Annotated in this window: 63 protein-coding genes and 2 riboswitches (2 of these 65 cut by a window edge); of the genes, 15 read left to right on the top strand and 48 right to left on the bottom strand. The window is 37.3% G+C overall.

The window, feature by feature from the left end; all coding sequences use genetic code 11:
* Both ACE38V_RS12195 and ACE38V_RS12190 read right to left on the bottom strand, forming a co-directional pair.
* On the bottom strand, positions 1 to 358 hold the start of the coding sequence (locus tag ACE38V_RS12195) for an aminotransferase (protein ID WP_375841519.1). The gene continues 809 nt to the left of window position 1, outside the view; the window shows 358 of its 1167 coding nt (coding positions 1–358); its start codon is at positions 356 to 358; the stop codon falls past the left edge of the window.
* Positions 358 to 858, bottom strand: coding sequence for an Lrp/AsnC family transcriptional regulator (locus tag ACE38V_RS12190; RefSeq protein ID WP_375841518.1), 501 nt, complete (start codon positions 856 to 858; stop codon positions 358 to 360). Before ACE38V_RS12190 ends, ACE38V_RS12195 begins: the two co-directional genes overlap by 1 nt.
* Positions 859 to 1088: 230 nt before the next feature.
* On the opposite strand from ACE38V_RS12190, the gene ACE38V_RS12185 reads away from it, so the two are divergent.
* Positions 1089 to 2258, top strand: coding sequence for a MalY/PatB family protein (locus ACE38V_RS12185; protein WP_375841517.1), 1170 nt, complete (start codon positions 1089 to 1091; stop codon positions 2256 to 2258).
* Between the two features lie 60 nt (positions 2259 to 2318).
* Here the strand turns inward: ACE38V_RS12185 and ACE38V_RS12180 are convergent, their stop codons facing one another.
* Positions 2319 to 2528 carry a hypothetical protein gene (locus ACE38V_RS12180; protein ID WP_375841516.1) on the bottom strand — a complete coding sequence of 70 codons (210 nt, stop codon included), beginning with the start codon at positions 2526 to 2528 and terminating at the stop codon, positions 2319 to 2321.
* Between the two features lie 155 nt (positions 2529 to 2683).
* Here ACE38V_RS12180 and kapB point away from each other — a divergent pair, with 155 nt between their 5' ends.
* Positions 2684 to 3064 carry a kinase-associated lipoprotein KapB gene (gene kapB, locus ACE38V_RS12175; RefSeq protein WP_375841515.1) on the top strand — a complete coding sequence of 127 codons (381 nt, stop codon included), beginning with the start codon at positions 2684 to 2686 and terminating at the stop codon, positions 3062 to 3064.
* Positions 3065 to 3102: 38 nt separating this feature from the next.
* Here kapB and kapD read toward each other — a convergent pair whose 3' ends face one another.
* Positions 3103 to 3726, bottom strand: coding sequence for a 3'-5' exonuclease KapD (gene kapD / locus ACE38V_RS12170; protein ID WP_375841514.1), 624 nt, complete (start codon positions 3724 to 3726; stop codon positions 3103 to 3105).
* Between the two features lie 320 nt (positions 3727 to 4046).
* Between kapD and ACE38V_RS12165 the strand changes: the two genes are divergently transcribed.
* Entirely contained in the window at positions 4047 to 5855 is a 1809-nt protein-coding gene (locus tag ACE38V_RS12165) for a transglycosylase domain-containing protein (RefSeq protein ID WP_375841534.1), read from the top strand.
* Between the two features lie 459 nt (positions 5856 to 6314).
* Here the strand turns inward: ACE38V_RS12165 and ACE38V_RS12160 are convergent, their stop codons facing one another.
* Together ACE38V_RS12160 and ACE38V_RS12155 are read right to left on the bottom strand one after the other, a co-directional pair.
* The gene (locus ACE38V_RS12160) at positions 6315 to 6872 is read right to left on the bottom strand and encodes a DUF5366 family protein (protein ID WP_375841513.1); all 558 of its coding nucleotides are present in this window, start codon (positions 6870 to 6872) and stop codon (positions 6315 to 6317) included.
* A gap of 87 nt (positions 6873 to 6959) precedes the next feature.
* Complete coding sequence (locus ACE38V_RS12155) at positions 6960 to 7343, bottom strand: hotdog fold thioesterase (protein ID WP_375841512.1); 384 nt, start codon at positions 7341 to 7343, stop codon at positions 6960 to 6962.
* 180 nt (positions 7344 to 7523) lie between these two features.
* Here ACE38V_RS12155 and ACE38V_RS12150 point away from each other — a divergent pair, with 180 nt between their 5' ends.
* Positions 7524 to 7928 carry a YuzC family spore coat inner layer protein gene (locus ACE38V_RS12150; protein ID WP_375841511.1) on the top strand — a complete coding sequence of 135 codons (405 nt, stop codon included), beginning with the start codon at positions 7524 to 7526 and terminating at the stop codon, positions 7926 to 7928.
* Positions 7929 to 8185: 257 nt separating this feature from the next.
* Here ACE38V_RS12150 and ACE38V_RS12145 read toward each other — a convergent pair whose 3' ends face one another.
* The 6 genes from ACE38V_RS12145 to ACE38V_RS12120 all read right to left on the bottom strand — a co-directional run bounded on the left by ACE38V_RS12145 (position 8186) and on the right by ACE38V_RS12120 (position 13248).
* A complete protein-coding gene (locus ACE38V_RS12145) occupies positions 8186 to 8383 on the bottom strand; it encodes a hypothetical protein (RefSeq protein WP_375841510.1) in 198 nt (65 codons plus the stop codon).
* 100 nt (positions 8384 to 8483) lie between these two features.
* On the bottom strand, positions 8484 to 8696 hold the full coding sequence (locus tag ACE38V_RS12140) for a SpoIIE family protein phosphatase (protein ID WP_375841509.1): 213 nt from the start codon (positions 8694 to 8696) through the stop codon (positions 8484 to 8486).
* Between the two features lie 110 nt (positions 8697 to 8806).
* A complete protein-coding gene (locus tag ACE38V_RS12135) occupies positions 8807 to 10312 on the bottom strand; it encodes a leucyl aminopeptidase (protein ID WP_375841508.1) in 1506 nt (501 codons plus the stop codon).
* A 148-nt stretch (positions 10313 to 10460) separates the two neighbouring features.
* On the bottom strand, positions 10461 to 11171 hold the full coding sequence (locus ACE38V_RS12130; protein ID WP_375841507.1) for a 3D domain-containing protein: 711 nt from the start codon (positions 11169 to 11171) through the stop codon (positions 10461 to 10463).
* A gap of 180 nt (positions 11172 to 11351) precedes the next feature.
* Positions 11352 to 11642 (bottom strand): YuiB family protein, encoded by a 291-nt coding sequence (locus tag ACE38V_RS12125; RefSeq protein WP_375841533.1) that lies wholly within the window; start codon positions 11640 to 11642, stop codon positions 11352 to 11354.
* A 388-nt stretch (positions 11643 to 12030) separates the two neighbouring features.
* Complete coding sequence (locus ACE38V_RS12120) at positions 12031 to 13248, bottom strand: NAD(P)/FAD-dependent oxidoreductase (RefSeq protein WP_375841506.1); 1218 nt, start codon at positions 13246 to 13248, stop codon at positions 12031 to 12033.
* Between the two features lie 366 nt (positions 13249 to 13614).
* Here ACE38V_RS12120 and ACE38V_RS12115 point away from each other — a divergent pair, with 366 nt between their 5' ends.
* Complete coding sequence (locus ACE38V_RS12115) at positions 13615 to 14610, top strand: NAD(P)/FAD-dependent oxidoreductase (protein WP_375841505.1); 996 nt, start codon at positions 13615 to 13617, stop codon at positions 14608 to 14610.
* Positions 14611 to 14644: 34 nt separating this feature from the next.
* Here ACE38V_RS12115 and ACE38V_RS12110 read toward each other — a convergent pair whose 3' ends face one another.
* A complete protein-coding gene (locus ACE38V_RS12110; protein WP_375841504.1) occupies positions 14645 to 15007 on the bottom strand; it encodes a HesB/IscA family protein in 363 nt (120 codons plus the stop codon).
* Between the two features lie 180 nt (positions 15008 to 15187).
* Here ACE38V_RS12110 and ACE38V_RS12105 point away from each other — a divergent pair, with 180 nt between their 5' ends.
* A complete protein-coding gene (locus ACE38V_RS12105) occupies positions 15188 to 15892 on the top strand; it encodes a DUF2225 domain-containing protein (RefSeq protein ID WP_375841503.1) in 705 nt (234 codons plus the stop codon).
* Positions 15893 to 16286: 394 nt separating this feature from the next.
* Here ACE38V_RS12105 and ACE38V_RS12100 read toward each other — a convergent pair whose 3' ends face one another.
* Positions 16287 to 16526, bottom strand: coding sequence for a YuzB family protein (locus ACE38V_RS12100; protein ID WP_375841502.1), 240 nt, complete (start codon positions 16524 to 16526; stop codon positions 16287 to 16289).
* A gap of 329 nt (positions 16527 to 16855) precedes the next feature.
* Here ACE38V_RS12100 and ACE38V_RS12095 point away from each other — a divergent pair, with 329 nt between their 5' ends.
* On the top strand, positions 16856 to 17920 hold the full coding sequence (locus tag ACE38V_RS12095; RefSeq protein ID WP_375841501.1) for an NAD(P)/FAD-dependent oxidoreductase: 1065 nt from the start codon (positions 16856 to 16858) through the stop codon (positions 17918 to 17920).
* A gap of 41 nt (positions 17921 to 17961) precedes the next feature.
* Here ACE38V_RS12095 and ACE38V_RS12090 read toward each other — a convergent pair whose 3' ends face one another.
* On the bottom strand, positions 17962 to 18282 hold the full coding sequence (locus ACE38V_RS12090; protein WP_375841500.1) for a YuzD family protein: 321 nt from the start codon (positions 18280 to 18282) through the stop codon (positions 17962 to 17964).
* 176 nt (positions 18283 to 18458) lie between these two features.
* Here ACE38V_RS12090 and ACE38V_RS12085 point away from each other — a divergent pair, with 176 nt between their 5' ends.
* A complete protein-coding gene (locus tag ACE38V_RS12085) occupies positions 18459 to 18695 on the top strand; it encodes a NifU family protein (RefSeq protein ID WP_375841499.1) in 237 nt (78 codons plus the stop codon).
* Positions 18696 to 18753: 58 nt separating this feature from the next.
* Here the strand turns inward: ACE38V_RS12085 and thrB are convergent, their stop codons facing one another.
* The 4 genes from thrB to yutH all read right to left on the bottom strand — a co-directional run bounded on the left by thrB (position 18754) and on the right by yutH (position 23256).
* Complete coding sequence (thrB, locus tag ACE38V_RS12080) at positions 18754 to 19668, bottom strand: homoserine kinase (protein WP_375841498.1); 915 nt, start codon at positions 19666 to 19668, stop codon at positions 18754 to 18756.
* Positions 19665 to 20726, bottom strand: a complete 1062-nt coding sequence (thrC, locus tag ACE38V_RS12075) for a threonine synthase (RefSeq protein ID WP_375841497.1) — start codon at positions 20724 to 20726, stop codon at positions 19665 to 19667. Before thrC ends, thrB begins: the two co-directional genes overlap by 4 nt.
* The gene (locus tag ACE38V_RS12070) at positions 20726 to 22021 is read right to left on the bottom strand and encodes a homoserine dehydrogenase (RefSeq protein WP_375841496.1); all 1296 of its coding nucleotides are present in this window, start codon (positions 22019 to 22021) and stop codon (positions 20726 to 20728) included. Before ACE38V_RS12070 ends, thrC begins: the two co-directional genes overlap by 1 nt.
* A gap of 218 nt (positions 22022 to 22239) precedes the next feature.
* Entirely contained in the window at positions 22240 to 23256 is a 1017-nt protein-coding gene (gene yutH, locus ACE38V_RS12065; RefSeq protein ID WP_375841495.1) for a spore coat putative kinase YutH, read from the bottom strand.
* 408 nt (positions 23257 to 23664) lie between these two features.
* On the opposite strand from yutH, the gene ACE38V_RS12060 reads away from it, so the two are divergent.
* Positions 23665 to 24165 carry a phosphatidylglycerophosphatase A family protein gene (locus ACE38V_RS12060; protein ID WP_375841494.1) on the top strand — a complete coding sequence of 167 codons (501 nt, stop codon included), beginning with the start codon at positions 23665 to 23667 and terminating at the stop codon, positions 24163 to 24165.
* Between the two features lie 120 nt (positions 24166 to 24285).
* Here the strand turns inward: ACE38V_RS12060 and ACE38V_RS12055 are convergent, their stop codons facing one another.
* Both ACE38V_RS12055 and hepT read right to left on the bottom strand, forming a co-directional pair.
* The gene (locus tag ACE38V_RS12055; RefSeq protein ID WP_375841493.1) at positions 24286 to 25050 is read right to left on the bottom strand and encodes a TIGR01457 family HAD-type hydrolase; all 765 of its coding nucleotides are present in this window, start codon (positions 25048 to 25050) and stop codon (positions 24286 to 24288) included.
* A gap of 50 nt (positions 25051 to 25100) precedes the next feature.
* Positions 25101 to 25538, bottom strand: a complete 438-nt coding sequence (hepT, locus tag ACE38V_RS12050; protein WP_375841492.1) for a type VII toxin-antitoxin system HepT family RNase toxin — start codon at positions 25536 to 25538, stop codon at positions 25101 to 25103.
* 211 nt (positions 25539 to 25749) lie between these two features.
* Between hepT and ACE38V_RS12045 the strand changes: the two genes are divergently transcribed.
* Together ACE38V_RS12045 and ACE38V_RS12040 are read left to right on the top strand one after the other, a co-directional pair.
* The gene (locus tag ACE38V_RS12045) at positions 25750 to 26016 is read left to right on the top strand and encodes a DUF3055 domain-containing protein (RefSeq protein WP_375841491.1); all 267 of its coding nucleotides are present in this window, start codon (positions 25750 to 25752) and stop codon (positions 26014 to 26016) included.
* A 394-nt stretch (positions 26017 to 26410) separates the two neighbouring features.
* Positions 26411 to 26686: a cytosolic protein gene (locus tag ACE38V_RS12040; RefSeq protein ID WP_375841490.1), complete on the top strand. Its 276-nt coding sequence runs from the start codon at positions 26411 to 26413 to the stop codon at positions 26684 to 26686.
* A gap of 48 nt (positions 26687 to 26734) precedes the next feature.
* Here ACE38V_RS12040 and ACE38V_RS12035 read toward each other — a convergent pair whose 3' ends face one another.
* A complete protein-coding gene (locus ACE38V_RS12035; RefSeq protein WP_375841489.1) occupies positions 26735 to 27010 on the bottom strand; it encodes a YutD family protein in 276 nt (91 codons plus the stop codon).
* A 113-nt stretch (positions 27011 to 27123) separates the two neighbouring features.
* Here ACE38V_RS12035 and ACE38V_RS12030 point away from each other — a divergent pair, with 113 nt between their 5' ends.
* Positions 27124 to 27741: a YhcN/YlaJ family sporulation lipoprotein gene (locus ACE38V_RS12030; protein ID WP_375841488.1), complete on the top strand. Its 618-nt coding sequence runs from the start codon at positions 27124 to 27126 to the stop codon at positions 27739 to 27741.
* Positions 27742 to 27791: 50 nt separating this feature from the next.
* Here the strand turns inward: ACE38V_RS12030 and lipA are convergent, their stop codons facing one another.
* On the bottom strand, positions 27792 to 28706 hold the full coding sequence (gene lipA, locus ACE38V_RS12025) for a lipoyl synthase (protein ID WP_375841487.1): 915 nt from the start codon (positions 28704 to 28706) through the stop codon (positions 27792 to 27794).
* Between the two features lie 250 nt (positions 28707 to 28956).
* On the opposite strand from lipA, the gene ACE38V_RS12020 reads away from it, so the two are divergent.
* A complete protein-coding gene (locus tag ACE38V_RS12020) occupies positions 28957 to 29907 on the top strand; it encodes a M23 family metallopeptidase (protein ID WP_375841532.1) in 951 nt (316 codons plus the stop codon).
* A 49-nt stretch (positions 29908 to 29956) separates the two neighbouring features.
* Here the strand turns inward: ACE38V_RS12020 and ACE38V_RS12015 are convergent, their stop codons facing one another.
* The 3 genes from ACE38V_RS12015 to ACE38V_RS12005 all read right to left on the bottom strand — a co-directional run bounded on the left by ACE38V_RS12015 (position 29957) and on the right by ACE38V_RS12005 (position 33144).
* Positions 29957 to 31051, bottom strand: coding sequence for an HD-GYP domain-containing protein (locus ACE38V_RS12015; protein WP_375841486.1), 1095 nt, complete (start codon positions 31049 to 31051; stop codon positions 29957 to 29959).
* A gap of 162 nt (positions 31052 to 31213) precedes the next feature.
* Positions 31214 to 31516, bottom strand: coding sequence for a YunC family protein (locus ACE38V_RS12010; protein ID WP_375841485.1), 303 nt, complete (start codon positions 31514 to 31516; stop codon positions 31214 to 31216).
* Positions 31517 to 31785: 269 nt separating this feature from the next.
* A complete protein-coding gene (locus tag ACE38V_RS12005; RefSeq protein WP_375841484.1) occupies positions 31786 to 33144 on the bottom strand; it encodes a bifunctional metallophosphatase/5'-nucleotidase in 1359 nt (452 codons plus the stop codon).
* A gap of 290 nt (positions 33145 to 33434) precedes the next feature.
* Here ACE38V_RS12005 and ACE38V_RS12000 point away from each other — a divergent pair, with 290 nt between their 5' ends.
* Positions 33435 to 33689, top strand: coding sequence for a hypothetical protein (locus ACE38V_RS12000; protein ID WP_375841483.1), 255 nt, complete (start codon positions 33435 to 33437; stop codon positions 33687 to 33689).
* 197 nt (positions 33690 to 33886) lie between these two features.
* Here the strand turns inward: ACE38V_RS12000 and ACE38V_RS11995 are convergent, their stop codons facing one another.
* The 18 genes from ACE38V_RS11995 to ACE38V_RS11910 form a co-directional block, all read right to left on the bottom strand.
* The gene (locus tag ACE38V_RS11995) at positions 33887 to 34825 is read right to left on the bottom strand and encodes a magnesium transporter CorA family protein (RefSeq protein WP_375841482.1); all 939 of its coding nucleotides are present in this window, start codon (positions 34823 to 34825) and stop codon (positions 33887 to 33889) included.
* Between the two features lie 449 nt (positions 34826 to 35274).
* Positions 35275 to 36672 carry a Fe-S cluster assembly protein SufB gene (sufB, locus tag ACE38V_RS11990; RefSeq protein WP_375841481.1) on the bottom strand — a complete coding sequence of 466 codons (1398 nt, stop codon included), beginning with the start codon at positions 36670 to 36672 and terminating at the stop codon, positions 35275 to 35277.
* 59 nt (positions 36673 to 36731) lie between these two features.
* Positions 36732 to 37169: a Fe-S cluster assembly sulfur transfer protein SufU gene (gene sufU, locus ACE38V_RS11985; RefSeq protein WP_375841480.1), complete on the bottom strand. Its 438-nt coding sequence runs from the start codon at positions 37167 to 37169 to the stop codon at positions 36732 to 36734.
* Positions 37159 to 38388 carry a cysteine desulfurase gene (locus ACE38V_RS11980; protein WP_375841479.1) on the bottom strand — a complete coding sequence of 410 codons (1230 nt, stop codon included), beginning with the start codon at positions 38386 to 38388 and terminating at the stop codon, positions 37159 to 37161. The genes sufU and ACE38V_RS11980 overlap by 11 nt, the downstream gene beginning before the upstream one ends.
* Positions 38388 to 39698: a Fe-S cluster assembly protein SufD gene (gene sufD / locus ACE38V_RS11975; RefSeq protein WP_375841478.1), complete on the bottom strand. Its 1311-nt coding sequence runs from the start codon at positions 39696 to 39698 to the stop codon at positions 38388 to 38390. Before sufD ends, ACE38V_RS11980 begins: the two co-directional genes overlap by 1 nt.
* An 18-nt stretch (positions 39699 to 39716) precedes the next feature.
* Positions 39717 to 40502, bottom strand: coding sequence for a Fe-S cluster assembly ATPase SufC (sufC, locus tag ACE38V_RS11970; protein WP_375841477.1), 786 nt, complete (start codon positions 40500 to 40502; stop codon positions 39717 to 39719).
* Between the two features lie 277 nt (positions 40503 to 40779).
* Positions 40780 to 41610 (bottom strand): MetQ/NlpA family ABC transporter substrate-binding protein, encoded by an 831-nt coding sequence (locus tag ACE38V_RS11965; protein WP_375841476.1) that lies wholly within the window; start codon positions 41608 to 41610, stop codon positions 40780 to 40782.
* Positions 41611 to 41621: 11 nt separating this feature from the next.
* A complete protein-coding gene (locus tag ACE38V_RS11960) occupies positions 41622 to 42290 on the bottom strand; it encodes a methionine ABC transporter permease (RefSeq protein ID WP_375841475.1) in 669 nt (222 codons plus the stop codon).
* A complete protein-coding gene (locus tag ACE38V_RS11955) occupies positions 42283 to 43308 on the bottom strand; it encodes a methionine ABC transporter ATP-binding protein (RefSeq protein WP_375841474.1) in 1026 nt (341 codons plus the stop codon). The genes ACE38V_RS11960 and ACE38V_RS11955 overlap by 8 nt, the downstream gene beginning before the upstream one ends.
* A gap of 224 nt (positions 43309 to 43532) precedes the next feature.
* Positions 43533 to 43644, bottom strand: a riboswitch (SAM riboswitch).
* A 154-nt stretch (positions 43645 to 43798) separates the two neighbouring features.
* Positions 43799 to 45115 (bottom strand): O-acetylhomoserine aminocarboxypropyltransferase/cysteine synthase family protein, encoded by a 1317-nt coding sequence (locus tag ACE38V_RS11950; protein ID WP_375841473.1) that lies wholly within the window; start codon positions 45113 to 45115, stop codon positions 43799 to 43801.
* A gap of 93 nt (positions 45116 to 45208) precedes the next feature.
* Positions 45209 to 45309, bottom strand: a riboswitch (SAM riboswitch).
* An 80-nt stretch (positions 45310 to 45389) separates the two neighbouring features.
* The gene (locus ACE38V_RS11945; protein WP_375841472.1) at positions 45390 to 45725 is read right to left on the bottom strand and encodes a hypothetical protein; all 336 of its coding nucleotides are present in this window, start codon (positions 45723 to 45725) and stop codon (positions 45390 to 45392) included.
* A 235-nt stretch (positions 45726 to 45960) separates the two neighbouring features.
* Positions 45961 to 46263, bottom strand: a complete 303-nt coding sequence (locus tag ACE38V_RS11940; RefSeq protein WP_375841471.1) for a thioredoxin family protein — start codon at positions 46261 to 46263, stop codon at positions 45961 to 45963.
* Positions 46264 to 46281: 18 nt separating this feature from the next.
* Complete coding sequence (locus ACE38V_RS11935; protein WP_375841470.1) at positions 46282 to 46638, bottom strand: toprim domain-containing protein; 357 nt, start codon at positions 46636 to 46638, stop codon at positions 46282 to 46284.
* A 231-nt stretch (positions 46639 to 46869) separates the two neighbouring features.
* Positions 46870 to 47253: a glycine cleavage system protein GcvH gene (gene gcvH, locus ACE38V_RS11930; RefSeq protein WP_375841469.1), complete on the bottom strand. Its 384-nt coding sequence runs from the start codon at positions 47251 to 47253 to the stop codon at positions 46870 to 46872.
* Between the two features lie 119 nt (positions 47254 to 47372).
* Positions 47373 to 47732, bottom strand: coding sequence for an arsenate reductase family protein (locus ACE38V_RS11925; protein WP_375841468.1), 360 nt, complete (start codon positions 47730 to 47732; stop codon positions 47373 to 47375).
* A gap of 279 nt (positions 47733 to 48011) precedes the next feature.
* On the bottom strand, positions 48012 to 49796 hold the full coding sequence (locus tag ACE38V_RS11920) for an acyl-CoA dehydrogenase family protein (RefSeq protein WP_375841467.1): 1785 nt from the start codon (positions 49794 to 49796) through the stop codon (positions 48012 to 48014).
* A gap of 56 nt (positions 49797 to 49852) precedes the next feature.
* Positions 49853 to 51028 carry an acetyl-CoA C-acetyltransferase gene (locus ACE38V_RS11915; RefSeq protein WP_375841466.1) on the bottom strand — a complete coding sequence of 392 codons (1176 nt, stop codon included), beginning with the start codon at positions 51026 to 51028 and terminating at the stop codon, positions 49853 to 49855.
* A 50-nt stretch (positions 51029 to 51078) separates the two neighbouring features.
* Positions 51079 to 53463 carry a 3-hydroxyacyl-CoA dehydrogenase/enoyl-CoA hydratase family protein gene (locus tag ACE38V_RS11910; RefSeq protein WP_375841465.1) on the bottom strand — a complete coding sequence of 795 codons (2385 nt, stop codon included), beginning with the start codon at positions 53461 to 53463 and terminating at the stop codon, positions 51079 to 51081.
* Positions 53464 to 53713: 250 nt separating this feature from the next.
* Here ACE38V_RS11910 and ACE38V_RS11905 point away from each other — a divergent pair, with 250 nt between their 5' ends.
* Positions 53714 to 53845 carry a YuzL family protein gene (locus ACE38V_RS11905; RefSeq protein ID WP_375841464.1) on the top strand — a complete coding sequence of 44 codons (132 nt, stop codon included), beginning with the start codon at positions 53714 to 53716 and terminating at the stop codon, positions 53843 to 53845.
* A gap of 282 nt (positions 53846 to 54127) precedes the next feature.
* Here ACE38V_RS11905 and ACE38V_RS11900 read toward each other — a convergent pair whose 3' ends face one another.
* From ACE38V_RS11900 to ACE38V_RS11885, 4 genes are all read right to left on the bottom strand, one after another.
* On the bottom strand, positions 54128 to 55042 hold the full coding sequence (locus tag ACE38V_RS11900; protein WP_375841463.1) for a proline dehydrogenase family protein: 915 nt from the start codon (positions 55040 to 55042) through the stop codon (positions 54128 to 54130).
* A gap of 217 nt (positions 55043 to 55259) precedes the next feature.
* Entirely contained in the window at positions 55260 to 56021 is a 762-nt protein-coding gene (locus ACE38V_RS11895) for a hypothetical protein (protein ID WP_375841462.1), read from the bottom strand.
* Entirely contained in the window at positions 56011 to 56829 is an 819-nt protein-coding gene (locus ACE38V_RS11890) for an ABC transporter ATP-binding protein (protein ID WP_375841461.1), read from the bottom strand. The genes ACE38V_RS11895 and ACE38V_RS11890 overlap by 11 nt, the downstream gene beginning before the upstream one ends.
* Positions 56830 to 56853: 24 nt before the next feature.
* On the bottom strand, positions 56854 to 57671 hold the 3' portion of the coding sequence (locus tag ACE38V_RS11885) for a FecCD family ABC transporter permease (protein ID WP_375841460.1). Its footprint extends 238 nt past the window's final position; 818 of the gene's 1056 nt are visible here — the last part of the coding sequence; its start codon lies off the right edge, out of view; the stop codon is at positions 56854 to 56856.

Raw genomic sequence — 57671 nt, 5'->3', positions numbered from 1 at the left:
TAACCTCATCACCGGGATCGATTACCGCTCTTAGGGCAATATCCAATGCCTGACTTGCACCAACCGTAACAATGATTTGATTCTTTGGGTTGTAATCAACCTTAAATCGACTGCTCATATATTTGGCAATTTCTTCTCTTAACTCCATTAAACCCGCATTTGCTGTATAGGAGGTATAGCCCTGTTCAAGAGATAAAATGGCTGCTTCCCTTATCGACCAGGATGTGACAAAATCTGGCTCACCTACTCCTAAAGAAATAACTCCCTCCATTCCCGCTGCTAAATCAAAAAAACGGCGAATCCCTGAAGGTTTAAGTTCTTCAACTGTGCGGGAAATATATGATTTTGTTTGTTCCATTACGGTGACACCACGATTCGTTTATCTTCATCATTTTGTTCGAAGATTTTTCCATCATGCTTATATTTCTTTAATATGAAATGAGTGGTTGTAGAAATAACTGAATCCAGCGTAGATAATTTCTCTGACACAAAATGAGCGACCTCGTTCATTGAATTTCCTTCAATTACTACAGATAAATCATAGGCACCAGACATCAAATAAACGGACTTTACCTCTTTAAATCGGTAAATTCTTTGGGCGACATCATCAAATCCTACTCCGCGCTGAGGTGTAACCTTTACATCAATCATGGCCGTAACCCCTTCATGGCCTTCAACCTTTGACCAGTTCACAATTGATGTGTGGGTCACAATAATCTTTTGCTGTTCCAGTCTTTTGATGATTGCTTCAACATCCGCAACTGCTAAATTCGTCATTTTCGCAAGATCCTCATTAGTTGTTCTTGCGTTTTTTTCAAGAACTTCAAGGATTTCCAGTTCCTGTTCCGATAATCTCATGTCTTTCACTCCATAACCATTTATTAAAATACAATTATTATAGCAGAATTTTTCGACAATATCCCTTCAATTTGCTTCTCTTTTCAAAAAAAAATCAAAACCATTTGCCATAAATAAAAAGACATCAACTTATGATAAATTTTTCCTTTCCAATACGATTTTATTTTACTTTTTCTCCTCATAATTTATCATAGATATAAATACATAAAAATTGATTAAGGGGTGACGAAATGACAAAGTATGATTTTAACCAACCAATTAATAGATTGAATACCTCATCTGTAAAATGGGAATTAACAAAGGAAATTTTTGGCACAAGTGACATTCTTCCAATGTGGGTCGCTGATATGGATTTTGCTCCACCAATCGAAGTAAAAGAAGCCATTCAAAATCGAGTCAATCATGGAATTTTTGGTTATACTTTCGCTAAAGCTTCTGTTTCAGAAGCGATCCAAGGATGGGTTAAGAAGAGACATGGTTGGGATATTGAGCTCTCCTGGATTAAATTTCACTCTGGTGTTGTCCCTGCCATCAGCACCACCATACAGGCATTAACTAAGCCAGGGGACAAAATCATGCTCCAATCCCCTGTTTATACACCTTTTTTTACCATGATTGAAAAAAATGAACGAGAAGTCGTCAATTGCCCATTACAGCTCAGTAATCATCGTTACGAAATCGATTTTTCGCAAATGGAAGAGTGCCTTCAATCAGGAGTTAAATTATTCCTGCTCTGCAATCCTCATAACCCAGGTGGAAGAGCTTGGACAGAGTCAGAATTACGGCAAATAGCTGAGCTTTGCAAAAAATATCATTGTCTCATTTTATCTGATGAAATCCATTCTGATCTAATATTTAAGCCGAATCGTCATATTTCAATTGCTTCATTAGATGAATCCTATCAAGACTTTATTTTGACATGTCTGGCACCAACCAAAACATTCAATATCGCCGGCTTGCAAGCATCGGCTATCCTTATTCCAAATCCTGACCAGCGCAAATCGTTTGAGGATACTCTTGCAAAGCAAGGTCTTCATGGCCTGAATCTTTTTGGTCTCACTGCTTTAGAAGCAAGTTATCGCTATGGGGAAGAATGGTTAGAACAATTGCTAGAGTATTTAACCGACAATTTAGAGACCGCCAAAAGCTTTATCAGCAAGCAAATTCCTGAAATTTCTCTGGTTGAACCAGACGGAACCTATTTATTATGGCTAGATTGCCGAAAGCTTGGATTATCAGACCTAGAGTTAAAAAATCAACTTTTACAAAAAGGAAAACTTGGACTTGAACCGGGACCAAAATTTGGACCTGGCGGAGAAGGTTTCGTTAGAATGAACATCGCTTGTACTAAAGCTACACTATTGGATGGACTTGAACGATTAAAGCTGTCATTCAGTTAGATATTAAAAAAGAGCTCCTATTGTTACGAAGGCGATTGAAGTGCAAAAAAAAGAGCAGTCCTATTGACTGTTCTCCTTTTCATTTAGTCGACTCATTCGATCCTCGACTTCTTTCGCCTTTAAGGCCTCTTTTCGAGACACGATAATGAATAATCTCGTTGCCAGCACAGCAGCAATCATGAATATAACTAACCAAATGACAGCTGGAATATATTCACTTTTATCCTCAGGAAAATATAAAAACAGCCCTAAAACATAAGATTGTAGCAAAGCAGTCTCCCTTTCCTCCTATTGACATTGTATAAATAGATTATATCAATAATAAAACGGCTTTCCAATGAAAACAATTACAAACTATTTCTTTGTCTTTTTTTTTCATTTGCGCGATAATACAAATACGATACTATTAGGGTGAGGGGATTATGATGGGAGAACTTCAAATTGGTGATCATGTAACGGCGATTTATAAAACGGGGAAATACATTGGGGAAATAACAGAGATTCGTCCAGAGCATTACCTTGTTCGTGTGCTGGCAGTTCTTAGACATCCCATGCAGGGGGATATCCATCATCCAAAGGACATGGAGGTCAGCTTCTTTCACGAAAGACGAGCATTAGCCTACCGTGAACAAACGAATGTCCCTAAAAAGATGGTCAAGAAATATGAAGAGACAATTCCAGATTACAAAGAATCATTAAAGGAAGCCGTACAAAAAAGCAAACAGGAACTATCAGAGGATTCATCCACTTGGGCTGAAATGAGTTTGAAAAATATTCAGACTTTAGAGGTGGAGTATTTTAAATGAAATGATAAAAGCCAAATCACTTTATAAGGATTTGGCTTTTATGCAAACTTATTTAATAGCTTTGAAAAGTCAACACAATCTCCAATCGTGGTCGGCTCAGTTTTGCCTAAATATCGCTTATCCTTCTCTACTAAACTAAAAATATGGTAGGTTGTTAACGCGTCATCTAATGCCCGATGATGCTTGCCCGTTCCTTCCTTGCCGTAAGCCTGGACAGCCTTCCATAATCCGGTTTGATTTTGATCTCCAAAAAACCTCTTATACTCCATGGATAGATCAATTTCCTTGCCGCAAAAAGGGAATGCTTGATTTACTTTTAAACAATTCTGACGCAGTACCTTCATATCCATATTACCCCAGGTGACAATAGAGTTTTTGCTACTTTTACTACTTAGTTCCTCCAAGTTTTTAACTAACTGGATTAAGGTCATCCCATTATCCACCTGATCCTGGGTGATATTTAGAAAGGATTTGCATCTTCTCGAGAGAACTGGAAATTGAACTGGTTTTACAAAGGAAGAAAACTTGTCGTTTATTTTGTTATCAATAACAGATACCATTCCGACCTCAATAATTTCAGGATAAAATCCTTTAAAGGCAGGGCTTCTTTCTGGCATAGTAAATTCAAAGTCAATAAAGATATACTGGTGCTCCTCGTTCATATATCCCCCTACTTCCTATAAACTAATTTATCAATATACAACTCTTAAAAATATGAAAACTAACGAAATTTTATTCTCTATTATATCACGATAGCAAGGAGTTTTTTTATTTTTCTAAAATATTCTCAAAAAGGAAACAATTGAGCATTTCATCATATCCCCCTTTCTTCCCATAATAAATTAGAGCATTGTACCTTAACCATTTCTGAATTATGATGAGAAAGGACTATAGAAAAATCTTAATTTATTAAAGGAATGAACTGACAAAGGTGCGAATATTCACTGGTTTTATAATTATTTTATTTATCTTTCCCCTGTTTATGTTCCTAATCATCTCAACAGCTAGCGAAACTGATAAAATCCAAAGTTTTGATGATGTTTTAGATGAAAAAATTCAATTGAATCAGGCAAATCTTACACTAACCAGCTATATAGAAGATGCAAATCATCACGTGATCTCTGAGATGTATGGCCCGGTTAACCGAATTTATTTAAAAATGGAGGATATTCCGTCCTTTCTTAAAGATATTTTTATTGTTTCCGAGGATCAGCACTTCTACGAGCACCGCGGCTTCGATGTTTCAGCCATTGCACGTGCACTTACCATAAATATGCGCTCCAATAATATTGAACAGGGTGCTAGTACTATTACACAACAGCTGGCACGAAATCTTTATCTTAATTATGAGAAAACCTATAATCGGAAATTAAGTGAATTGCTGTATGCTTATAAACTGGAACAAACATATTCGAAGGATGAAATCCTTGAACTATATATAAACACCATTTATTTTTCACAGGGAACCTATGGAATCGAAGCAGCTTCAGAAAAATATTTTCAAAAAAAGACAAGTAAACTATCAAAGGCAGAGCTGGCTTTCTTGGCAGCTATTCCGAATAACCCATCTCTATATGATCCACTAAAAACTTTCGGTCGTACAAAAGAGAGACAGGAAAGACTGCTAATCCAAATGAGTGAACAAGGCTATCTCAGCCGTGAAGAGGCAAACCAGTTGATAAAGGAACCGATTCAGCTAAAACTCAAAAAAAGAATCGATGCTTATCCGGACTATACTACTTATGTAGAAAGCGAACTAAAAGAGCTTATCTCCCACAAGGAAGGGTATGATATCAAACTCAAACGGGCCCCTTCTAAGGATCGAGCTCAGCTCGAGCAAAAGCTGGCTCAAAGAGTAGAGGAGGTCATCCACTCAGGTATAATCATCCATACTGCCCTTGATACTTCTGTACAAAAAAGAGCGGTTTCTGCTATAAAAACCTATTTACCCTATCAGGATATAGAGGGGGCAGCAGCCGTGATTAATCATAAGAAACACGAGCTAATCGCACTAGTTGGGGGAAAGAATTACAAAAAATACAATTTCAATAGAGGATATCAGGCCTATCGACAACCTGGATCATCCATCAAGCCTCTGTTGGATTATGCACCTTATATAGAAAGAACTCATTCCTCCTTGGTATCAACCATTGATGCAGGTCCTTTTTGTAGCAAAGGCTATTGTCCAAAAAATTATGGTGGAGCCACGTATGGGATGGTCACTCTTGAGCAAGCCTTTATCCATTCTTACAATACTCCAGCCATTCGCTTATTAAACACCATTGGAATCGAAAATGGCTTTAAAGATCTATCTCATTTTCAATTTCAAAAGGTTGGAACAAGAGATCACACCTTAGCAGCTGCCATTGGGGGATTTACCTATGGGATGACTCCACTGGAACTAACAGGTGCTTATACCGTATTTGGAGATGGAGGATCCTATCTACCCCCTCATGCCATCACGAAAGTAACTGATATCGACGGAAAACTTCTTTACAAATGGGATGACAAAAGTGTCCAAGTATGGAGCCAGGCTACGGTTGATAAAATAAGGACGTTAATGCAAAAAACAGTCACATCCGGAACGGCTCGTAAAGCCTATTTTCCTTCTGACTATGTCGGTGGAAAAACAGGAACCACCAATGATTATAAGGATTACTGGTTTGTTGGACTGACAAAAGCGATTACAGCAGGAGTTTGGGTAGGTCGCGATAATTCAAAAAGCATCCAATCAATTGAATCAAACAGTCCGCAATTATATATATGGAAATCTATAGTATCAGGGTATTAAAAAAGAGGCTGACCCAAAAAGCCGTTAAAAACGATTTTTTAGGGTTAAGCCCTTTTCTTTAGAATGATTTATTGGATATTAATGGATAAAGTTAGTGGACTGGAGTGAATCTTCTGTATTAACCAGTCGTGCTATATTTCATGTACATAAGAAAATCATTCTTTTCTGGTGTATTGTTTGTGTGGTAACTTCATTATACCAAATGGAATGATTTTCTTATTTTTTTAATAAAATTCATACTAATTCTTTTCGCTAAGTTGATTGGGAGTGGAAGGCGCGAAGACTCCTGCTGGAATACGGGGCAGGGGAGACCCCACAGGAGCGATAGCGACGAGGAGAGTCCCCGTCACGCCCGCGGAAAGCGAAGCGCCTGGAACGGAAATCAACGGACAATTTAATAGAACCAAACAAATAAGGGTTGTCCCCAAAGGTTATACTTTTGGGACACCCTCTTTTTTTCTATATTGGCAGGCTTGAAATGATACTATTATATACCTTTATTCCAATAAAAAAGACACCGATTAAAAGTGTTGACCATATAAGAACTTGAAAGAAGATTAACCCAATGATGCCTGTGATTGAGATCGTGGCACTCACTTTAAATACGAAATAAATAAAATAAATCAAGGTTGTGGCTAAAAAAATAACGGCAATACCAATAAAACTAAACATGCTAACTAACGAAAGCGCACCGCCCAAAAAATAGATAATGGAACCTGAGCGAATATTCTTCAAGCAATCCCCTTCCGAATCCTTTGAAAAGAAAAGGAGCGATAGTTCATTAATCGTATCGGCAATCAGCTTTAATGCAGCAAAAACCATAAAAAGGAGGACAAGTAATAAAATCATTAATGAGAGCTTGATTCCGCCTTCTGAGAAAAACTCCCTCATCCCTTCATAGATTCCGATTTTCTTCAAGAATTCAATTAATGTTAGCTCCACCCTTATTGAAATGCTCAAACTAAATAAAAGGATAGAAAAAAGAGGAAAATAGCTTGTAAGATAAGTATTTTTCATTTTAAATTCACCAACTGTCTATTTCCAAGCCAATTAAAAAGAAAGCTTGCCTCTTTTAATAATAGCAAGCTTTCGTTACGGTGAAAATTACTTCTTTTGTTTAATAACCGCCATTGTACATCTTGATACACAAATTAAATTACCTTCTTCATCCGTGATTCTAATATCCCAAACCATTGTCGTTCTCCCTTGATGTAAAACCGTACCAGTTGCAGTAACCACTCCGTCTCTTTTTCCTTTTATATGATTGGCGTTTATTTCAAGACCAACTACTGCTTCTGTTTCTTTATCAACAAGTTCAAAAGCACCGATAGAAGCAACGGTTTCCGCTAAAGCTACAGACGCACCGCCATGTAATAATCCAAATGGCTGTCTTGTTCTTTCATCTACAGGCATCGTGGCAACTACTTTCCCTTTCAAAAGTTCGATTACTTCAATTCCAAGACTGTTGATTAATGTGTTAGTTAACATGTTTTTCCCCCTTTTTATTTCGTCAGAAACAACTAACTGGTTGATTCCATTTAATTCTTAATATATATTCGCCGCCTTCCTTAAATTCCCTTTTCTCTAACTATCTAAAAAATTTAACATAGGATAGGCACTCATTAACATAAATTGAAAGGGGAAAATGATGCGAAAGGGGGGAATAAAATGGATCCATTTTATCCTTATGATCGTTCCTACTATCCAATAAATTATTCCTATTTTCCCCATTACACACCTCAAACAAATTATTCCTTACCTTATACAGCATATCGTTCATTTCCACTGGTTGACCCCAAAATATTTATGGCCTCTGCTAAGCATATGCAAGCTCTCATGCTCGACGCAAGTGTTATTTTGGAAAGGATGGCAACAAACCGAAAGTTTTCATTTGATTTAATGAATGCCGCCCAGCATTCTAATAAGAATAAGGTACAAGATCTAATACGTTCAACCGGAATCAAATCAAAACCGGAGGTCGAATATAATCCTGATGGTCTGAGATTGCTTTTTCTTAAAGATACAACACAAGCAAATTGCTGCCAGTTATTATTACATTTAAGATGGTTTTAACAGGAAGCACCTTTCTCATTTTTTTCTCATATAAAGAAAACTCGCCGATTGGCGAGCCTTCAGGCGCAGACAGAGGCGTAGTTCACCGAAAAAAGAAAAGCGCTTTTTTCGGCTGCGAAGCATTTCTCGTAAGCCTCCCTTTGTGCACTTATACTTTATTCTTAAAATTGGCTTCTACGTCGAATTTTCATCTTTGCTGCCAATTTATACTTTTTTTAAGTACTAAAAAGGACCACCTATCCGACAGTCCTTTTTAGCTATGCTCTATTAATAAAATGGTGGTCCGAATCCATAAATCCATAGCCACCATAGCCACCATAAGGAGGATATGGCGGAAACGGTGGGTAAAACGGCCGTGGCCGAGGGAAAAATACGGCCGAACCAACTAAGCCACCGAGAAATGGCACTCCAAAGAAAAATCCTCTTTGGTCATACGGATTTCGATAATAAGGCATTAAGGTAAACCTCCTTCAACTAAATCTGTACTCCCCTACACTACTTTCATATGCAAATTGCCTAGGATTGGCGTAGGCTAGCCTTCAATTTAGCAGGAGATTACTCCTCTATTTTTAAAAGAACCATTGTAATATCGTCCTTTTGCGGAACACCTAATGTAAAATCAGCAATCGACGCAAGAACCCCTTTCTCATTTTCCTTTTCATTCTTTTCTCTATTGTCCAGTAAAACCTGCATCTGGCGCTCAATTTTGTCCTGTTCCCCCATTTTATTTTGAGCTGCAATAATTCCATCTGTATAGAAAAAAATCATATCCTCCGACTCTTCCCCTTCAATCGGTTGTAACCTATTATTAATTTCTTCCTCTTAGAGGGATTCTTCTACAGAAAAGGCTGTCACATTTGATAGCCTTTTCTTCGATACTATTCAATTGGCTCGAAACGTTCTACTAACAAGGCAAGAGTTCGGACCATAACCCCAGTTGCACCAGCTGGACCAAGTTCATGATCATGATTAATCGTTGCAGTACCAGCAATATCTAGGTGAACCCATGGTGTCTCTTCAGCAAATTCACCAATAAAAGCCGCTCCCATAATTGCATGTCCTTCCCGACCAGGGGAGTTATTTAAATCAGCGATTTTGCTTCCTCTTACCCTCTCCTTATCCTTCTCAAAAATAGGAAGACGCCAAATTGGTTCCCCTGCTTCGTATGCTGCTTCTAACACTTGTTCAAGTAAAACCTCATGATTCGTGAATACACCAGTTGTATCATTTCCAAGAGCGGTAATCACCCCGCCAGTTAAGGTTGCGACATCTACCAAGTAGCTTGCTCCATGATGCTTTGCATAGGTAACGGCATCTGCTAACACGAGTCGGCCTTCAGCATCTGTATTAAGGACTTCAATCGTCTTTCCACTTAAAGAAGTAATCACATCATCCGGTTTAAATGCACCGCCACTAACCATATTATCAGTCGATGGAATCACCGCAACCACATTTTGCTCAGGCTTTAGTTCACCAATAATCTGCATCGCTCCTAATACAGCAGCAGCTCCACCCATATCCGTTTTCATCCCTACGATGCCATCCTTTGATTTGATGGAGTAGCCCCCTGTATCAAAGGTAATCCCTTTCCCAACTAATCCCAAAACATCCTTCCATTCCTCTTTGCCTTGATATTTTAAAACAATCATTTTGGGAGGTTCAATTGACCCTTGATTTACAGCTAGAAGGGCACCCATCCCCAGTTTTAGCATATCTTCTTTTTCTAAAATTTCGACTTCAAAATCATATTCCTGTCCTAATTCTTTTGCATAATCTGCGATATCGGTTGCAGTAAGCATATTACTAGGAAGATTCACTAGTGTACGAGCTGAATTTGTTCCAATTCCAAAAGAATAACCAACAGTAAGGGAAGAATGAATTTCATCACCATCTGCCTGCTCACTTAACACGGTGATCTTTTCTATTTTTTTGCTTCCATCATTCGATTGTTGCTTGTATCCTTCAAAGTGATAGGTCGCGAGGGCAAAGGCCTCGCTTACCGCATGAGCAGCATCAAGAGGATCAACATGAGTTGAGATGAGGGAGTCTAAAAATACTGCAGCTTCAGTTATTCTTCCATTTTCAGCGGCATTAAAGGCTTTTCCTAATGCTTCTCTTAAAATTTCAAAATCAAAATCCTTTTCTTTTCCTAGTCCAACAAATAATAACCGTTGCGCGCCAATTTTTCCAAAGGTATGTACAGTGGAAATTGCCTTTCTTTTTGCAGAAATATCACCTGATTTCACAAGCTGTGTAAGATATCCATCAAATAATTGGTCTAAATTTTCCAGTTGTTCTTCAAATTTCACTGGTTTTTCAAAAACGCCGATAATCAAGATTTCATGATTTGTTGAGAAATCGATTTCATTTTGAACAGTAAACATTTTCATCCTCCTCTTACGATCACTAATGCAATCTCTATTATATCGAAAAAATATCGAATGATACATTTTCTAAGACGAAAAGCATGTACTCCCTCTATTAAATAGAAAGAACGAGACAAGAGTGTCTTGTCTCGTTCTGATAATATTATTATTCTTTTTTAGACTTTAAAAATTGCTGACGGAATACCTGCATCGGTTTCATTTCATTTAATTGCCTTAATTTTTTTTCTGTTAGCTGCCCATCTCCACGTTTCACAACATAGACCTTAATCGTTTTCTTGCCCCACTCCTTATAAACATCACTTACCGTTTCATAATAAAGGTCAAGCCTATTTCCTTTAATGGCTCCTCCCTTATCTGCCACGACACCGAAACCATATTTGGGAACAAAAAGAATCGTCCCAATCGGAAAAACATTTAAATCAGCTGCGATAGTGGAATATAAATCCCTTTTTACCTTTACACCAGAATAGGTAATACCAAACTCTGGGTCATTAGGATTTTTTCCAGTTGATTCATATCCTGCTGTATAACCAGTTGCGACTACCGTTGTCGAGGGATATTGAGACCAATCTTTTTCCTCTAGAGTTGGCTTTTTTCCCTTCACTTCCTCACTTGAAGAAATCAATGTTTGATCTTTGCTTTTATGGTTTAATTCCTTCATGGCTAAGCCAAGTAGTCTATCATCATTTGTTAAATAAGTCCCATCATAATCAGTCATTGAATCAGATCCGGTTTCCATTGAAACCATAATGGTCTTTGCGTTCACTCCAGAAATAGATTGAAAGGTTGTAAAGAGTGCTGCTAAAAACAAGATGGTCATGATCAAACGTCTTGTCCACTTTTTCAAATTATTCATAGAAAATTTTCACTCCTTCCATGAATATTCATTTCCCATATTCAGATGAAATATTCATAAAAAGGAAAAAAACAAGCTAAGATAAGTGAATTTTTAGATTTTTTATACAATAAAAAAGGGAATCACACTTGCTTCACCTGAAGCAATGTTGATTCACCCATCCTTTGTTACAATTCCATTTTAAAACATTTGATAGCCTTTTTTGCGTAAAATTCTCATCGTAATTCCTGCACCAATAGCACCAAGAAAACCGCTTCCAACAATAAATATATCCACAAGCGCCATCCCAGTTAAGGCGTGTCCTAAACTTATAAATGCCTCTTTACTATTCGTAAAATAATCAACAAACCGCACCTTATCAATGAGAAAAATCGCTACAATTGGAAAAATGATTGCCATAATCCAAGTCATTCTTAATAGCATATTTAAAATAAAGCCAATTCCAAAAAATAAAACAAAAAACAGCAACATGGAAATGATTGTAATTGGCAATGCTAATATCGTGTCATGCAAAGCTGATACCCTCCCTTATCACCCATCAATCTTAAGTTTAACTGAACCTATAAAAAAGAGTCAATTTATATTTATGATTTAGTTGATCAATCAAATATTTGGTGGCGATGTTGATTCAGTTGAATTTTCAAGATATAAATCCACAGGGGGAGTATGGGTATTTTTTTATAAAGGTACCTTTCGTAATTTTTGTTGCTCTTCGTATACATTTATAGAAGCTTTCGGATAGTTCGGCTGATTTCCAAAGCTATTCAGTCTGAATCACGAATTCATTCGGATAGCAAGAAAACAGCGTATATAAAGGAATGAGACTGACTCATTCGGAGCCAGCCTCATTTTTCTTTTATTAGAATAATTTAAACTTTCCTTTTTTCAAGACTAGTGATGCGCCACCAATCATAAATAACGCGCGGTTATCAATGACTTTTTTCATAAAGGAAGCTTTTGTTCCAACTAGCTTCTTGCCGAAAACAAGACCAACGGCATCGTCTTCACCTAGGGAACATACAGACCCTTTAATGTCGGGAACAAACGTTTCTAGTTCTGTTTTTTCACGAACAAGGGCGACTAAGTTTTTCGCACATGTGATTCCCTGTTGCATAGCGATTTGTGCAGTTGGTGGATATGGACGATTAATTTCTTCATTAATAAATAGTGAGCAATCACCGATAATAAAGATATTGTCATGTCCTGGTACACGTAAATCTTTTTCCACTTTCACACGAGCACGCATTGCTTCAAAGCCTGACTTTTCGATGATGGAGTTTCCACGAACACCAGCAGCCCAAACAACTGTACCAGCTTTGATTTCTTCTAATTCATCTTCCCCTTTACTAACAAGGATCCCATCTTTTGTTGCTTCCTTGATGGCTGTACCAATTTTGAAAGTAACACCTTTCTTTTCTAATTTAGCAACAGCGTAATCAACTAGCTCTGAATCAAATCCAGGTAAAACCACCGGTGCTGCTTCCACACAATAAATCTTCACTTTTTGTGGGTCAATATCGTATTCACGGCATAGCTCAGGAACACGATTTGTAAGCTCACCTAAAAATTCGATTCCAGTAAAACCAGCCCCACCAACCACAATCGTCAAGCGGTCATCATTTTTTACTTCTTCTGTATTATAAGTAGCAAATTGATATTCAATATGTTCACGAATTTGACGTGCTGCGTTCACATTGACAATCGAAAATGCATATTCTTTTAATCCTTTGATCCCAAACGTTTCAGATTCAGCACCTAAAGCAATCACGAGATAATCATAAGATATTTCCCCACTATCGAGCACAACTACTTTATCAGCTGGTTTCACTTCTAACGCGGTTCCGCAAACAAGTTCCACTTTATTACGATCTAGAACATTGCTTATATCATAACGTACTCGGTCATGATGTAAAGTACCTGCTGATGCTTCATGTAACCAAGTAGTTTCATAATGATAATCATTTTTGTTTACTACGACGATATCTGCTTCATTAACCCCTAATGTTTTTTGTAATTGTGTTGCTGCCATCAATCCACCGTAACCGGCTCCGAGGATGACGATTTTTGGCTTTCTCAAGAATAATCACTTCCAACCATTTTATTTTTTCTGCAATTTCCCTTATTTTAACCGCTACGTCTAATATTATTTTTAAATAGCGCTAAAAAGTTTGTGATGTTTTTCACGAAAACAGACAAAAAAATGTAAGAAAATTGTCACGAAACGTTAACATATTTTCTATCTAACATCATATTCCTTTTTCTTGTTATTTTCAAGCTTTTATTTCCACAGATAATAATTTTCTTAACGTTATTAATATCATAATCATACTTTTATTTTTAATCTTTCGAAAATCATTTTTCTTGGAGTATTCTTCGAGTGATTCCAGAACTTTTGTGGTATTATAATGGAAGAAAAACGTACTTTATGGTGGGAGGACTTGATGTGAAAGAAGATCAAAGGGTTTATGATATTACAATAATTGGCGGAGGTCCCATTGGACTTTACACAGCTTTTTATGGTGGAATGAGACAGGCTACTGTGAAGATAATTGAAAGCTTACCTCAGCTCGGTGGACAATTATCTGCGCTTTACCCAGAAAAATATATATATGATGTAGCCGGATTTCCAAAGGTTCGTGCACAAGAATTAATTAATAATTTAAAAGAACAGATGGCGAAATTTAATCCAACTGTTGTTCTCGAACAATCCGTTGAAAAACTCGTGAAACAGGATGATGGCGTTTTTAAGCTAACAACAGATAGAGAGGTCCATTACTCCAAAGCAATTATTATTACTGCTGGAAATGGGGCTTTTCAACCACGCCGCTTAGAGCTCGAAGCAGCCCAACAATACGAAAGAAAAAACCTCCATTACTTTATTGATGATCTCAACCATTTTGCAGGTCAACGCGTCGTGGTCTTTGGTGGTGGCGATTCTGCAGTCGATTGGGCATTAATGCTAGAACCTATTGCCGAAAAAGTGACCATTATTCACCGTCGCGATAAATTCCGTGCTCATGAGCATAGTGTTGAAAATCTACAAAATTCAAAAGTTGAAATCAAAACTCCGTTTGTTCCTGCAGACATTATTGGAGACGAAGAAGGTATTAAACAAGTAGTTATCAAGGAAGCAAACGGGGAAAACCTTGAAACAATCGATGTTGATGCCGTTATCGTGAACTACGGTTTCGTTTCCTCTCTTGGTCCTATTAAAGAATGGGGTCTTAATATCGAAAAAAATGCGATTGTTGTGAATTCAAAAATGGAAACAAATATCCCAGGAATTTATGCAGCAGGTGATATTTGTACATATGATGGAAAAGTAAAATTAATTGCTTGCGGATTTGGCGAAGCTCCAACTGCTATCAATAACGCAAAAACCTATATGGATCCAAAGGCAAGAATCCAGCCACTTCATAGCTCTTCTATGTTTAACTAAAATCATTAAAAAGAGAGGCATATCACCTCTCTTTTTAACATTCTTCGGGTGTTCCCGTATTATTAGCGGTTCGAAATGATGACCCACATCCGCATGATGCAATCGCATTTGGATTATCAATCGTAAAGCCGCCGCCCATTAAGGATTGCTTATAATCAATTTTAGTCCCCTTTAGAATTGTCGCACTTTCTTGATCAACAAGAATCTTCAGCCCAAACTGCTCAAGTTGGATATCATTTGCTTCCACTTCATGAGCAAATCCCATTCCATAGGATAAACCGCTGCAGCCTCCACCTTGAATCGCAATTCTCAAAAAAGCATTTTCCTCTTCATTTTCTTTCATCATATCTTTTATTTGCAAGGACGCAGCCTCAGTAAGCTCTACAATATTTGTCATTCATGACCCTCCCATCTTTCGAATCTTACTAATAGTATATACACTACCCCCTCTATTCTCAACTTTAAACAATCCTCTTAATTCCTATAGGATAGTTCTTTAAGTTCAAAAAATAAGGTATAATAGTCTTAGTATTATAATAACAATTATGAGAATAGTCCTAAACAGAAGGTGATTGATATGACAGAAATTCCACCACTTTATGATAAAAAATGCCAATGTTTACATTGTAAAAAAGCCTTCACCACTAAAAAAGTGCGGTCTAGATATGTGAAGGTGTTAGAATATGACACCGATTTTTTCCCAACCTATTCTTCTGAAGAAACAAACCCCATACTTTATTATGTTAATGTCTGCCCACATTGTGGTTTCTCATTTACAAATGAGTTTGCTCCTTCTTTTCCGCCTGGCATCAAAGAAGTCATTGAAGAGAAAATATGTAAACAATGGGTTCCTCATGACTTTGGAAACAAACGGACAATCCAGGAAGCCATTAATACCTATAAGCTTGCAGTTTATTGTGCAACTTTAAAAAGAGAAAAACATATCTATTTAGCAGGTTTATATATGCGATTAGTCTGGTTATATCGCACATTAAAAAACATCGAGCAGGAAAATCGATTTATCAAACTCGCCCGAGAGGAATATATGGAATCCTATATGGATGATGATTTCAAAGGAACACAAGTATCAGATGTCAGAATTCTATACTTAATAGGGGATTTATCACGAAGAATGTCTGACCTCGACCAAGCCGTTAAATACTTTTCAAAGGTCATAGAAAAACAAAACCAAACCATTGAGACAAAGATTGTCGAAATGGCAAAAGAAAGATGGTTTGAGATCAGAGATGCCAAAAAAGCAAAAGAACCTATTCAGGAATAAAGAGAAACGGACTATATGGAAATATAGTCCGTTTCCACTAGGCTACTATATAAAGTGAAACTTCCATCAGTGGGGGTTTTCGACGCACAGGACGTGAAGTGTGCAGACTTAAGTGTTGACGTCGCGCTTTTAGTCTGCCATTCATCCCCCACTGATGGTTAGTCACGCAAAGCCTGATTGATTTTTCTAAGGGCTGAAGCCCAAAGAAAAATCTTATTTCACTTATCACGCTCATAACGCCACATCCTGTGGCTTCGCCTGACTAGGACCTTAATCTCTCGTCGGACCTTTACGGACAGTTGATCTCCCACTTATCTTCTTCGTATTCTCAGAATCTTGAAGTGGGAGTCAAAATGTCCGTTAAGAGTGGGATAAATTTACTAGCAAAACCTTATTAAAATACTGGATTCTCTTCAATCTGCTGGTAAATATTATTTACTAGTTCCTCCGTACTGCTGCCTGTTACAAAGACTCCATCTACCAAAGCAAATAATTTAGCTGAGCATTTCCCACAATAACCGAGACACCCATATTCAATGACATCTAAATTCGGATCGTTTTCTAACTGCTCCTTCGCCTTTTGTGAGCCACTCACAATATTACTAATGCAAAATTCGATTATGGGCCTCATCACAATCATTCACCTCAGAATCCTTCTATTCTCATCCATAAAGTATGTTTTGTATAATTTTTACTAATAAGTTTGTTATTGGATTTACCAAATGTACCTTCTTCATATATTTTACCATAAAATTTCTATATGCACTTTTTATATGACTTTGTCAAGTTTTCATTACTGAAGTGTTGAGATTTTGTAACAATTTAGATATACTTTTAATGTTGTTCACTATTTTTATCATTTTGATATTTATTATTTTCCAATAATATCAAATTCATTTTTTGTATAAGTGTTAGTTAGGGTTGGGAGAAAAAAAGAGAACGGATACAAAAGGGGAAATTAAGATGAAAAATCTAGTCATTCTTGGAGGAGGATACGGTGGAATGCGCATGCTTGCGAGGCTATTGCCAAACTTGCCTGAAAACATAAGCATCACGCTTGTTGATCGTCATCCGTATCATTGTTTGAAAACGGAATATTATGCATTAGCAGCCGGAACTATTTCAGATCAGCACATTCGTGTTGCTTTTCCGGAACATCCACGTCTAAACGTTGTATTCGGTGAAATTATCGAAATCAGTCTAGAGTCCAACAAAGTTTTATTAAACGACAATAGCGAAATTCAGTACGATGATTTAATCATCGGGTTGGGTTGTGAAGACAAATATCACAATGTTTCAGGTGCAAAGGAGTATACATATAGCATTCAATCAATTGAGAACGCTCGTTGCACCTATGAAAGGTTGAATAATTTGCCACCAGATTCAATTGTTTCCATCGTCGGTGCTGGTTTAAGCGGAGTCGAGTTAGCTAGTGAACTAATTGAAAGTCGACCAGATTTAAAAATTAAGTTATTTGACCGTGGAAAGCACATCCTTGCTGCCTTTCCTGAAAGGTTAAGCACCTATGTCGAAAATTGGTTTGATAATCACAATGTAGAAATCATCAGTAATTCTAATATTACTAGAATGGAAGAAAATACAGTCTTCAATCACGATGAACCGATACCATCTGATTGTATCGTCTGGACTGCTGGAATTCAGCCAAATATTGTTGTCCGTGAAATGGAGGCTGAAAAAGATTCTCAAGGACGACTTGTCATTACACCTTATCACAATCTTCCTAATAACGAACATGTTTACGTCGTCGGTGATTGTGCCAGTTTGCCTCATGCACCAAGTGCTCAGCTTGCTGAAGGTCAAGCAGACCAAATCGTCCAAATTCTATTAAAACGTTGGAATAATGAAGAACTACTGGAAGCACTACCAACCATTAAATTAAAAGGAATCTTAGGATCACTCGGAAAAAAACACGGCTTTGGTCTAGTGAATGAAAAGGCAATTACAGGCAGAGTAGCTCGTTTATTAAAGTCAGGAATTCTATGGATGTACCGATATCATAACGGTTAATAATATTAGCCTCTCATGATGCTAAACATGAGAGGCTAATATTATTGGTATCCATATTTCTCCATTTCAGCATAAATCACTTTTAATTTAGGATTCCCTTCACCAACAATTTTATTGCCGATCACGACAACAGGATAAAATAAATTCTCCTCAATAATACGCGTTGCAAACTCTTGCTTTTCTTTATTCATCGGAGGTTGATAAATATCAACGTATGAAATCAAAAAAGGCTGCTCCTTAAATTTTCTTTTTAAGGCTGCTTCAATCCATTCATACGTATCTTTAGCTGATGGTAGATTCACACAGCTCGCACAAACTTGCTCTGCACCAAAAATAATAATTTCAACCGGATTCTGCAGCAAAATCACATCACCTATTCTTAAATTTTTCCCAGTTACAGCTAACTGCTTTTATTTTACAATATAACCACATTAAATAACTACTAAAATAGTCTTGATGTGTATTAAATTCAGTTCTCTACAATAGATTTTTCATGTTAATATGCTTATAATATAAAATAAGAAAGGAGCGATTTCTCATGTTAGATTTAGAAATGAAAGAACAAGTTCAAGAAGTTTTAGATAAATTACGTCCATTTCTTCTTCGTGATGGCGGAGATTGCGAATTAGTTGATGTAGAGGACGGAATCGTAAAATTACGCTTATTGGGAGCCTGCGGAAGCTGCCCAAGCTCAACCATTACCTTAAAGGCTGGAATTGAACGTGCCTTATTAGAAGAGGTTCCTGGAATCATTGAAGTGGAACAAGTTTTTTAATTTTTCCAAAAAAAAGAGGCTGATTGATAAAATCAGTCTCTTTTTTTTTGTTACTTTATTAAATTACTTTCCTTTTCTGGGTAACTTTACTTCCTCCCTGATCCACAGTTAAGTGTAAAAATTGCAAATGTGGGAGTTCCTCTTGTAACCTTTTCAGTAAGGCTTGACCTTTTCCACTTTCCACTAAACAAATCACGGTTGGACCAGCACCACTAAGGGCAATGCCATAAGCCCCTCTAACGGGTGCCATTTTTTCAAGCTCTTCTAAGTACGGAACCAATTTTTTCCGATATGGCTGATGGTATAGATCCTGACTCATCATTTTCCCCGCCAATTTTAAATCTCCACTAAGTAAGGCAGCAACCATGACATTTCCAACTGCTCCTGCATGAACGGCATCATAGAAGGATAATTGATTTGGTAATACCCCTCTAGATTCCTTTGTTAATAGCTCTTCTTTTGGAACCACAGCTATAACATCGAACTGGACCAAATTGGAATGAATAACATCTATCCCACTCTCTGACATGCTACCAATAACCAGTCCACCAAATATAGAGGCACCAACATTATCTGGATGGCCTTCTATTTTAGCTGCAATGGCTAATTTTTCATGATTAGATAATTTCAAATTAGCTAATGAATTCGCAAGCTCTATCCCAGCAACAATCGCGGAGGCACTAGAACCAAGTCCCCGTGCAACTGGAATCTCACTCATAACCCGAATTTTACACGGTGATAAGTTTTTTCCAAATTGAGCAGCCGTCTGTAATGCAATGGCAACCATCATATTTGATTCATCGGTAGGGTAAGCCTTTAGTTCATCTGTTAAAGGAATGACCTCCCATCGATCTGACCGCTCGGCCTCCAGTGTTAGGTAGAGACTAAGAGCAAGTCCTACTGAATCAAAGCCCGGACCTAAATTAGCGGTGCTGGCTGGTATTTTGATAATGAGCATGTCATCAGGGCTCATAGAAGCACAACTCCCTTAATATGTTCGGTAACCTTCTTTTCATCATTAGGTAAGGCAATTGGTTTAATCGGACCCACATTGATAGCAGTGTCTGGATCCTTTAATCCATTTCCCGTTAAGATGGCGACAACCTTGGAGCCTTTTCTAATTTCTCCACTTTGCAATTGTTTATATACTCCAGCAATAGAGGCACAGGAACCAGGCTCTGCGAAAACTCCTTCTGTTGAAGCAATTAATTTATAGGCGCTAACGATTTCTTCATCTGTTACTTCATCAATTTTTCCTTTTGATTCTTTAGCAGCATTCACTGCTAAATCCCAGCTTGCTGGATTCCCAATCCGAATGGCTGTGGCAATGGTTTCTGGATTTTCGAAGACACGATTATGAACAATCGCGGCGGCACCTGCTGCTTCAAAGCCACGCATTTCTGGTAAACCCGTTTGTTTAGCGGCATGATATTCTTTAAACCCTTTCCAATAGGCACTAATATTCCCAGCATTTCCTACTGGCAATGCCAAGATATCCGGTGCCCCACCAAGTTGATCACATACCTCAAAGGCAGCTGTTTTTTGCCCTTCAAGGCGGAAAGGATTGACGGAATTTACCAGTGTTACTGGTTCTTTCTCACTAATGTGGCGGACCATTTTTAACGCTTGGTCAAAGTTTCCTTCAATTGAAATAATCTCAGCTCCGTACATAACTGCTTGGGCTAACTTACCAAAGGCAATTTTTCCTTCCGGTATCACGACAATACACTTAAGTCCGGCCCGTGCAGCATAAGCTGCTGCAGATGCAGAGGTATTTCCAGTCGAAGCACAAATCACTGTACTGCTTCCCGCTTCCTTTGCCTTGGCTACAGCCATGACCATGCCTCTGTCTTTAAAAGAGCCTGTTGGATTTGCTCCTTCTGTTTTCACATATAACTCTATACCCCATTGTTCTGATAGCTTCTCAAGCTTAATGAGTGGCGTATTTCCTTCATTTAGAGTGAGCATTGGTGTTTGATCACTAATTGGCAAATAGGCTTTATATTCTTGTAACAATCCGCCCCATCTCATTATTTTCCACTTCCTTCGACTCGATATGAACTTTTTAATTCTTTGACAGCTTCCAAATCTCTTAATTGTAATAAGATATCCTCATAATCACTTAATGAGGCATGGTGGGTAACTAAGACGATTTCAGCAAGCCCTTTTTCCTTAACTGGCATTTGCAGAATTTTTTCAAAGCTAACACCATGTGCAGAGAAAATCGATGTAATATTTGCAAAAACGCCTACTTCATCTTTCACATGAAGTCTTAAGAAATATTTTGAAAAAATTTCATCTGGATTTTTTAAGTTCTTTTTATATTGAAGATCAATCGCACTCTTTCCATTTACACCCAGACGCATATTTTTAATCACCACCACTAAATCAGAAACCACTGATGTAGCCGTTGGGAGGCTCCCAGCCCCAGGGCCATAGAACATCGTTTCTCCGACTGCTTCACCATAAACATAAACAGCGTTATATTCATCTTGAACAGAGGCCAGCGGATGAGAATCAGATAATAAGGTTGGCTGTACACTAACTTCTACCTTTTCATCATCGCGCTCAGCAATGCCAATAAGTTTCATCGTATAGCCAAATTGTTTCCCATATTGCAAATCTTCTTGCGTAATTTTCGTAATCCCTTCAACCTTGACATCATCTAAATCAATTTTCATGGAAAAGCCTAATGTAGCAAGAATGGTCATTTTTCGCGCGGCATCCAATCCCTCTACGTCTGAGGTTGGATTACTTTCTGCAAACCCTAATTCCTGAGCCTCCTTTAGCACATTATCATAAGAAGCGCCATATTTGCTCATTTTCGTAAGAATAAAATTGGTTGTGCCATTGACAATCCCCATCATCTTCTGAATACGATCAGAAGCTAAACCATCCACTAAGCTTCTTAAAATAGGAATTCCTCCCGCTACACTTGCCTCGTAAAAAAGATCACAGCCATTTTCTGAGGCGACGGTCAGCAATTCTGATCCATAAACCGCCATTAAATCCTTATTTGCCGTTACAACATGTTTTTTATTCTTTAGGGCATTTAAGAGGAGACCTCTTGTGTTTTCAATTCCTCCCATAACTTCAATAACCACATCTATTTCAGGATTATGAATGATTTCATCTGGATGATTTGTCAGAACTGATGCAGGAACTTCAACAGCTCTTTCCTTATTAACATCTTTCACTAAAATTTTTTTGATTACAACGGGACATCCTACTTGGTGCATGAGTTTGTCTTGATGATTCTCTATAATTTTCACCACTCCTGAACCAACAGTTCCTAAGCCCAGTAATCCAACGGAAATTGCCTTCACTTAATCAACCCTCTCCCCAGTCTATTTATGATGTACATTTGTCTTTATATAGTAGACATTATAAGGATTACTTTCGACTTTTACAATAGTTTTTTGAGTGTTCCAAGTATTGCAAACGTTTACTTCCCTTGTATTTCAAGAAAAAATAAAAAATTTAGAATTAAATAAAAAACTCTTACTTCATATAATAAAGTAAGAGCGGCTTAAATACATTAAAATTATCGAATTTTATTTAACCATTCTACAGAAGGGATATGATTCATTTTAACTGGAACTTCCACAAGCTGAAAAAATCTTGCTAAAAATTGCTCATGTTCACTCGTTTGCTGCAAATATTTCTTTAATTGATCCTGAAGCAGATTTTTATGTTGTTCTGATGTGGCCATATAATAGCCCTCTATACATTCATAATAATGCAATGGAAATAACAATCGAGAATATAATAACCTCCAACTAAAGGAAGATAAAGGAGCAATTGATTGATAATCCTTCATAAATTGAACTAATTCGGGCTGATAGGTTTGGCTATTCCATAAATACCTTTCTCGAATCCATTCGGCAACATCCCTTGTGGAATGATCAAATACCCAATCAAATGGATTCTTGAGGAAATAATAGTCTCCCCAATTTTTTTGATGAAATTTCAAATGACAAACAGTTCCGTTATCAACAACTAACGGATCATCATCTAACTCCGTATCAACTAGATATTGGATGGCATTTTCCGATAATCCCATATAATAAGGGAAGGACTCCAAAAACATTCTTTCAAAATCATTTTCTGGAGGTTGAAAGAGCTTCTCCGTCCATACTCTCTCCATTTGATTTAATCTTTGTTCCCAAAATTGTTTCCACTGTCCAATTCTCTTGATTTTTTGTACTGGGAAAGTAACCTGCCTTCCTCTAAAATGAAATTTTGCAAGTTTTCTTCCAAGATGTTGCAAATTCTTAGTTGTTTTCAGATTTCGAGCAACAAGGACACAAAAGAATTGCTCTCCTACCTTTGCATGTAACGAGTCCTCTTTTGTTTTAAGAATTTCACAAACATTCTTATCACCATTATGAAGAAAATGATTTACTAAGCTCTCTAATTCTTTAAGTTCATCTTGATCTATATTTCCGACAGGAACCAATAAGTATAATTGATTTTGCTCTAAGCATGCTTCATATTTTCCTATCATCAATTGTTCCTTCGTCTGAATTCCATAGTGCTGCTGAAGTATGCTGATTAACATGATTTCCACCTCCTTGAAAATCATCCCTATTGCCATTTATATGATTACATTCGTAAAAATTGAAGTAATTCTTTCATGAATAATCAGAACTCATGGATGAAAGTAGCGGAGATAACATAAATTAACCCATATTAGCCCATTGCATAATTTAATAAGAGATGAAGGCATAAAGTGAAACTTCCATCAGTGGGGGTTTTCGACGCACAGGACGTGCTAGTGCAGATATTGCGATTGACATCGCGCTTTTAGTCTGCCATTCATCCCCCACTGATGGTTAGTTGAACTTATCGGACCTTTACGGACAGTTGATCTCCCACTTATCTTCTTCGTATTCTCAGAATCTTGAAGTGGGAGTCTTACTGTCCGTTAAGAGTGGGATAAAGAAAAATATCAGAAAAGGTGAAGAATATGAAAGAAAATAAAATTAGTATCCCAGAAGAAACAGCACGTAGATGGCTAAAAGAAAGAGGCGTCACCATACATGATATGGCTGAACTCGTTTACTATCTCCAGGAAGCATACCATCCTAATTTAACAATAGATACTTGCATCCAAAATGTCGAAAAAGTATTAAATAAAAGAGAAGTTCAAAATGCGATCCTAACTGGGATCCAATTAGACATCCTAGGAGAAAAGGGGTTATTAGAAGAACCCTTGCAATCCATTATTGCTACAGATGAAGGATTATATGGAGTTGATGAGGTGCTAGCTTTTTCAATCGTCAACGTTTATGGATCCATTGGTTTCACCAATTATGGTTATATCGACAAGTTAAAACCAGGGATATTAAAGATGTTAAATGATAAAACAACAGGAAAATGTCACACATTTTTAGATGATATTGTCGGAGCTATCGCAGCAGCAGCTTCTAGTCGCTTGGCTCATAGTGCTGCAGAGAATGATATTTAAAAATGGGCTGGTTTAGAAGATTATACTTTTTCGAACAAAATTGGATCTCAGTCAACGGAAACTAAAAGAAAACGCCGATATACAACATCGGCGTTTTTTAATCTCTATATCAAGCACTTCTTAAAATTCCCACTGATCTAACGAATCAATCGTATAAGTTGGTTGAGTCTCATAGTTTTTCAATAATTCCTTTGTAGTGACACCGGTATGCACTAAAAGTGTATCCATTCCAGCATTGATCCCGGCCATAATATCGGTGTCATAATAATCCCCCACCATGATCGTCTCTTCTTTTCGAACGCCTAACACCTTTAAGGCTTGTTCCATGATAATGGATTCCGGCTTGCCGATGAAAATCGGCTTTTTTCCGGTAGACACAGTAATCACGGAGGTAATCGAGCCGTTTCCTGGCATAAATCCTCTTTCTGTTGGCAACGCAATATCCCCATTTGTTGAGATGAAGGTTGCCCCATTTCTTACGGCAAGGCAGCCAACCGCTAGTTTTTCATAGGTTAATTCCCGGTCAATGCCAATGACGACAAAATCAGCTGCTTCTTCGGCAGGGGTAAACCCTTTTTCTGCAATCGCGGTTTGAAGTCCTTCCTCACCGATAACATAAACAGAACCACTAGGATTTTGTTCATATATGTAATTGGCTGTTGCAAGGCTAGTCGTAAATACCTGACTTTCCTCTGCCTGAATCCCAAACCCCTTTAGCTTTTCTGCAACTTGAGTGGGTGTTCTGGAAGAATTGTTCGTAACAAATAAATATGGGATATGAAGATCGACAAGGGATTTAACGAAGCCTGCCGCTTCCTCAATTAATTCCGTGCCCTTGTACATCGTCCCATCTAAATCAATTAAATAACCTTTATATTTTTTCACAAAATTCACTCCTCGTATCTTAGATGTAAGAATTTCTCATGATGTTAGCGTTAATTTCTAAATGCAGAAACTGGACCTAATTCATTCTCTAAATATTGTCTCACCATAGACGCAAATTCTTTCACCCTGTCTAAATGGTGTGCAAAAAGATCGGCTAGTTCCTGATGATGAATTGCCGTATACTCCTGGACTAAAATTTTGCGAACCTTAATCATTTCTTTAAAACTCACACTCATATCCTTAGAAATGACTTTCTCATCCTCTAAAATATCAACAATATCTTCATAACTCCCTGGATCACGCATAATAAAACCATCTATCATGGCATTTCCAACATCGAGAATGGACTCAATCATAATATGTGTTAATCTTTCCAATGCAGCCTTTTCGATTAATGTTTCCCATTTAGGCTGCTCCTCAAATAAACAAATTTGGTTTTCTAAAAACTTTAATATTCTCTCGATTCTCTCACGGTCCACAAAATACATATCTCTTCATCCCTTTCGACAACATCCTTTTTCATTGTATAAAAAAGGGTGTGGCTGTTCAATCATTTACTAGCTATCTCCATAAATATTGTACCATTTTTCTGGCTTTTTGAATTTGCGATTGGTTTTATATGATATGATGAATGGAATTTGTTAAGATAGGAATAAGCTCACAAATAAGCGAACAATAGAGATGAAGGAGGGACCATTTGTGACTGAACGCTTTTTTCTATACGATGAAACTGAAGAAACGAAAACTCGTTTTATTAGCTTTATGTCCGAAAGTCAGCGTTTTGATTTGGCAATTATCCAGTCAGAACGTTATTATGGAAAAAAATTAGTTTTAAATATTCAAGGAAATCGGTTTGCAATTATCGGCCCAGATGATTTAGAGGAGGAAGGCTATATAGAGCATGCCTTTAATCTCTCAGAGGAAGATGGCGAAGAACTACGATCCTTCCTTTCCGAAATCGTATAAAGTGAAACTTCCATCAGTGGGGGTTTTCGACGCACAGGACGTGAAGTGTGCAGACTTATGTGTTGACATCGCGCTTTTAGTCTGCCATTCATCCCCCACTGATGGTTAGTCACGCAAAGCCTGATTGATTTTTCTAAGGGCTGAAGCCCAAAGAAAAATCTTATTTCACTTATCACGCTCATAACACCACATCTTGTGGCTTCGCCTGACTAGGACCTTAATCCCTCGTCGGACCTTTACTGACAGTTGATCTCCCACTTATCTTCTTCGTATTCTCAGAATCTTGAAGTGGGAGTCAAAATGTCCGTTAAGAGTGGATAACTTAAATTTTCCCCCGTTATTTTCCTAAACTTTATCAAATACTAAATTTTAAACAACATAAAGAGGTGTGTTTATGGATAAAAAAGGGAAAGAACACTATACAGATTTTGCAAATGTTGAAATTGGGAGAGATTACCTAACAGCGGAGGAGCTTCCTGAGGGGGCTTATGGATCACCTATCCATCAAAATGAACCTGTGCAAAATAAAACGGCTCCATGGCATGAAGGTCAGCGTCATTATAGTGCATTTAATTATGAATATAAATCGCTCCATCAGGACTTGCCTCGTCAAATGGAAGGTGCTCATCCTCCTCATGATGAACCGAATCAAGTGGAAGAACACTCATAAAGCGTAAAGAAGCACCCCATAAAAAAGGGGTGCTTCAAGTTAATCTTATTATTTCAATACTTTTTTCACAACAAAATAAGCACAACCAAAGTTACAAAATTCATATAGATATTCAGTTAGAACACTTATTTTCGTATCAAAGGCAGCTTTTTGGTTTTGATCGTCAAAGAATCCTTTTAACCGAAGTTGTCCGTAACCCCAATCCCCAACAATGTAATCATATTTAGCTAAAATATCGCTATACCGATTTCGAAAAGTCTCTTCATTAAAGCCTTCTCCTCTTTCTTCGACAACCTCGTAGCAAATATTATTAATGCAAACCATTTTCACACCTTCCTCCAAAAAAACTCTTATTTAAATTATAACTGATTCCCCATCAATTACTAAGAAAAAAAAGCATATGTATGGTCATTCTAGTAATAAGGGGGTGTTTTTACATGAAAAAGCCATTAATCATACTCAGTTTATGTGGCATTTGTGCCTTAACTGCCTGTCAAAATAACCAGGATCAATCAAAGGCGGGGATTTATCAGAAAAGCGGAAATACCATAAATGTAAATGATGACCGAGCTGAATTGTATAAGGAAGATTCGGATAATGTGAGTGAAGACTTCGGCTACACCCGCCATCAAAAAAGTCCTATCATGACTGATCGAACCTCTAACCAACACTATGCGGCAATCGACCGAGAAAAACTATCAGACATTATTGGAAAATATGCAACTGATTTGTCCGGCGTGAATGATGTATCCACTCTTGTAACGGACGAAGAGGTTTTAATCATTTATGATACGAATTCAAAAAATCGCTCTGAGACCGCTGACCAAGTGAAAAGAACGGCAATGTCTGTAGTCCCTAGATGGTATCACGTCTATGTATCAGATAACACCAATATAAGGAAAACCATTGAAAGCTATGCTCAACTTGACTCTGATAGTAAAAACGTGCATGATGCTCTTGATGATATCATTAAACAAATGAAAAAATCTCCCCAGGGGAAGAAAATGAGTAACGGAGAAAATGCTAATGGGGAAGAATCAAACGAAAAAAGTTAATAACAAAAGCAATCGGAGTTAAACCGATTGCTTTTGTTTCCCAAGGAAACTTATGCCTCTTTTACCTTTTGCTCACTTTTTTGTAGTTTATGCTTCGCTGCCTCACTTACTTGCTCATCTGCATGATAAGAGGAGCGCACTAATGGACCTGCTTCACAATGACTAAATCCCTTCTGTAAAGCTATTTCCTTTAATTCTTGAAATTCATCAGGATGGTAATATTTTTGTACTTTCAGATGTGATTTTGAAGGCTGTAAATATTGACCAATTGTGACAATATCTACATGATTAGCACGTAAGTCATCCATAGCCTCGATAATTTCTTCCTTAGTCTCTCCTAATCCAGTCATGATGCTTGATTTAGTCGGAATATTAGGTTTCATTTCCTTCGCACGGCGCAAAAATTCCAAAGAACGTTCATAGATTGCTCGAGCGCGCACTCTTGGAGAAAGTCTTTTCACTGTTTCGATATTATGATTTAAAATATCTGGGTTAGCATTCATTAATTCTTCAAGGTTTTCATACACTCCCCCCATATCAGAAGGTAGGACCTCAATGCTTGTTAATGGATTTTTTCTTCTAATGGCTCTTACCGTTTCGGCAAATACAGCTGCCCCGCCATCTTTTAGATCATCACGTGCAACTGCTGTTACAACCACATGCTTTAAGTTCATTTGATAGACAGAGTCTGCTACCCTTTCCGGTTCTTGCCAATCAAGTTCGCTTGGTAAACCTGTTTTGACAGCACAAAAACGGCATGCCCTTGTGCAAACATCACCGAGAATCATAAAAGTGGCTGTTCGTCTAGATGCCCAGCATTCATGGATATTAGGACATCTTGCTTCCTCACAAACTGTATGTAAATTCTTGTCCCTCATCATTTTTTTGAGGTCTACATAATTTTTATTGGTGTTTAATTTTATTTTTAACCATTCAGGTTTTCGAATATATTCTTGATTGTCCATCCTTTATTCCACCCCTAATATGAAATCAAAATCTGAAAAGGCCATCAACTACCAGTAAACCTTCTCCCACAGTTGTCACTTTAACATATTGCCTGTTTTAAATACAAGTAACAGATACTCTTATTCATTATTTTACCAGTAATTCACATTTATTTATTTTTCTGTTTACTCACAAACTAATGTTGTCACATTTTAAGAGGGGAGGATTTTTGTGCGGCTCTTTTTCATCATTTGCCTTTTTTCAATATGTATAGGGATTTCCCAATTCCATGTTTTTGCCAATTCTACCGAAGAAGATGTATATGAAAAGAGGATGGAGCTTTATAAAAAGGTGGAGATGGTAACCAATATTCCTTGGTATTACTTAGCAGCTATTGATCAATATGAGCACAATATTCGTTTATCCAGAAGAGATATTCCAGATTCGGATGGGGTTATTGGGATTTATTTTAAACCAGAAGAATGGGCTGGACTTTTAAATCCAAATATGAAAGATGAAAATCCTCTTTCTATTCAATTATTCAATGGTATTGGAAGGGATGGAAACGGTGATGGAAAGGCACGTCTTTCAGATGATGAAGATATTCTCTACTCTTTCGCCAATTACATTCTCCAATACGGAATTGACCATGATAATATCAAAATCGGCTTATGGAATTATTATGAAAGGGATAAATCAGTCGGAATAATCATGGGAAAGGCAAAAATTTATCAGCATTTTGGTCACTTAGATTTGAAGACTCATTCTTTTCCCGTCCCACTTCGAAGCAATCATAGCTATCGGAGTACTTGGGGGGATGCGAGAGGCTGGGGAGGCCGAAGAATACATGAGGGGACCGATATATTCGCCAATTACGGAGTGCCAGTTCGAGCAACTTCCTTTGGAATTATTGAAATGAAGGGCTGGAATAAATATGGCGGCTGGAGAATTGGGATTCGTGATATAAACAATAACTATCATTATTTTGCCCATCTAAGTGGATTTGCAAAGGATTTATCAGTAGGACAAATTGTCGAACCCGGTATGATTATTGGGGGCGTCGGTAGTTCAGGATATGGTCCTCCTGGTACTTCAGGAAAGTTTCCCCCACATCTACATTATGGAATTTATAAAGACAATGGTTATTCAGAATGGTCTTATGACCCTTATCCACATCTTCGATTGTGGGAAAGACAAGAACGGCAGAGAATTAAGAAGTGAAATTAAAAGAAGCAATTGGTTTTCCCAAATGCTTCTTTTTTACTTTATTTTAACGATTCCCTAATGTTGTATCACAGTTAACAATCATGGTAGAAAGTTCCTGTGCCAAATTTAATTCATATGGTTTAACGACTCTTCCCTTTTCTTCCAGAATCCGAATAATCGGGCGATCACTGAGGCCGACATTTTGCTTAGAAACAACGCCTTTTCTTCCATCGTTTAATTCAACAGTCAACCCTACTGGATAGATGGCGACAGAACGGCGAAATGCCTCAACAATATGGGTTTCGAATAAATTTCCCACACCAGAATAGAGGATTTCTAAGCCTGCATGTGGCAGCATGGCACGGCGATAAATCCGATTTGAAGTAACCGCATCAAATACATCAGCAACAGCAATAATTTTTCCATAGCGATGAATTTCCTTCCCACTAATTCCACGGGGATATCCTGAACCATTTATTCTTTCATGATGCTGATAGGCACAATGTGCAACTAATAAGGGAATGGTCGTAACATTGCGTAATATTTGAAAACCATCCTCCGAGTGTTTCTTTACCACTTCAAATTCAGATTTTGTCAATTTGCCTGGCTTCAACAATATTTCTGAAGGTACATTCATTTTCCCAATATCATGAAGTATGGCTCCTAAACCAAGAATCTCTAATTCCTTTGGTGACAATTTTAATTCTAATCCTATTGCTAACGAATATAAGGTAACATGAAAAGAGTGGGTAAAGGTATATTGGTCATACGAGAAAATATCTGTTAATAATGATAGCAAATCGCCGTTATTTTTAATTTCATCTAACAACTGACGAATAATATTCTTTAATTGCTTCGTTGACTTCTCAATGACAAAGGCCGTCTCCATTTTCGATTCCTTTTGAAACTGAGTAAACGTTCCTTCTATGGTTTGAAGAGATTCTTTTCTTAACTTATCAGATATGGAGTTTTTATAAATAATATCATCTGTATGTTTATCTTTTATATAGAGGTATGTAATTCCAAGTGAAATTAGACGCTCAATGATTTGCGCCTTAAGTTCCACGTCTTCGCTAACCAGAACTTGTCCTTTTTCATTGTATATCGTTTTTGCTAGGATGGTTCCCGATTGTACGGATGCAGTCTCTACAAGTCTCATGATTTTCTCCTATCTCTTTTCCTTTTCTATCTCCTAGGAAAATTTTACATCATTCGACATCTTTCAACTACACTTTTACATAATCTTTTCTACTATCTCATAAACAATAGTACTTTTTACCTACTAATAAAAAGGCCTGCTTCTTGGGGCAGGACCCTCAATTCAGACCATTCTTAACAAAGCCTCTCTTCCAATCATACCTTTATAGATTCCTAACCCTCCTGCTTCATCGGTAACAGATTCCAGTGGAGCGTTTAAGAGTTGATCAATGGTTTTCACACCAACGGCTCTACCCGCTATGACTTTTCTTTCTTTTAATTTTTCATTCAATAGAGCCACATCCAAGGCTCCACACATTATATATCCTTTATCATTTGAAATAGCCAGCAAGGTTGTCTTTGGCAATTGAACAGAGACACAAATAAACGTATGTCCTTCTATATTGATCGGATACAAATCAACCATTTTTCGGATGCTCCCTTCATAAGTCATCTTATGAAGACAAGAAGTAAAATGTGAATTGCATTTTATCCCACTCTTAACGGACAGTAAGACTCCCACTTCAAGATTCTGAGAATATGAAGAAGATAATTGGGAGATCAACTGTCCGTAAAGGTCCGATAAGTGAAATAAGATTTTTCTTTGGGCTTCAGCCCTTAGAAAAATCAATCAGGCTTTGCGTGACTAACCATCAGTGGGGGATGAATGAAACCCCCACTGATGGAAGTTTCACTTTATTCATGGAACAAATGGGTGAGTCTCCATTTCAACAAATCACGTAAAAATTCTGGAAAGAAGAAGGTTTTATGTTTTGCTCGTTGGATTTGTGGGAATAACATTCCGAAAGTATACATATCAGGAATCGCTACTTGATAGATTCTGTTTCGATCTATGTCGAGTGATTGGATAGAGAATTCTGTTCCTTTTTCATTTTTGTCTATTTGAATTCCAGCATAGACCATCTTCCCCATCAAGTTTCCCCTAAAGCCAAATCCCTTCATTTGCATATTTACCCATTTTTCATCTTCAGCCTCAAGCAATACCTCTTTTAATTCATCTCCAGAAAGCTTGACAAGACATGGATTAATGGGATGTGGACATATATCTAATAGATCAAAATCCGTCACTAAATCTGTTTCAACATCTTTAAGTATCATGCCTTCATTGATAAAAGCACAGTCAGCTTGACACCATTCTAATAAGGACTCACATAGGATTTTTGCTAGGCTTTCCTTCGTTCTATTCTTAGGAGGGACCTTTGTAAACACTGTGCTTAATTGCTCTTTTCCCAAAGTATACCAATGATGAATCATCTCATCTTCATTTTCCACTGATGGCAATTCATTCGTATTATAGAGAATTGCTTTTTTATCAAGGACTTTCCCTTTATCTGCCATTAACTCTACATGACCAACGAACATGCCATATTTTCCTGCGGCTGCTAATAAAGTTTGATTTATTACTTTGCCTGTGTGCAAGATATGATGAGTATGTGCCCCTAAAATAACATCAATTTCTGGAAACTCAATGGCTAATCTTTCATCATCATGGATCCCCAAATGTGACAAAACAATGAGAATATCACTTTGCTTTTTCAATGTCGTGAAAAGATTTTGCAGTTCAGAAAAAGGCTCTGTTAGCTTCCAGCCAAGCAGACCGTAAAAATGAGAGAAATATGCCGTTAAGCCAATCACAGCAATCTTAGTATGTTGTTTCGTTTCATAGATTTGATAAGGCTTTGCCCAAGGCGGAATTGTACCATCTTTATTAAAAAGATTTGCTACTAACACATCAAATTGTGCGTTTTTATACAGTTCATTTAAATTCTCATATGGAAGAGTGATCCCTTCGTTATTGCCAATCGTCACCGCTGTAAAACCCGAATCATTTAATATCGCTGTATTCCCTTTGCCCCTCGTTGCATCTGAATAAGGATGAAACCGATCCATATGGTCTCCTATATCGAAAATAAAACATTCCTCACCTGCTTCTTCATGTAAGGCTTTTCTTTCAAGGAGAAGCTTCCGAATTCTTGGCCAATGATCAAAGTGGCTATGGACATCATTTGTATGATAAATATGGATATTTTCCATATCAAATCTTCCCCTTTAAGTGAAAATAATCAAATTATGAAGGAACTTAAGTTTCTTCTATTATATTTTATAATTATCTGGAATCAATATCCAATGAAAACAAAAAAGACCTTTAAAGAATAAGACCTCCTAAGACAGGATCTAACTCCATTAGATAAAAAATCCTTATAAAATGCCCGTTGGAATCATACTATATGTATCATAAATAATCTAATTTTTCTTAAAGGTAATTTTGCTTTTTCTTCATTTAATTATATAATAAGGATGTGCTTTTATTTGGAGGGATAAAATTGGACATTGACCTGGAATTGCAGGGGAAAGATGCCTTTTGTGAAGTTGTTTTAGAAGGAAACTTTGTTCAGATTGCCATATGGTTGGATGGGGAGTGGTCTGTTGTTGGTTCTCCTTATTATCAAACCAAATCAATGGAAGAAAAGCCGATATACATCATTGAAGAAAAGGATATTATCGAAAAGTATACAAATGAAGATTTTTTGGAAACACTCATTATTCAAATCGAAGAATTATTTAGGTTGGTTTCTTAATAAAAATAGTTGTTGCTGATGATTAATTTTTTAGGATAAGTGAATGTGCTTAATATTCAACACACGTGAAAAATTTGCGTGTGTTTTATTTTTTCCAAATATCGAGTTGGTTAACTTAGCCCATCTTTTAGCATGAATGCTTTTATAAATAAAAAATCCGATAATCTTTAATCAAGAACCATCGGATTTTCATCTTATTAGAAAAACTTCTTTTTCCAAAAAATAAATGCTGTAACACTTGCCAGAATGATAGAAATACAGATTGCGATAAAAAACGCATAATGATAATTTTGAAATGGGACAGGAACATTCATACCATAGAAACTTGCTACCATAGTTGGCAAAGCTAAGACAATAGTGAATGATGTTAAAAATTTCATCACAATATTTAAATTATTTGAAATAACTGATGCAAAAGCATCCATCATTCCACTTAATATGGATGAATGTGTCTCAGACATTTCAATAGCTTGTTGATTCTCAACAATGACATCTTCCAATAATTCCTTGTCATCTTCAAACATTTTTAAATAATTGCTTTTTAACATTTTTTGCATCACAATGTTATTGGATTTCAAAGAAGTGGTGATATATACTAAACTTTTTTCTAAATTTAATAACGTAAAGAGCTCTTTGTTTTTCATGGACTGATGTAATTCTTTTTCAATTTCATCTGTCTTTTTATTAATTAGTTTTAAATTCTTAAGAAACGAGGTTGCTATAAAATAAAGAATTTGGAAGGCAAATCTCGTCTTTTTGAAAGTAAAAAATTGCTTAACTTTATTCTGTTCAAACATGTGAAATATCGGATTGTCCTTCAAGCAGACAGTAATAAAACAATCCTTAGCAATTATCATTCCTAATGGAATAGTATCATAAATAGATAAGCCGCTGTCATCTTTTGACATTAAAGGCACATTGACAATGATTAGCACATTATCATCATCTTTTTCAATCCTTGACCGTTCTTCTTCATCCAATGGATCTTTTAAAAAGTCTAAAGGAATTTGTACTTTCTCAGCAACTTCCATAATCTCTTGCTCAGTAGGTGATACGAGATTAATCCAGCAGCCTTTTGTTATTTCTGTTAATTCTTCAAGTATTCCATTTTCATTTGTAAAAAAAATATTCATCATTGATAAAACCTCCTCATTTTTAATAGAGGAAGTCAAAAAAGCCCCCGACATAGAAAAGAGTTGATTTTTATTAACATAATCAACTTTTTGAGGAGAGGAACGGATTTGGCTTCCTCCATACTCGACCTTGGTTCGGGATCGCTACAACTTTGACTACTCATAAAAATTCAACTCCTTATCTATAGTGAGATACCTTTCTTATCATACACTGACAATAATGCCTTGTAAACTTGCATTTGTATCATGTATTAAAAAATAATTTTTCTGTCCAATTCCTTGTATTTAGCGTCAGTATAAAATTTTATTTCACAACACCTTGGTCATCAAACAACAGCCGATGCTTACTTCGATATTACTGAAAAAATAGAAGAAAGCGAACTACAAAAGTTCGCCTTCTACGAAAAAAAATTAAAATTCAAATCGACACGCTGTCAATTTTTATACGAAAACTAACCGATAGAACCTTCCATTTCGAACTTGATAAGGCGATTCATTTCAACGGCATACTCCATTGGAAGTTCTTTTGTAAATGGTTCAATAAAGCCCATAACAATCATTTCCGTTGCTTCAGATTCAGAAATACCGCGGCTCATTAAATAAAATAATTGCTCCTCTGATACTTTAGATACCTTAGCTTCATGTTCAAGTGAAATATTATCATTTAATATTTCGTTATATGGAACCGTATCAGAAGTTGATTTATTATCCATGATTAATGTATCACATTCAATATTGGAACGAGCTCCGTCCGCTTTGCGTCCAAAGTGTACGTTTCCACGGTAGGTTACTTTCCCACCTTGTTTAGAGATGGATTTTGAAACAATCGTTGAAGAAGTATTAGGTGCTAAATGAATCATTTTAGCTCCGGCATCCTGATGCTGTCCTTTACCGGCAATGGCAATTGATAAAGTCATTCCGCGCGCGCCTTCGCCTTTTAAAATAACAGCTGGGTACTTCATCGTTAATTTCGAACCGATGTTTCCATCCACCCATTCCATCGTTGCGTTTGCTTCACAAACAGCACGTTTCGTCACAAGATTATAGACGTTATTAGCCCAGTTTTGAATGGTTGTATAACGGCAGTAAGCATCTTTTTTAATGATGATTTCAACAACCGCACTATGCAAGGAGTTTGTTGTATATACAGGTGCTGTACATCCTTCCACATAGTGAACAGATGCCCCTTCATCCACAATAATCAATGTTCGCTCAAATTGTCCCATATTTTCTGAATTAATACGGAAATATGCTTGTAAAGGTGTTTCTACTTTAACACCCTTAGGAACATAGATGAAGGATCCACCAGACCATACAGCAGAGTTTAACGCTGCGAATTTGTTATCTGTTGGTGGAATCACTTTTGCCCAATGCTCACGGAAGATATCTTCGTTTTCCTTCAAAGCTGAGTCAGTATCCTTAAAGACAATTCCTAACGCTTCAAGGTCTTCTTGCATATTATGATAAACGACTTCTGATTCGTATTGCGCAGATACCCCAGCTAAATATTTTTGCTCAGCTTCAGGAATCCCTAATTTATCAAAGGTCTGCTTAATTTCTGCAGGAACCTCATCCCAAGATTTTTCTGCTTTTTCAGATGGTTTTACGTAATAAGTAATTTCATCAAAATTTAAGGCTGATAAATCCCCACCCCATTGAGGCATTGGCATGCTATAGAAATGCTCCAATGACTTCAAACGGAAGTCTGTCATCCATTGGGGCTCATCCTTCATTTTTGAAATTTCCTCAACAATCTCACGTGTAAGTCCACGTTTGGATCGGAAAATGGAAACATCCTTATCGGCAAAACCATATTTATAATCACCGATTTCCGGCATTTTTTTCGCCATGTCGTGTTCCTCCATTCTTTTTACGGTAATGGAACTACAATTCCCATTTCACCGATTTTTTATTTTTGTGTATCCTTCAATGCTTTTTCCATTGCTTTCCAAGCTAAGGTTGCACATTTAATACGTGCAGGGAATTTTGATACACCTTGTAATGCTTCAATATCACCTAAATCAAGATTCTCATCATAATCATGTCCCTGCATCATTTCTGAAAAAATCTTTGATAATTGAAGTGTCTCATCGATTGGTTTCCCTTTAATGGCTTGGGTCATCATGGAAGCAGAGGAAAGGGAAATGGAACAGCCTTCTCCTTCAAATTTCGCATCCGTCACTTTTCCTTCCTCAACCTTTAAGGATAGTTGAATACGGTCTCCACATGTTGGATTATTCATGTTAATCGTTAAAGTATCGCCTTCCAGAACCCCCTTATTGCGGGGATTTTTATAATGATCCATGATTACTTGTCTATAAAGGGTATCTAGATTTTTAGAAGACATCGCTAAAATACTCCTTTGTTTTCAAAAGCCCCTCTACGAGCTTATCAACATCATTTTCTGTATTATAAAGATAAAAGCTTGCCCGAGCTGTGGCCGTTTGTTTCAACCATTTCATCAGCGGCTGGGCACAATGGTGGCCAGCGCGAACAGCAATTCCTTCTGCATCTAAAACTGTTGCAACATCGTGTGGATGCACATCGTTTAAATTAAAGGTTACAAGTCCTGCTCTCTTCGCTGGATCCTTGGGTCCGAAAATGGTTAACCCTGGAACCGCTGACAGTTTTTCAAGAGCATAGGCTGCTAGATGATGCTCATGTGCAGCAATTTGATCTAAACCTACTTCCTCAAGAAAATCAATCGCAGCACCTAAGCCGATGGCACCTGCAATTATCGGGGTACCCCCTTCAAATTTCCAAGGAAGCTCTTTCCAAGTAGAATCATATAGATTGACGAAATCAATCATTTCTCCACCAAATTCCACCGGCTCCATGTTTTCTAACAGGTGTTTCTTTCCATATAATACGCCGATTCCTGTTGGAGCACACATCTTATGACCTGAAAATGCAAGAAAATCGCAATCAAGATCTTGTACATCTATCTTCATATGCGGCACGCCCTGTGCCCCATCTACGACCATGATTGCCCCATTTTCGTGAGCAATTTTTGCGATATCCTTAATTGGGTTAATCACACCCAAAACATTTGAAACTTTTGCAATCGCTACAATCTTTGTGTTAGGTGTTATGTTAGCTCTAACGTCATCGAGTGAAATCGTTCCATCTTCCTGAAGTGGAATATATTTTAACGTAGCACCTGTAACTTTAGCGGCTTGCTGCCAAGGGATAATATTACTATGGTGTTCCATATAAGTAATAACAATTTCATCACCTTCATGCAGATTTGCTCTGGCATAGCTAACTGCCACTGTGTTAAGTGAAGTAGTGGTTCCTCTTGTAAAAATAACCTCTTCAATGGAGCTCGCATTAATAAACTTTCGAACCTTTTCACGTGCACCTTCATAGGCATCAGTTGCTCTAGTTCCTAATGTATGCACTCCGCGATGGACATTGGAATTATCTTCACGATAGTATTTATTTACCGCTTCAATTACTTGGAATGGCTTTTGTGATGTTGCTGCACTATCTAAATAAACAAGCGGATTTCCATTGACTTCTTGATCTAATATTGGAAATTGTGAGCGAATATCTTTGATATCCATTATTTCACTTTCCTTTCAATCAGTTCAACCAGTTGCTTTTTAACACCATCAATTGGTAGTTCATTTACTACTGGCGCTAAGAAACCATGAATGATTAAACGTTCTGCTTCTTTTTTTGGTATTCCTCTACTCATTAAGTAGTATAGCTGCACTGGATCGACACGTCCGACAGAAGCTGCATGCCCAGCAATAACATCATCTTCATCAATTAATAGAATTGGATTCGCATCTCCACGTGCTTTTTCACTTAGCATAAGAACACGTGATTCTTGTTGGGCATTCGATTTTGAGGCGCCATGCTCAATTTTTCCAATGCCATTAAAGATGGAAGTAGCACTATCCTTCGTTACGCCATGCTTTAAAATATACCCTTCCGTATTCTTTCCATGATGAATAATTTTCGTTGTAAAGTTTTGCGTTTGCTCACCATGCCCAACCGTTACCATTTTTGTGTCACCATATGAACCATCACCAATTAAATTGGTCGTATTTTCATAAATAGAATCACCATTATTCATAAGTCCTAGAGCCCACTCGATTCGTGAGTCTCTATTTGTGATTCCGCGGCGGTTAATATAAGAAGTCACACCTTTTGCAATGTTATCTACAGCTCCATATTGGACCTTAGCATTTGTCCCAGCAATGATTTCCGATACAATGTTGAAAACGCCAGCCGCTTGATCCATTGTAGAAACATAATTTTCAACATAGGTTACAGAACTATTATCTTCTGCCACAACTAATACATGATTAAATAGGTTTGCTTCTTGGTTGTCATGAACAAATACAGCTTGAATTGGTTGGGAGATGACTACATTCTTTGGTATATATAAGAAAACTCCACCATTATATAATGCTGCGTGAAGAGCCGTTAATTTATGTTCATCAACCTTTACTCCATCATGCATTAAGTATTTTTGTAAGAGCTCTCCATGCTCACGCGCAGCTGTAAAAATATCCACAAAAATGACGCCATTCTCTTTTAGCTCATCAGATACGGATAAATAAGTTGGGCGATTATTACGCTGGATATATAAGTTATTATTTGTTTCATTTAATTCAATTAATGTCTTAACCTCACTAGGCAATTCATTGAGGGATGAATAATCTTCACTTTTCACAATATGCCTATCAAATTGTGTGAAATTCCATTTAGCAATTTTGGTTTTATCCACTTTAGGAAGTGGCAATTCTTCAACTCTAGTTAATGCATTAAGCCTAAACTCTGTTAGCCAAGCAGGTTCGCCCATTTCTTCAGAAAATGAACGAACATGTTCAGTCTCGAATGGTAATTTTGTCTCTGTTGTCATTTTGATCCCCCTTACCCATTAAGCTTCTTGCCCAACTGTTTCGTCTTCAATACCAAGTTCCTTCTTAATCCAATCGTAGCCTTCAGCTTCTAGACGTTGAGCAAGCTCAGGACCACCTGTTTTGACAATACGACCTTGCATCATAACATGAACAACATCTGGAGTGATGTAATTTAATAGACGCTGATAGTGAGTAATAACTATGCAGCCAAAATCTTCTCCGCGCATTTCATTGATTCCATTTGAAACAACTTTAAGTGCATCAATATCAAGACCGGAATCAATTTCATCTAGAATGGCAATTTTGGGTTCAATCATCATAAGCTGAAGGATCTCATTGCGTTTCTTTTCTCCACCTGAAAAACCTTCATTTAAATAACGTTGCGCCATATCTTGATCCATTTCTAAGAAATCCATTTTCTCATCCATTTTACGGATAAATTTCATTAGAGAAATTTGATCTCCTTCTTCTCTGCGGCTGTTAATTGCTGAGCGTAAAAAGTCCGCATTGGTTACACCGCTTATTTCACTAGGATATTGCATGGCAAGAAATAGCCCCGCACGTGCTCTCTCGTCCACTTCCATTTCTAAAACATCTTTTCCGTCCAAAGTAATCGTTCCGCTAGTTACTTTATATTTCGGGTGTCCCATAATTGCAGAAGATAAAGTCGATTTACCTGTTCCGTTCGGTCCCATAATCGCGTGAATCTCTCCGCCCTTTACTTCCAGGTTAACACCCTTTAATATCTCTTTTCCTTCGATTGAAACATGAAGGTCTTTGATAATTAATGTAGATCTTGCCATAAATATTACCCTCCGTTAGTAAAGAAGTTTGTTTTGTATAAAGAAAGCTAAATAAATAGCCTATCCTTCATTCTCACTTTATTCTCATTACAATCTTATAACAAATGAAATCTGTTATCAACTCTTAAGTAGTGGAAAAGAGCCTTATTTCTGACGATTATAATGTTTCCTAAAAAAGGAAAATAATGTAGAGATTCATTTATTGGCAAAACCAAAAACAGGCTTCCTTTATAAAAAAAATAAGAGCCTACCCAATTGGATAGACTCTCTATCTCCATTATTTATTAACAGGTACAACGGCACCTTTGTACTTATCAAGAATAAAATCTTGAATTTCTTTTGAATGAAGAACCTCTACCAAAGTTTTGATTTCTGGTTTATTTTCATCGCCTTTTCTTACAACAACGACATTCACATATGGTGAATCTTTATCTTCGATTGCAATGGAATCTTTTAATGGATTTAAACCAGCATCAATGGCATAGTTTGAATTAATTAAGACAGCATCGCCTTCATTATTGTTATAAATTTGTGGTAATAAAGATGCTTCATATTCTGTATCAAATTTTAATTTTTTAGGATTTTCAGCGATATCTTTCACAGTAGCTTTAACCTTATCCACACCGTCTTTTAGCTTAATAAGTCCTTTGCTTTCAAGCAAGGTTAAAATACGGCCATGGTCTGCAACTGAATTACTCATAATAATTTTTGCCCCAGTTGGAAGATCATCTAATGATTTATACTTTTTAGAATAAATTCCGATTGGCTCAATATGAATACCACCGGCATTGACAAAGTCATAACCATTTTCAGCAATTTGTCCTTCTAAATAAGGAATGTGTTGGAAATAGTTTGCATCTAATTCTTTAGACTCTAAAGCTTGGTTTGGCAAAATATAATCTTGGAATTTTTTAATTTCTAAATCAATTCCTTTTTCCTTTAAAATTGGTTTTGCTTTTTCCAAAATTTCAGCATGAGGAACGTTTGAAGCGCCAACAACTAATTTCTTTAACTCTTTTCCGCCATCTGCTTTATCGTCAGATGTACCGCAAGCTGCTGCAACAAGGGCAACCGCAAGAACTAAAATAAGACTAAACCATTTTTTCATGTTTGACTCCCCTATCTTTTATCTAATTTTGATGTTATATAATCTCCAATGAATTGGATAATGAAAACAATAATCAGAATGACAATCGTTGCCATTAAGGTAACGTCATTTCGGCTTCTTTGAAACCCTTCTAGATAAGCTAGGTTTCCCAAGCCACCAGCACCAATTACTCCGGCCATCGCCGTGTAGCCAACTAAAGCAATGGCGGTAACCGTAATGCCTGAAATAAGAGCTGGCATTGATTCTGGTAAAAGAACCTTCCATATAATAGTGCTTGTTTTTGCACCCATGGATCTTGCTGCTTCAATAACCCCTTTATCAATTTCTCTTAAACCAATTTCCACCATTCTGGCATAGAACGGTGCTGCTCCAATAATTAAGGCTGGTAAGGCAGCATTGGCACCAATCATGGTTCCGAGTAAAAGCTTGGTGAACGGAATAAGTAAAACTATCAAAATAATAAAGGGAATTGATCTAAAAATATTGACAATGGCACTAATGAATTTATTAATCGTTATATTTTGCCAGATATTCCCTTTTGACGTTAGAAAAAGTAATAATCCTAAGATAATTCCTAAGATAAAAGTAACTAATACAGAGATCCCTGCCATGTATAGGGTTTCCACGGTAGCTGACCACATCGCTTGCCAGTCAACATTCGGAAAGAATTTCTCAAGCATTTGTCATCACCTCCACTCCCACTTGTTGAGAACGAATGTAATCAATTGCCTTCGTGATTTCTTCCTTATCTCCATCTAAATGGATATATAATGTACCATAAGAACCACTTTGTGTTTGCGAAATTTTCCCTTGAAGAATATTCACCGTCAGATTGTAGTGGCGAATAATATTGGTAATCAATGGTTGCTCTGCCGATTCCCCTATAAAGCCAAGCTGAATAACTTTACCATGAGGGTAGTTGACCAATAGGTGATCAATGGTTTCCTTTGTTTCTTCAGGTTCTGTCACCTGTTGAACGAAGCGCTTTGTTATCGATTGCTGTGGATTTTTAAATACATCCAAAACGGAACCGATTTCCACAATTTTTCCTTCCTCCATCACGGCCACACGATGACAAATCTTGCGAATAACATGCATCTCATGAGTAATAAGAACAATAGTTAGTCCTAAGCGTTTATTTATATCTACGAGGAGATCTAAAATCGAATCTGTTGTCTGTGGGTCTAAAGCAGAAGTCGCCTCATCACATAAAAGAACTTTAGGATTATTGGCTAGGGCTCTTGCAATCCCCACTCTTTGCTTTTGTCCACCACTTAATTGAGAAGGATAAGAATTCTCTCTACCTTCTAAGCCAACTAGCTTAATTAGCTCATCAACTCTTTTTTTTCGTTCAGCCTTTGAAACACCTGCAATTTCTAATGGAAAAGCAATATTTTCTCTTACAGTCCGAGACCATAGCAGATTAAAATGCTGGAATATCATGCTGATTTCCTGTCTTGCTTTTCTTAAGGCACTTCCCTTAATTTTGGAAATGAGTTTATCTGCAACCGTAACGGTCCCTTCAGTTGGTATTTCTAATCCATTGAGCATGCGAATTAGCGTACTTTTTCCTGCCCCACTATAGCCAATTACACCAAAGATCTCTCCACTATTGACTTCTAGGTTGACATCTTCTACAGCTGTAATACTACTATTTTTTGAAGAATAAATCTTTTTTACATTGCTTATTGTGATCAATGAAATCACCCCTTTATTTCCGATATTTCTGATAAAAATAGATTGATTAATAGTTATAAAGATTGTGAGCACCGTATTTAAATTTCCCAAAACGGATTTATCATCCAATTTCAATCCATTACTTTGTTTTATCTGGCTTTCGTTAATAGATTTACTTTTCCCTTATAACTAATAAAAAAACCTTTCTGCACAGATAAGCAGAAAGGCATTCATTCATGTCCTTTCTCTTATCTACCAAAACAATCATTGTTCTGTGTGAATTGGCACCATTTCAATAATCATATTGACGGTTGCCGGGTTTCATCGGGCACATCCCTCCACCTCTCTTGATAAGAGTGAATCTCATCTATATTCAATTAAGTTCTATTTCAGAAAAGTTCATAAAATTGTTACGAGACTTATCGTATCACGGAAATAAAAGGGTGTCAATGACAATTCAACTGTTTTATACTGGTAAATTCCCTAATAATTATTATATCAATATTAAAGATTAAGCCTTTGCTGCGAGACTTGTAATCCCTGTTGCCGCCCCAATCGCTTGCTCTAAATCCTCAATGAGATCGTCTGCATTTTCAATACCAATAGAAAGGCGAATGAGATCCTCAGGTACTCCTGCAGCGGCTAATCCTTCTGCATCTAATTGTTGATGAGTCGTACTTGCTGGATGTATAACAAGACTTTTTGCATCACCGACGTTCGCCACATGAGCCCATAATTCTAGATGATTAATAAATGCAGCCCCTGCTTCTCTGCCCCCTGCAATTCCAAAAACAACAACAGATCCAGCACCTTTAGGAAAATATTTATCTACAAGAACTTTATCGGAACTTGTTTCAAGGCCAGGGTAGATGATCCATGTTACTGCTGGATGTTTTTGTAAGTAATCCACAATGATCTTCGTGTTTGCGACATGTTCCTTCATTCTTACATGTAGAGTCTCTAATCCAAGGGTAAATTGAAAGGCATTTTGTGGACTCAAGGTTGGTCCAAAATCACGAAGAAGCTGAACTCTTGCTTTTGTAATATAGGCCACCGCTCCTAATGCTTCGCTATAAACAATATCGTGGTAGCTTGGGTCTGGTTCAGTAAATCCAGGGAATTTAGGTGAATTCCAATCAAACTTTCCTCCATCTACAATTACGCCACCAAGAGTGGTTCCATTTCCTAACAACCATTTTGTTGCTGAGTGTACAACAATATCAGCTCCAAATTCGATTGGTCTGCATAAGTACGGAGTTGCAAAAGTATTATCAACAATCAGTGGAATACCTGCTTCATGAGCAATATTCGCTACACCTTCAATATCAAGAACTTTTAAACTTGGATTACCAATCGTTTCAGCATAAATGGCCTTCGTCTTATCGGTAATGGCATTTTTGAAGTTATCTAAAGAATCTGGCTCAACAAGCTTTACGCTGATTCCATATTTCGGTAAGGTAACAGCAAATAAGTTATATGTACCCCCATATAAATTGGATGCAGCAACAATTTCATCACCAGCTTGAGCAATATTTAATATTGCTAATGTGATTGCCGCCATTCCGCTGGCAACTGCTAAAGCACCTACGCCTCCTTCAAGCAAAGCAATTCTTTCTTCAAATACAGTTAGAGTCGGGTTATGAATACGAGTATAAATGTAACCAGGTTCCTTTAACCCAAACAAATTGGCTGCATGTTCTGTATTTTTAAACTGGTAGGCATTATTTTGATAAATGGGTACCGCCCTTGCTCCTGTCACTGGATCTGGTTCAAGTCCGCCATGAACTCCAAGGGTTTCAAAGTGATAATTTTTTTGTTTTTCTGTCATTTTCTCAACTCTCCCTTTTTCTTATCATTTTTTAGCATATTTCAGCAAACGATAAAAAAACCTCTTCATAAGAAGAGGTTTGATATCGAACTCTTCTTATCTGTCAGAGTAATCCTCTGCTGGAATTAGCACCGTGTAAATCAACCGGTTGCCGGGCTTCATAGGGCCAGTCCCTCCACCTCTCTAGATAAGAACCTATTTAATTATTTTCAAAAAATTATGATTACATGAATATTAGCATAATTAGTTTATGACCGTCAATGTTTTTTTAATATTATTGGTAGGGTTTCCCAAGAATAAACAAGGTTTCTAAATAGAGTGTTGTTCTGTATGTTGCTATCATTTCCAATTTTTCCCTTTTTACTGCCTCTCGTAATTTCACTTTTCCTTCTAACACGGATTCAATAATTCGCTCCTCACCTATAATTTCACAGTCTGGTCGAATGACATCATCTGAATTAACCATGAGAAGATCACCTTTACCAATTAACAGATTCGCATTGCTTTTTTCCGTTTTAATGCTTAATTTAATTAATGAATCATTTAACAAGTCCATTAAATGTTTTTTGCCCTTGACTCCGTTAATAAAATCAACCAAAACGTCTTGCAATGTTCTCACACTCCCTTTTGTAGATAATAATTCTATTAAATGGCATAAATCCCTTTAACAACTTTTATTTTCTTTCGACAAAAAAAAGACAATGGAGCTTTTTATCTTCCATCGTCTTTTATTTCCTAAGAAATATGTCAAAATTTACAAGAGCATCCTAATTGATGTCGAGTGTTTTGGGACTTTCAATGCCAAATTTCAACACTTTGTCCATTGGTAAAAAATACTCTTATCTTCAATTAGATTTCACTAGACCTTGTAATTTTTCATATAAATGAGGAACGGAGTGAAATGCATAAATTCTTTCAAGAATTTTCCCATTCTGAAAGATAAGAAGGCAAGGCACACTTTCTATTGACCATTCTTTAGCATATTCTGGTATGAAATTTAAATTCATTTTGCGAAATTGCTCATTTGGTAATAATTGTTCAACTACTTCGAGAATCTTACCGGCAATTTTACACGTTCCACAAAGGGGAGTATACAAATAGAGGAAAGACACTCCCTTTTTCTCCATATATTGTTTTAAACCTGACATTGATGACTCATCCATTTGCTAACCTCTGTCTAAAAATTCTGTATAGACATCTATATTTGCTCCCGTTAATACAGTTGCTAAGTGATATTCTGGAGCCGTTGCTACTTCACGATAGCACCTATCAATATAAAGATGCTCAGCATCAGGAAATTCTCTTTTTAATTGATTCCGCAGCTTCATCCCTGCTTCATCAGCATCGACTAAAATATAAATATCGCGATCCTCAAGTGTGTCTACTAATTCATCAAGCTTTGTCATGCTAATGGTTCCATTCGTGCAGATCACATCAATAGGTTCCTTGATAATATTCATTATTTTTCTTTTATCCGATGTTCCTTCCACAATGATTACTTTATCTGGTTTATCTTCATTCATTTTGATCACCTTGATCGAAAGTATAATTACTTTACCATATTCATTATATTAGAAAATGGTGTACCTATCTATGAGAATGAATCTATCCATTTATGCTTCTTTTACTGAGGGTTAAATGATTCCCTCTACCTATTCCAAGGCAATCAGCTTAAAACAAGATTGTTCAAGAAAAAAATAAGCGGGTCGAACCACTTATCCAAAAAGTTGTTCGACCCTCCTCTCAATAAAAAATTAGTCCTCTTTAATCATTTCTTCATATTGTTCAGCATTCATTAAGTTATCTAGTTCACTAGAATTAGAAGGCTCTATAACAATCATCCAAGCCTTTTCATATGGTGATTCATTAACATTTTCAGGATTATCATTTAAATCCTCATTAATTTCAACAACTTTACCACTAATAGGTGCATATAATTCGGAAACGGTCTTTACTGATTCCACACTTCCGAATGGCTCATTTACTGTTAATTCATCACCAATTTCTGGTAATTCTACAAATACAATATCTCCTAACTCAGATTGAGCAAAGTCAGTAATCCCAATACGAATTTTTTCCCCTTCTACTTTTGCCCATTCGTGTTCTTCAGAATAGCGTAAATCCTTAGGAATACTCATGATAAATCCCTCCACCTTCTATGTATCACTTTTTTGAATAATCAATCTATCATCATCATGACATGAATATTTTGATTAAGCAAGACTGTTTTCTAGGAACATACTTGGAAGAAATCTCACTATTTGTGCCAAGTATGTTCGAATTCTTCCTCTTTAAATCCAACCGTTACATTCTCACCTTCTGTGACAATTGGACGTTTCATTAACATCCCATCTGATGCCAATAAGTCGAGCAATTCATCTTCAGACGCTGTCGGAATGATATCCTTTACTCCTAGAGAGCGATATTTTTGCCCACTTGTATTAAACAATTTCTTTATGTCTAGACCACTATTTTTAAATATTTCCTCTATTTTTGAGCGTGATGGTGGATCTTCTACAATATTTATTTCTTCATATGATAGTTGATGCTCATCAAGCCACTTTTTTGCTTTTCGACAAGTTCCGCATTTTGGATACCAATAAAAGCTTAAAGACATACTTATCACCATCCTTCAATCATTATTTCCATTTCACAACAATTACAATCAATTGAATCATAACATAATTTAACTTTCAATCCTAATACTGAGTTTTGAGAACGTATGCAAAGTCATTGAAAGTTGTTTCTTTATGATTGGGATTGGAAAGGAAATAAGTTTATTATTGCGATAATGATCTTCAAGAATCTCTCAGCATCTAATATTAAACTTAAAACTTCTCCCCATGAAAAAACTCTCTATGCCAGCAGTTTGCCGACATAGAGAGTTTCTTGTTTCTTAAAGGACATAACGTTCTACATCAATGATCTTCAACGCAGCTTCCCGTTTTTTCGCAATGACATTGATTGGAGTGTGGCGAGTTAATTTACGTAAAACAGAAATCATCATACGTAATGTATCTCCACTTTCTGCTGCAACCAATGTTTCTTTTGCGTCTAATTCAATTTTATTAAATGCTTCTTGACAGAAAATTTCTGTGTAAAGAAGTTTTTGATGACTCTTTTCAATTCCTTCTTTTGCAATGGCCTTTTCCGTACGAAGAACGGCAGATTCCATTGCGTAAACATTCGCAACAATATCCGAAATATTAACAAAAATTTCCTGTTCCTGATCGATTTCCTTGCCATATTTTTGTGCCGCTAAGCCTGCTGCTAATAAAGCGATTTTCTTCGCGTTTTTCACTAAATATTTTTGTGCAGCCAATGGTTCTTCACCTGGCTCTTCAGGCATAAGTGTCAAAATTTCTGCTTGTAGCTCTTGTGCCTTTTGGAATAATGGAAGCTCACCCTTAAGGGCTTTCTTTAAGTAAGTGCCAAGTACAAGTAAACGATTAATTTCATTCGTTCCTTCAAAGATTCGATTAATACGAGAATCACGATAAGCTCTGGCAATCTCGTATTCTTCCATGAAACCATAGCCTCCGTGTAATTGGACGCCTTCATCGACAACATAATCAAGCACTTCTGTGTTAAAGAATTTTCCTAATGAACATTCAATTGCATATTCAGCGATGGAAGCTGCAACTGCTTTACCCGTTTTTGCTTCATCTTCAGAAAGCTTGCTCATCCGATCTTCAAATAATCCAACGGTCCGATAAATAGAACTTTCAGCTGCATATATGTTAGAGGCCATAGTTGCGAGCTTTTCTTTTGTTAAATTAAACGAAGATATAGGTGTTTTGAATTGTTGACGCTGATTTGTATATGGAACCGTAATTTCCATTGCATGTTTCGCTCCACCTAGAGCACCTACCCCTAATTTATAACGACCAATATTTAAAATGTTAAAAGCAATGACATGTCCGCGCCCAACTTCTCCTAAAAGATTTTCCACTGGTACCTCAGCATCCTGAAGAATCAATGTACGAGTAGATGAGCTCTTGATTCCCATTTTATTTTCTTCAGCACCTGTTGATACTCCGGGGAATGCTCTTTCCACGATAAAAGCAGAGAATTTGTCACCATCAATTTTGGCATAGACTACAAATACATCGGCAAAACCAGAGTTTGTAATCCATTGTTTTTCCCCGTTTAATACATAATGCGTTCCTGCTTCATTAAGCTTAGCAACCGTTTTAGCTCCAAGTGCATCGGAACCTGAACTTGGCTCTGTTAAGGCATAAGCTGCAATTTTTTCACCAGTCGCAAGTAACGGAAGATACTTTTGCTTTTGTTCTTCATTGCCAAATAACACGATTGGCAGTGAACCAATTCCTACATGGGCACCATGCGTGATACCAAAGCCACCTGCAATTGACATTTTTTCAGCAATCAAAGCTGAGCTAATTTTATCTAATGAAAGACCACCATACTCTTCTGGAATATCCGCTCCTAAAAGGCCTAATTCACCAGCAGATTTTAATAATTTAACAGAGCGATCAAATTCATGTTTTTCTAAATATGGAACTTCAGGTAATACTTCATTTACGACAAAATCCTCAGATGTTTTCGCAATCATTTTATGTTCATCTGTAAAATCCTCTGGAGTAAATACTTGATTATACGTTACATCTTCAATTAAAAAGCTTCCGCCTTTAATAATATTTTCAGTTGTGTTTGCCATTCATTTTTCCTCCATTTCTTTTGATATAGGGCTTTTTCTTCAAATCCAAAAACTATTTATAAAAGTTCAAATACCCCTGCAGCGCCCATTCCGCCGCCGATACACATTGTAACGACACCAAATTGTTCGTTGCGACGTTTCATTTCATGAATGATAGATAGTGTAAGCTTCGCTCCTGTGCAGCCAAGTGGATGACCTAAAGCAATCGCCCCTCCATTGACATTTACTTTCTCCTCATCCAATCCTAATTCACGAATGACTTGAAGAGATTGAGAGGCGAATGCTTCATTTAACTCAAACAAGCCGATATCAGAAATTTCTAAACCCGCAAGCTTTAACGCCTTTGGAATGGCTACAATCGGTCCGATTCCCATTACTTCTGGCGGAACTCCGCCGACCGCGAAGGAACGGAACTTTGCCATTGGTTTTAAACCATTGGCTTCTGCTTTCTCCCGATCCATGACCATCACAGCAGCAGCCCCATCACTGGTTTGTGAAGAGTTTCCTGCCGTAACAGTACCTCTTACATTAAATGCAGGACGCAGCTTACCTAAAGTGTCTACTGTTGAGTCTGGACGAACACCTTCATCTTGACTAAATAAGAAGGTTTTTTCTACTAATTTGTTATCAGCTCCAACGGTCCGCTTTGTTACCTCAACTGGAACAATTTCATCTGAAAATTTTCCTTCAGCAATTGCTTTTGCTGCCTTTTGGTGACTACGGACAGCAAAAGCATCTTGGTCATCCCTTGTCACACCATATTTTTTAGCCACTTCCTCAGCCGTATGACCCATTCCCATATAATATTCTGGTGCCGTTTCTGCAAGCTTTACATTCGGACGGACGACGTGACCCATCATTGGAACCATGCTCATGGATTCAGCTCCACCTGCAATAATCGTGTCAGCATGACCAATCATGACCTTTTCCGCTGCATAAGCGATTGCTTGCAGACCTGAAGAGCAGAAACGATTCACTGTAATCGCTGGAACTGTATCAGGAAGACCAGCCAACGCTCCAATGATTCTTGCCATATTTGTTCCTTGTTCCGCCTCAGGCATAGCATTGCCGATGATTAAATCATCAATATTTCCTTCATAATTCCCGGCACGCTTTAGGGTTTCTTTTACAACAAGAGCACCTAAATCATCAGGTCGAACATGAGCCAAAGACCCCTTTTTCGCTTTTCCGACCGGAGTACGAGCGCCTGCTACTATTACCGCTTCTCTCATCTCATTCCCTCTCTTTCCTTCTGTTCTCAAATCTATTATTCTATTCATTTTTAATTGCGTAATGGTTTCCCTTTAACAAGCATATGCTGCATTCTTTGTTGAGATTTCGCTTCAGCAACTAAACTTAAAAATGCTTCTCTTTCTAAATCCAATAAATACTCTTCATCGACCTCTGTTCCGTATGACACCTTACCGCCAGCAATGACATAAGCAAGTTTTTTGGCAATTTTCAAGTCATATTCGGAAATATATCCAGAATAGTACATGGATTGAGCGCCCAATAATAAAGTTGCATAACCAACTTCCCCTACAACCGGTACCTTGCGGCGTACAGGTGGTTTATAGCCTCCTTCGTATAAGCCAAGTACTGCCTGCTTTGCATCATATAATTGATGATCTGGGTTTACACTAATGCCATCTGTAAAGTTCAGGAAGTTATTGTCACGTGCTTCTTCACCAGAGGCTGATACCTTTGCCATCGCAATGGATTCAAATACTTTATTTGCCACTAATTGAAGATCAAAATCAATTCCATTAGGGAGGCTGTTCAAATGCTTAATATAAAGCTCTTTATTACCACCGCCACCAGGAATTAAACCTACTCCTGTTTCAACAAGTCCCATATAGGTTTCGGAAGAGGCTTGGATATGAGCTGCAGGTAAACAAACTTCTGCACCTCCACCTAAAGTCATGCCAAACGGGGCCGCAACCACTGGTTTTGTACTATATTTAATTTTCAATGTAGCTTGTTGAAAACTCTTAACGGTTGCATTTAATTCAAAGATATCATCATCTTGAGCCGCCATTAAAATCATTGCAAGATTGGCACCGACGCAGAAGTTTTTCCCTTGGTTTCCAATCACGAGTCCTTTGTAATTCTTCTCAACTTCGTCAATGGCCAAATTAATCATTTGCGTAATATCAGGTCCAATTGCATTGTTTGGTGAAGTAAATTCAAGTAAGGCCACTCCATCGCCTATATCAATAAGGCTTGCTCCACTATTTTTCAGAATGACTTTGTTTTGCTTCTTTAATGCTTTAAGATTAATGACCTTCGGATTTTCAAAAGCTAATTTGTATTCACCATTTTGATAGAAATATTTTTTTCCATCCTCTTCTTTATAGAAGGAAGCGTTGCCTGTTGCAAGCATCTCTTTCACCCATGCTGGAACCACTAATCCAACTTGTTCCATCTTTTGAACAGACTTCTCTACACCAATCGCATCCCAAATTTCAAATGGACCCTGCTGCCAGCCGAAACCCCACTTCATTGCGTTATCAATCGCAACGATATCATCAGCAATGGTTCCCAATAGCTCAGCAGAATACATGAGGGTAGGTGTCGTGATTTTCCACAATAATTGTCCAGCGCGATCATCTGCATATAGTAGCGTTTTCAATTTATTTGCTAATCCTTTTTGTTGTTTGCTTAGCTCAATAGAAGCTGTTTTTAATTTTTTCACAGGACCGTATTCTAATGTGTCTGGATCTAATTCAAAAATTTCTTTTCCCTTTTTCACAAAAAATCCTTGGCTGGATTTAGCACCTAGCCAGCCGTTTTCTAGCATTTTCGTGATAAATCCTGGTACTTCAAATACTTCCTTTTCTTTTCCTTCCACTTGGTCGTAGACATTTTTCGCTACATGAGCAAAAGTGTCAAGACCTACTACATCTAATGTGCGGAAGGTTGCACTTCTTGGTCTGCCGATTATTGGTCCTGTTACGGAATCAACTTCCCCAACACTATAGCCGCCTTTTAACATTTCCTGTACGGTTATCAGCAAGCCGTAAGTTCCAATGCGATTGGCAATAAAATTTGGTGTATCCTTCGCTTCCACAACCCCTTTGCCAAGCACATCCTCACCAAATTCCTTCATAAAGGAGACAACTTCCGGATCTGTAGCCTTTGTTGGGATAATTTCTAAAAGCTTCAAATAACGCGGAGGGTTGAAAAAATGAGTACCTAAAAAATGCTTTTTAAAATCCTCTGAACGGCCTTCAGCCATTGCTTCAACTGAAATTCCTGAGGTATTGGAGCTAACGATGCTTCCTGCTTTCCGATGTTGATCGATTTTTTCAAAAATTTGTTGCTTGATGGCTAAATTTTCAACGACTACTTCAATAATCCAATCCACGTCTTTAAGACGCTCCATATCATCATCAAAATTTCCTGGTTCAATTAGTGCGAGATTTTTCTTTGAGGTAAGTGGTGCTGGCTTTTGCTTAAGTAATTTTTGAAGTGCAGTGGCGCTAATGCGATTGCGCACTTGCTTATTTTCAAGGGTTAATCCTTTCGCTTTTTCAGCGTCCGTTAATTCACGAGGTACAATGTCTAGCAACAATGTCGGAATCCCAATGTTTGCTAAGTGTGCAGCAATTCCAGATCCCATCACCCCTGATCCTAGAACCGCAGCTTTTTTAATTTGTTGGACCAACTAATTCTCCCCCTTTTGTGTTTGAATGAATACTCATTCATTTTTTGTCGAAAAAAATATTCATGAATGTGTTCCACCTATGTAATTACTATAAAATATTTTAAAAATTTACGCAATAATCAGATGACTTATTTTTAAATTTTTTTGAAAGTTCCATCAATCATGATGGATATTCCAATTTCTGATAATTATTTTCCATTAGGGAAAATTAAGTAATGAATGGTTTTGTTATTTTAAAGGGGGTGTACTGATGGCACGATTGAAGAAAAACCCGTCTAAAGCTGGTGTAAGTGCAACAAGCGTAAAAGGAAATGCTGGTCCAACTGTAGAAAGGGATGACGGCGGAAAAGTAAATAGCCAGAATAACCAATTTAAAAAATAACTGGTTATGGATAAAGTGAAACTTCCATCAGTGGGGGCTTTCAACGCTCAGGACGTGAAGTGTGCAGACTTATGTGTTGACGTCGCGCTTTTAGTCTGCCATTCATCCCCCACTGATGGTTAGTTGAACTTATCGGACCTTTACGGACAGTTGATCTCCCACCTATCTTCTTCGTATTCTCAGAATCTTGAAGTGGGAGTCTTACTGTCCGTTAAGTGTGGGATAAAAATGGCTGACTTTGGATGATTGTTTCCATTCGTCAGCCTTTTCTTTTATTATGTATTACTTGAACATACCTTTCAGCACAAATGCCACATTAGCAGGGCGCTCAGCTAAACGGCGCATAAAGTAGCCATACCAATCTGTCCCATACGGAACATAGACACGCATTTTATATCCTTCTTGTACTAGTTCCAACTGCCTCTCATTGCGAATTCCATAAAGCATTTGAAATTCAAATTGATCATTTGAAATATGGTTTTCCTTTACCAATTGCTTTGTATATTCAATAATCGCTTCATCATGGGATGCAACTGCCGTGTAGTTTCCATTTAGCAAATGCATTTTAATAATATTTTTATAATTCTCATCGACATCTTTCTTTTCAGGGAAAGCTACTTCTGGCGGTTCCTTATAGGCACCCTTTACAAGGCGAAGATTAGGAGAAAATTCATTTAAGTCACTAACATCCTTTTCAGTTCGATAAAGATAAGCTTGAATAACCGTTCCAATATTTTCGTATTCTGATTTTAACTGTTTAAAAATATCTAACGTTTTTTGGAAACGAGTGAAATCCTCCATATCAATGGTCACAAAAATATGATTCTTTGTAGCTGCATCAAGGATTCTGTACATATTCCGCATCACGACTTCATCGGATATATCTAGGCCCATTGATGTCATTTTAAGGGAAAGCTGTGATTTTAATTTTTCACGACCAATTGCCTCAATGGCAATAATGCAATGATCAGCCATCACATTTGCCTCTTGTTCGTTATCAACAAATTCGCCTAAGTAATCAATGGTCACTTCAAGGCCCTTGCTGTTTAGATCCTTAATTACCTTTACTGCTTGCTCAATTGTTTCTCCTGCAACAAAACGGGAAGCTCCAAAGCGCAATCCGTATTTTTTAGCCATTTTCGTAAGAGATTTGTTTTTTGACAAAAAGAGAAAAAAGTTTCTTAAAAGTTGTTCCATTCAGTTTCCCCCTTCAAATACATGACCAAATTATTTGAAAAAATGAATGTCAATTGGAGATTTCACGAGCCTCCTCCATAAGCAAATGGCAACGAAAAGAACCTCGATTTCCCTTACATTTTATCATTTATTGACAATATTTGAATATATTTTTATTTTCGAAAATTTTTTAAAAATTTTCTTAGAGAAAGCTTTTTGAATGGTCGATTTTTTATTCCTAGATCGGACAATTATTCTTGCAGTATGGTGGACAGACTTTACAACGCCTGCTATTTTGATTGATTAAATAGGAATTGCAGCATGTTTTTCTTGGGCGAACCCATTCATCGAGCTCACCGATGTAAACCTTCGTTTGCTGAAATGGTTGGAAAGGATTATCTATAAAGTTTCCGAAAAGGGGACCGGGAGCTTCCTCCATCACATACTTAAAGTCCTCCTTCACCCTCTCCTCAGCCTCTATTTGATTTAGGACGACCTCATATAGCCAAAATAAATAGACCGCAATATTTTCCAACAAAACATTCTGGGGAACTTTTGCTATTTTCATAGTTAAATTAATCAGAGGGGCGATATGAGCAGCAAACAACTCTTTAATTGCAACCTCTCTCCACCCAATCCGGTTCGTTAATGCTTCTTCCACTTCAAGCTTTTGAAAATAAAAAGTTGGAAACCAATGCTTATCATTCGTATTTGTCTGTATAAAAATTTTATCAAAATCAAGCTTTAGTTTCTTATTCCAAGCTGTGATAGGCAATAAATAAAGCACTGATAAATAAGCATAGCGTTTGAAAAAGATCGATGCAGCTACCCGAATATTCGGTGCCCCTATCTTCACTTGTATTTCCTGTAAGTATTGAGTTAAGAAGGACTCATTCAACAAATCCGCTATTTTGATGCTCTCTGAGGCATCCCTCGTCGATAAAGAAAGCCGATAATGGCTTAAAAGCTTAACCTCATGATCTTGAAGCTCAAGAGCCATTAACGACACCTTCCTTTAATAAAATTCTTCCTTTTCCATAAGGAATACACAATGGGGTTCCGAATAATGGATCAATCGTAACCTTACAATCCAAATTAAAAACATGTTTAACTAAGCTGCTATTAATAACTGCCTCAGGTTTTCCATGCGCATATATTTTTCCTCCTTGAATGGCCACGATATTATGGGCATAGCGACAAGCTAGGTTGATATCATGAAGAACCATTACAACGGTTCTTTTCTCCTTTGCATTTAATTCAAACAATAAATCTAAAATTTCAATTTGATGAGTCATGTCAAGATAAGTAGTAGGTTCATCCAATAAAATAATATCCGTATCCTGTGCAAGTGTCATGGCTATCCAAGCACGTTGTCGTTGACCACCAGATAGTGAATCTACAAGGCGATCCTTTAAATCCACCATTCTTGTTGCCTGAAGTGCCTGATTGACTTTGATTTCGTCTTCTTCCGTCCATTGTTTTAACCAGGTTTGGTACGGAAATCTTCCTTGCTTTACTAATTGCAGAACGGTTAAGCCTTCTGGTGCAATAGGAGATTGAGGGAGCATCGCCATTTGTTTTGCGACCTCTTTTGATGGCATTTTTGCAATCGCCTTGCCATCCAATAATACAGTCCCCGCTTTTGGCTTTAACAGCCGTGCAATTGAACGGAGTAAAGTCGATTTCCCACAACCGTTTCCACCAATAAAAACGGTTATTTCCCCTTTTGGAATCTGCAAGTCCAATTCCTTTATAATAATGGAATCCCCATAAGATAGTGTTAAATTCTGAGTTTCAATCACATGCATGTGAAAACCCCCTATTTTTCGATACTAGGCATTTCTCGTTTTAAACAGCAAATAGATGAAGTAAGGAGCACCGATACCCGATGTAAAAACACCAGCGGGGATTTCCAAAGGTGAAAACAAAGTTCTTCCAACTAAATCCGCAATCATTACGAGAATTCCACCAATTAATGCCGATACTGGTAATAAGGCTCCATACGAAGAACCGACAAGCCTTCTTGCCATATGTGGAGCCATTAAACCAACAAATCCGATTCCACCTGCAAAGGCTACAGCACCCCCTATTAAGGCAGTACTAATCATTAAAAGGAAGAATCGCCCTCGCCCAATATTGCTGCCGACTCCTGTTGCAATTTCATCTCCAAGCTCCTGTATATTAATCTTTCTCATCATAGCAAAAGTCATAAGGATAAGAATGCATGTCCAAGGAAGGAGCATTCCTATATTTTCCCAAGACGCGCTATTTACCGTTCCTGTTATCCATATATTTGCCTGACTTGCTTGATAAATTGGCCCTAAAATCATAAATAATGTTGTTAATGCCTGCATGAGCATGGATAAGCCAATCCCAATCAAAACAAGCCTTATAGGCGTCACTCCATTTTTCCAAGCAAGAAGGTAAACCAGCAGTGACACAACTGCAGCCCCGATAAAAGCAGCTAATGGCAACCATTTAATACTTACCGTTAATGCATGATTAGAATCACTGAACATGGCGAGAAAACTTACCACTGCTACGGCTGCTCCGCCTGTAATTCCTAGTATATCCGGTGAAGCTAGTGGATTACGAATCATCCCTTGAAGAATCCCGCCTGAAACAGCTAGGGATATCCCCACTAATAAAG

Source organism: Cytobacillus sp. Hz8 (assembly GCF_042263505.1).
Lineage (GTDB): Bacteria > Bacillota > Bacilli > Bacillales > Cytobacillaceae > Bacillus_BE.
This window is presented reverse-complemented; position numbering and strand designations above follow the sequence as displayed.

Coding starts and splice junctions, on each gene's coding strand:
- ACE38V_RS12190 (WP_375841518.1), bottom strand. CDS start 858: ATGAGATTATCGGAACAGGAACTGGAAATCCTTGAAGTTCTTGAAAAA.
- ACE38V_RS12185 (WP_375841517.1), top strand. CDS start 1,089: ATGACAAAGTATGATTTTAACCAACCAATTAATAGATTGAATACCTCA.
- kapB (WP_375841515.1), top strand. CDS start 2,684: ATGGGAGAACTTCAAATTGGTGATCATGTAACGGCGATTTATAAAACG.
- kapD (WP_375841514.1), bottom strand. CDS start 3,726: ATGAACGAGGAGCACCAGTATATCTTTATTGACTTTGAATTTACTATG.
- ACE38V_RS12165 (WP_375841534.1), top strand. CDS start 4,047: ATGTTCCTAATCATCTCAACAGCTAGCGAAACTGATAAAATCCAAAGT.
- ACE38V_RS12160 (WP_375841513.1), bottom strand. CDS start 6,872: ATGAAAAATACTTATCTTACAAGCTATTTTCCTCTTTTTTCTATCCTT.
- ACE38V_RS12155 (WP_375841512.1), bottom strand. CDS start 7,343: ATGTTAACTAACACATTAATCAACAGTCTTGGAATTGAAGTAATCGAA.
- ACE38V_RS12150 (WP_375841511.1), top strand. CDS start 7,524: ATGGATCCATTTTATCCTTATGATCGTTCCTACTATCCAATAAATTAT.
- ACE38V_RS12145 (WP_375841510.1), bottom strand. CDS start 8,383: ATGCCTTATTATCGAAATCCGTATGACCAAAGAGGATTTTTCTTTGGA.
- ACE38V_RS12140 (WP_375841509.1), bottom strand. CDS start 8,696: ATGATTTTTTTCTATACAGATGGAATTATTGCAGCTCAAAATAAAATG.
- ACE38V_RS12135 (WP_375841508.1), bottom strand. CDS start 10,312: ATGTTTACTGTTCAAAATGAAATCGATTTCTCAACAAATCATGAAATC.
- ACE38V_RS12130 (WP_375841507.1), bottom strand. CDS start 11,171: ATGAATAATTTGAAAAAGTGGACAAGACGTTTGATCATGACCATCTTG.
- ACE38V_RS12125 (WP_375841533.1), bottom strand. CDS start 11,642: ATGTTGCTGTTTTTTGTTTTATTTTTTGGAATTGGCTTTATTTTAAAT.
- ACE38V_RS12110 (WP_375841504.1), bottom strand. CDS start 15,007: ATGACAAATATTGTAGAGCTTACTGAGGCTGCGTCCTTGCAAATAAAA.
- ACE38V_RS12105 (WP_375841503.1), top strand. CDS start 15,188: ATGACAGAAATTCCACCACTTTATGATAAAAAATGCCAATGTTTACAT.
- ACE38V_RS12095 (WP_375841501.1), top strand. CDS start 16,856: ATGAAAAATCTAGTCATTCTTGGAGGAGGATACGGTGGAATGCGCATG.
- ACE38V_RS12085 (WP_375841499.1), top strand. CDS start 18,459: ATGTTAGATTTAGAAATGAAAGAACAAGTTCAAGAAGTTTTAGATAAA.
- thrB (WP_375841498.1), bottom strand. CDS start 19,668: ATGAGCCCTGATGACATGCTCATTATCAAAATACCAGCCAGCACCGCT.
- thrC (WP_375841497.1), bottom strand. CDS start 20,726: ATGAGATGGGGCGGATTGTTACAAGAATATAAAGCCTATTTGCCAATT.
- yutH (WP_375841495.1), bottom strand. CDS start 23,256: ATGTTAATCAGCATACTTCAGCAGCACTATGGAATTCAGACGAAGGAA.
- ACE38V_RS12060 (WP_375841494.1), top strand. CDS start 23,665: ATGAAAGAAAATAAAATTAGTATCCCAGAAGAAACAGCACGTAGATGG.
- hepT (WP_375841492.1), bottom strand. CDS start 25,538: ATGTATTTTGTGGACCGTGAGAGAATCGAGAGAATATTAAAGTTTTTA.
- ACE38V_RS12040 (WP_375841490.1), top strand. CDS start 26,411: ATGGATAAAAAAGGGAAAGAACACTATACAGATTTTGCAAATGTTGAA.
- ACE38V_RS12035 (WP_375841489.1), bottom strand. CDS start 27,010: ATGGTTTGCATTAATAATATTTGCTACGAGGTTGTCGAAGAAAGAGGA.
- ACE38V_RS12030 (WP_375841488.1), top strand. CDS start 27,124: ATGAAAAAGCCATTAATCATACTCAGTTTATGTGGCATTTGTGCCTTA.
- lipA (WP_375841487.1), bottom strand. CDS start 28,706: ATGGACAATCAAGAATATATTCGAAAACCTGAATGGTTAAAAATAAAA.
- ACE38V_RS12015 (WP_375841486.1), bottom strand. CDS start 31,051: ATGAGACTTGTAGAGACTGCATCCGTACAATCGGGAACCATCCTAGCA.
- ACE38V_RS12010 (WP_375841485.1), bottom strand. CDS start 31,516: ATGGTTGATTTGTATCCGATCAATATAGAAGGACATACGTTTATTTGT.
- ACE38V_RS12005 (WP_375841484.1), bottom strand. CDS start 33,144: ATGGAAAATATCCATATTTATCATACAAATGATGTCCATAGCCACTTT.
- ACE38V_RS11995 (WP_375841482.1), bottom strand. CDS start 34,825: ATGATGAATATTTTTTTTACAAATGAAAATGGAATACTTGAAGAATTA.
- sufB (WP_375841481.1), bottom strand. CDS start 36,672: ATGGCGAAAAAAATGCCGGAAATCGGTGATTATAAATATGGTTTTGCC.
- sufU (WP_375841480.1), bottom strand. CDS start 37,169: ATGTCTTCTAAAAATCTAGATACCCTTTATAGACAAGTAATCATGGAT.
- ACE38V_RS11980 (WP_375841479.1), bottom strand. CDS start 38,388: ATGGATATCAAAGATATTCGCTCACAATTTCCAATATTAGATCAAGAA.
- sufD (WP_375841478.1), bottom strand. CDS start 39,698: ATGACAACAGAGACAAAATTACCATTCGAGACTGAACATGTTCGTTCA.
- sufC (WP_375841477.1), bottom strand. CDS start 40,502: ATGGCAAGATCTACATTAATTATCAAAGACCTTCATGTTTCAATCGAA.
- ACE38V_RS11965 (WP_375841476.1), bottom strand. CDS start 41,610: ATGAAAAAATGGTTTAGTCTTATTTTAGTTCTTGCGGTTGCCCTTGTT.
- ACE38V_RS11960 (WP_375841475.1), bottom strand. CDS start 42,290: ATGCTTGAGAAATTCTTTCCGAATGTTGACTGGCAAGCGATGTGGTCA.
- ACE38V_RS11950 (WP_375841473.1), bottom strand. CDS start 45,115: ATGACAGAAAAACAAAAAAATTATCACTTTGAAACCCTTGGAGTTCAT.
- ACE38V_RS11940 (WP_375841471.1), bottom strand. CDS start 46,263: ATGTCAGGTTTAAAACAATATATGGAGAAAAAGGGAGTGTCTTTCCTC.
- ACE38V_RS11935 (WP_375841470.1), bottom strand. CDS start 46,638: ATGAATGAAGATAAACCAGATAAAGTAATCATTGTGGAAGGAACATCG.
- gcvH (WP_375841469.1), bottom strand. CDS start 47,253: ATGAGTATTCCTAAGGATTTACGCTATTCTGAAGAACACGAATGGGCA.
- ACE38V_RS11925 (WP_375841468.1), bottom strand. CDS start 47,732: ATGTCTTTAAGCTTTTATTGGTATCCAAAATGCGGAACTTGTCGAAAA.
- ACE38V_RS11920 (WP_375841467.1), bottom strand. CDS start 49,796: ATGGCAAACACAACTGAAAATATTATTAAAGGCGGAAGCTTTTTAATT.
- ACE38V_RS11915 (WP_375841466.1), bottom strand. CDS start 51,028: ATGAGAGAAGCGGTAATAGTAGCAGGCGCTCGTACTCCGGTCGGAAAA.
- ACE38V_RS11905 (WP_375841464.1), top strand. CDS start 53,714: ATGGCACGATTGAAGAAAAACCCGTCTAAAGCTGGTGTAAGTGCAACA.
- ACE38V_RS11900 (WP_375841463.1), bottom strand. CDS start 55,042: ATGGAACAACTTTTAAGAAACTTTTTTCTCTTTTTGTCAAAAAACAAA.
- ACE38V_RS11895 (WP_375841462.1), bottom strand. CDS start 56,021: ATGGCTCTTGAGCTTCAAGATCATGAGGTTAAGCTTTTAAGCCATTAT.
- ACE38V_RS11890 (WP_375841461.1), bottom strand. CDS start 56,829: ATGCATGTGATTGAAACTCAGAATTTAACACTATCTTATGGGGATTCC.